49 protein-coding genes and 4 pseudogenes (1 of these 53 running past the window's edge) are annotated in these 57,671 nt (G+C 39.2%); 23 read left to right on the forward strand and 30 right to left on the reverse strand.

The genetic code is table 11. The annotated features are described in order from the left end of the window. A protein-coding gene (locus DX522_RS01540; RefSeq protein ID WP_262054269.1) for an IS3 family transposase crosses the window boundary here: on the forward strand, nucleotides 1-172 show its end. The gene continues 647 nt to the left of window position 1, outside the view; 172 of the gene's 819 nt are visible here — the last part of the coding sequence; its start codon lies off the left edge, out of view; it ends in the stop codon at nucleotides 170-172. A gap of 43 nt (nucleotides 173-215) precedes the next feature. Here DX522_RS01540 and birA read toward each other — a convergent pair whose 3' ends face one another. Next, the gene (gene birA, locus DX522_RS01545; protein WP_115179578.1) at nucleotides 216-1,130 is read right to left on the reverse strand and encodes a bifunctional biotin--[acetyl-CoA-carboxylase] ligase/biotin operon repressor BirA; all 915 of its coding nucleotides are present in this window, start codon (nucleotides 1,128-1,130) and stop codon (nucleotides 216-218) included. Between the two features lie 130 nt (nucleotides 1,131-1,260). Here birA and guaB point away from each other — a divergent pair, with 130 nt between their 5' ends. The 4 genes from guaB (at nucleotide 1,261) to DX522_RS01565 (ending at nucleotide 6,334) form a co-directional block, all read left to right on the forward strand. Then, on the forward strand, nucleotides 1,261-2,727 hold the full coding sequence (gene guaB, locus DX522_RS01550) for an IMP dehydrogenase (RefSeq protein ID WP_115179579.1): 1,467 nt from the start codon (nucleotides 1,261-1,263) through the stop codon (nucleotides 2,725-2,727). A gap of 65 nt (nucleotides 2,728-2,792) precedes the next feature. Continuing rightward, entirely contained in the window at nucleotides 2,793-3,755 is a 963-nt protein-coding gene (locus DX522_RS01555) for an NYN domain-containing protein (RefSeq protein WP_115179580.1), read from the forward strand. Between the two features lie 8 nt (nucleotides 3,756-3,763). Further along, a complete protein-coding gene (gene guaA / locus DX522_RS01560) occupies nucleotides 3,764-5,323 on the forward strand; it encodes a glutamine-hydrolyzing GMP synthase (protein WP_115179581.1) in 1,560 nt (519 codons plus the stop codon). 78 nt (nucleotides 5,324-5,401) lie between these two features. Then, nucleotides 5,402-6,334: an AEC family transporter gene (locus DX522_RS01565; protein ID WP_115179582.1), complete on the forward strand. Its 933-nt coding sequence runs from the start codon at nucleotides 5,402-5,404 to the stop codon at nucleotides 6,332-6,334. Between the two features lie 21 nt (nucleotides 6,335-6,355). Here DX522_RS01565 and DX522_RS01570 read toward each other — a convergent pair whose 3' ends face one another. The 9 genes and pseudogenes from DX522_RS01570 to DX522_RS01610 all read right to left on the reverse strand — a co-directional run bounded on the left by DX522_RS01570 (nucleotide 6,356) and on the right by DX522_RS01610 (nucleotide 16,343). Next, nucleotides 6,356-6,601, reverse strand: a complete 246-nt coding sequence (locus tag DX522_RS01570) for a YgjV family protein (protein WP_070714337.1) — start codon at nucleotides 6,599-6,601, stop codon at nucleotides 6,356-6,358. A gap of 121 nt (nucleotides 6,602-6,722) precedes the next feature. After that, nucleotides 6,723-7,052, reverse strand: a complete 330-nt coding sequence (locus DX522_RS01575) for a branched-chain amino acid transporter permease (protein ID WP_115179583.1) — start codon at nucleotides 7,050-7,052, stop codon at nucleotides 6,723-6,725. Continuing rightward, the gene (azlC, locus tag DX522_RS01580) at nucleotides 7,049-7,774 is read right to left on the reverse strand and encodes an azaleucine resistance protein AzlC (RefSeq protein ID WP_115179584.1); all 726 of its coding nucleotides are present in this window, start codon (nucleotides 7,772-7,774) and stop codon (nucleotides 7,049-7,051) included. The genes DX522_RS01575 and azlC overlap by 4 nt, the downstream gene beginning before the upstream one ends. 9 nt (nucleotides 7,775-7,783) lie before the next feature. Beyond that, nucleotides 7,784-8,712: pseudogene (locus DX522_RS01585) on the reverse strand (LysR family transcriptional regulator). Between the two features lie 114 nt (nucleotides 8,713-8,826). Further along, nucleotides 8,827-10,782 (reverse strand): site-specific recombinase, encoded by a 1,956-nt coding sequence (locus DX522_RS01590; protein ID WP_115179585.1) that lies wholly within the window; start codon nucleotides 10,780-10,782, stop codon nucleotides 8,827-8,829. A gap of 145 nt (nucleotides 10,783-10,927) precedes the next feature. Then, a complete protein-coding gene (fbpC, locus tag DX522_RS01595; RefSeq protein ID WP_115179586.1) occupies nucleotides 10,928-11,980 on the reverse strand; it encodes a ferric ABC transporter ATP-binding protein in 1,053 nt (350 codons plus the stop codon). A gap of 24 nt (nucleotides 11,981-12,004) precedes the next feature. Beyond that, a pseudogene (locus DX522_RS01600) lies at nucleotides 12,005-14,061 on the reverse strand (ABC transporter permease). 65 nt (nucleotides 14,062-14,126) lie between these two features. Further along, the gene (locus tag DX522_RS01605; RefSeq protein WP_005696379.1) at nucleotides 14,127-15,164 is read right to left on the reverse strand and encodes an ABC transporter substrate-binding protein; all 1,038 of its coding nucleotides are present in this window, start codon (nucleotides 15,162-15,164) and stop codon (nucleotides 14,127-14,129) included. Nucleotides 15,165-15,302: 138 nt separating this feature from the next. Further along, nucleotides 15,303-16,343: an ABC transporter substrate-binding protein gene (locus tag DX522_RS01610; protein ID WP_115179587.1), complete on the reverse strand. Its 1,041-nt coding sequence runs from the start codon at nucleotides 16,341-16,343 to the stop codon at nucleotides 15,303-15,305. Nucleotides 16,344-16,533: 190 nt separating this feature from the next. Between DX522_RS01610 and udk the strand changes: the two genes are divergently transcribed. From udk to DX522_RS01630, 4 genes are read left to right on the forward strand one after another with little or no spacing between them, the layout of a single operon-like run. Next, nucleotides 16,534-17,175, forward strand: a complete 642-nt coding sequence (gene udk / locus DX522_RS01615) for a uridine kinase (protein ID WP_065244381.1) — start codon at nucleotides 16,534-16,536, stop codon at nucleotides 17,173-17,175. Nucleotides 17,176-17,183: 8 nt separating this feature from the next. After that, nucleotides 17,184-17,765 (forward strand): dCTP deaminase, encoded by a 582-nt coding sequence (gene dcd, locus DX522_RS01620; RefSeq protein WP_065244380.1) that lies wholly within the window; start codon nucleotides 17,184-17,186, stop codon nucleotides 17,763-17,765. Between the two features lie 3 nt (nucleotides 17,766-17,768). After that, complete coding sequence (locus tag DX522_RS01625) at nucleotides 17,769-18,956, forward strand: AsmA-like C-terminal region-containing protein (protein WP_115179588.1); 1,188 nt, start codon at nucleotides 17,769-17,771, stop codon at nucleotides 18,954-18,956. After that, nucleotides 18,956-20,134, forward strand: a complete 1,179-nt coding sequence (locus DX522_RS01630; protein WP_115179589.1) for a sugar transporter — start codon at nucleotides 18,956-18,958, stop codon at nucleotides 20,132-20,134. Before DX522_RS01625 ends, DX522_RS01630 begins: the two co-directional genes overlap by 1 nt. A gap of 47 nt (nucleotides 20,135-20,181) precedes the next feature. Here DX522_RS01630 and DX522_RS01635 read toward each other — a convergent pair whose 3' ends face one another. The 5 genes from DX522_RS01635 to uvrD all read right to left on the reverse strand — a co-directional run bounded on the left by DX522_RS01635 (nucleotide 20,182) and on the right by uvrD (nucleotide 26,349). Next, nucleotides 20,182-21,165, reverse strand: coding sequence for a peptide ABC transporter ATP-binding protein (locus tag DX522_RS01635; RefSeq protein ID WP_115179590.1), 984 nt, complete (start codon nucleotides 21,163-21,165; stop codon nucleotides 20,182-20,184). Next, entirely contained in the window at nucleotides 21,158-22,141 is a 984-nt protein-coding gene (dppD, locus tag DX522_RS01640) for a dipeptide ABC transporter ATP-binding protein (protein WP_115179591.1), read from the reverse strand. The genes DX522_RS01635 and dppD overlap by 8 nt, the downstream gene beginning before the upstream one ends. An 8-nt stretch (nucleotides 22,142-22,149) precedes the next feature. Further along, nucleotides 22,150-23,046 (reverse strand): ABC transporter permease subunit, encoded by an 897-nt coding sequence (locus DX522_RS01645; protein ID WP_115179592.1) that lies wholly within the window; start codon nucleotides 23,044-23,046, stop codon nucleotides 22,150-22,152. A gap of 12 nt (nucleotides 23,047-23,058) precedes the next feature. Then, nucleotides 23,059-24,063 (reverse strand): ABC transporter permease subunit, encoded by a 1,005-nt coding sequence (locus tag DX522_RS01650; protein WP_049355977.1) that lies wholly within the window; start codon nucleotides 24,061-24,063, stop codon nucleotides 23,059-23,061. 108 nt (nucleotides 24,064-24,171) lie between these two features. Continuing rightward, nucleotides 24,172-26,349, reverse strand: coding sequence for a DNA helicase II (gene uvrD / locus DX522_RS01655; RefSeq protein ID WP_115179593.1), 2,178 nt, complete (start codon nucleotides 26,347-26,349; stop codon nucleotides 24,172-24,174). A gap of 146 nt (nucleotides 26,350-26,495) precedes the next feature. On the opposite strand from uvrD, the gene DX522_RS01660 reads away from it, so the two are divergent. Continuing rightward, complete coding sequence (locus DX522_RS01660; protein ID WP_115179594.1) at nucleotides 26,496-27,542, forward strand: ABC transporter substrate-binding protein; 1,047 nt, start codon at nucleotides 26,496-26,498, stop codon at nucleotides 27,540-27,542. Between the two features lie 66 nt (nucleotides 27,543-27,608). Here DX522_RS01660 and fdhD read toward each other — a convergent pair whose 3' ends face one another. Further along, on the reverse strand, nucleotides 27,609-28,418 hold the full coding sequence (gene fdhD, locus DX522_RS01665; protein WP_115179595.1) for a formate dehydrogenase accessory sulfurtransferase FdhD: 810 nt from the start codon (nucleotides 28,416-28,418) through the stop codon (nucleotides 27,609-27,611). A 274-nt stretch (nucleotides 28,419-28,692) separates the two neighbouring features. Between fdhD and fdnG the strand changes: the two genes are divergently transcribed. The 4 genes from fdnG to fdhE are packed head-to-tail and all read left to right on the forward strand — an operon-like array spanning nucleotide 28,693 to nucleotide 34,390. After that, nucleotides 28,693-31,776: a formate dehydrogenase-N subunit alpha gene (fdnG, locus tag DX522_RS01675; protein WP_151197594.1), complete on the forward strand. Its 3,084-nt coding sequence runs from the start codon at nucleotides 28,693-28,695 to the stop codon at nucleotides 31,774-31,776. Between the two features lies 1 nt (nucleotide 31,777). Further along, entirely contained in the window at nucleotides 31,778-32,713 is a 936-nt protein-coding gene (gene fdxH / locus DX522_RS01680) for a formate dehydrogenase subunit beta (RefSeq protein ID WP_049362185.1), read from the forward strand. Further along, nucleotides 32,706-33,422 carry a formate dehydrogenase subunit gamma gene (locus DX522_RS01685; protein ID WP_049355964.1) on the forward strand — a complete coding sequence of 239 codons (717 nt, stop codon included), beginning with the start codon at nucleotides 32,706-32,708 and terminating at the stop codon, nucleotides 33,420-33,422. The genes fdxH and DX522_RS01685 overlap by 8 nt, the downstream gene beginning before the upstream one ends. 59 nt (nucleotides 33,423-33,481) lie before the next feature. Then, the gene (fdhE, locus tag DX522_RS01690; protein WP_115179597.1) at nucleotides 33,482-34,390 is read left to right on the forward strand and encodes a formate dehydrogenase accessory protein FdhE; all 909 of its coding nucleotides are present in this window, start codon (nucleotides 33,482-33,484) and stop codon (nucleotides 34,388-34,390) included. 55 nt (nucleotides 34,391-34,445) lie between these two features. On the opposite strand, the gene rimI is transcribed toward fdhE, so the two are convergent. Genes rimI through DX522_RS01705 form a run of 3 tightly spaced genes read right to left on the reverse strand, consistent with a single transcriptional unit; the run spans nucleotide 34,446 to nucleotide 35,890 of the window. After that, nucleotides 34,446-34,886, reverse strand: a complete 441-nt coding sequence (gene rimI / locus DX522_RS01695) for a ribosomal protein S18-alanine N-acetyltransferase (RefSeq protein ID WP_075875207.1) — start codon at nucleotides 34,884-34,886, stop codon at nucleotides 34,446-34,448. Between the two features lie 5 nt (nucleotides 34,887-34,891). Further along, complete coding sequence (locus tag DX522_RS01700; protein WP_115179598.1) at nucleotides 34,892-35,296, reverse strand: DNA polymerase III subunit psi; 405 nt, start codon at nucleotides 35,294-35,296, stop codon at nucleotides 34,892-34,894. A 3-nt stretch (nucleotides 35,297-35,299) separates the two neighbouring features. After that, on the reverse strand, nucleotides 35,300-35,890 hold the full coding sequence (locus tag DX522_RS01705) for a hypothetical protein (protein ID WP_115179599.1): 591 nt from the start codon (nucleotides 35,888-35,890) through the stop codon (nucleotides 35,300-35,302). An 87-nt stretch (nucleotides 35,891-35,977) separates the two neighbouring features. Here DX522_RS01705 and rsmC point away from each other — a divergent pair, with 87 nt between their 5' ends. Further along, on the forward strand, nucleotides 35,978-36,970 hold the full coding sequence (gene rsmC / locus DX522_RS01710) for a 16S rRNA (guanine(1207)-N(2))-methyltransferase RsmC (RefSeq protein WP_115179600.1): 993 nt from the start codon (nucleotides 35,978-35,980) through the stop codon (nucleotides 36,968-36,970). 10 nt (nucleotides 36,971-36,980) lie between these two features. Continuing rightward, a complete protein-coding gene (locus tag DX522_RS01715) occupies nucleotides 36,981-37,478 on the forward strand; it encodes a YbhB/YbcL family Raf kinase inhibitor-like protein (RefSeq protein ID WP_115179601.1) in 498 nt (165 codons plus the stop codon). A 76-nt stretch (nucleotides 37,479-37,554) separates the two neighbouring features. On the opposite strand, the gene DX522_RS01720 is transcribed toward DX522_RS01715, so the two are convergent. Beyond that, nucleotides 37,555-37,905, reverse strand: coding sequence for a DUF496 family protein (locus DX522_RS01720; RefSeq protein WP_115179602.1), 351 nt, complete (start codon nucleotides 37,903-37,905; stop codon nucleotides 37,555-37,557). Between the two features lie 178 nt (nucleotides 37,906-38,083). Here DX522_RS01720 and serC point away from each other — a divergent pair, with 178 nt between their 5' ends. From serC to tpx, 3 genes are all read left to right on the forward strand, one after another. Beyond that, the gene (gene serC, locus DX522_RS01725) at nucleotides 38,084-39,166 is read left to right on the forward strand and encodes a 3-phosphoserine/phosphohydroxythreonine transaminase (RefSeq protein ID WP_115179603.1); all 1,083 of its coding nucleotides are present in this window, start codon (nucleotides 38,084-38,086) and stop codon (nucleotides 39,164-39,166) included. 64 nt (nucleotides 39,167-39,230) lie between these two features. Then, nucleotides 39,231-40,340 (forward strand): histidinol-phosphate transaminase, encoded by a 1,110-nt coding sequence (hisC, locus tag DX522_RS01730; RefSeq protein ID WP_115179604.1) that lies wholly within the window; start codon nucleotides 39,231-39,233, stop codon nucleotides 40,338-40,340. 8 nt (nucleotides 40,341-40,348) lie between these two features. Further along, nucleotides 40,349-40,846 (forward strand): thiol peroxidase, encoded by a 498-nt coding sequence (gene tpx, locus DX522_RS01735; RefSeq protein ID WP_115179605.1) that lies wholly within the window; start codon nucleotides 40,349-40,351, stop codon nucleotides 40,844-40,846. Between the two features lie 37 nt (nucleotides 40,847-40,883). Here tpx and DX522_RS01740 read toward each other — a convergent pair whose 3' ends face one another. The 4 genes and pseudogenes from DX522_RS01740 to gshAB form a co-directional block, all read right to left on the reverse strand. Continuing rightward, nucleotides 40,884-41,669: a Cof-type HAD-IIB family hydrolase gene (locus DX522_RS01740; RefSeq protein WP_115179606.1), complete on the reverse strand. Its 786-nt coding sequence runs from the start codon at nucleotides 41,667-41,669 to the stop codon at nucleotides 40,884-40,886. An 18-nt stretch (nucleotides 41,670-41,687) separates the two neighbouring features. Continuing rightward, nucleotides 41,688-42,152, reverse strand: coding sequence for an rRNA maturation RNase YbeY (ybeY, locus tag DX522_RS01745; RefSeq protein ID WP_115179607.1), 465 nt, complete (start codon nucleotides 42,150-42,152; stop codon nucleotides 41,688-41,690). A 1-nt stretch (nucleotide 42,153) separates the two neighbouring features. Then, nucleotides 42,154-43,242, reverse strand: coding sequence for a PhoH family protein (locus DX522_RS01750; protein WP_115179608.1), 1,089 nt, complete (start codon nucleotides 43,240-43,242; stop codon nucleotides 42,154-42,156). 98 nt (nucleotides 43,243-43,340) lie between these two features. After that, nucleotides 43,341-45,612 (reverse strand): annotated as a pseudogene (gshAB, locus tag DX522_RS01755) (bifunctional glutamate--cysteine ligase GshA/glutathione synthetase GshB). A 240-nt stretch (nucleotides 45,613-45,852) separates the two neighbouring features. Between gshAB and DX522_RS01760 the strand changes: the two are divergent. The 4 genes from DX522_RS01760 (at nucleotide 45,853) to DX522_RS01775 (ending at nucleotide 51,243) form a co-directional block, all read left to right on the forward strand. Next, the gene (locus DX522_RS01760) at nucleotides 45,853-47,400 is read left to right on the forward strand and encodes a class I SAM-dependent methyltransferase (RefSeq protein WP_115179609.1); all 1,548 of its coding nucleotides are present in this window, start codon (nucleotides 45,853-45,855) and stop codon (nucleotides 47,398-47,400) included. A 165-nt stretch (nucleotides 47,401-47,565) separates the two neighbouring features. Then, nucleotides 47,566-48,564, forward strand: coding sequence for an iron ABC transporter substrate-binding protein (locus DX522_RS01765; protein WP_115179610.1), 999 nt, complete (start codon nucleotides 47,566-47,568; stop codon nucleotides 48,562-48,564). A 92-nt stretch (nucleotides 48,565-48,656) separates the two neighbouring features. After that, complete coding sequence (locus DX522_RS01770; RefSeq protein ID WP_115179611.1) at nucleotides 48,657-50,177, forward strand: ABC transporter permease; 1,521 nt, start codon at nucleotides 48,657-48,659, stop codon at nucleotides 50,175-50,177. A gap of 13 nt (nucleotides 50,178-50,190) precedes the next feature. Further along, complete coding sequence (locus tag DX522_RS01775) at nucleotides 50,191-51,243, forward strand: ABC transporter ATP-binding protein (RefSeq protein ID WP_115179612.1); 1,053 nt, start codon at nucleotides 50,191-50,193, stop codon at nucleotides 51,241-51,243. A 37-nt stretch (nucleotides 51,244-51,280) separates the two neighbouring features. Here the strand turns inward: DX522_RS01775 and DX522_RS01780 are convergent, their stop codons facing one another. The 6 genes and pseudogenes from DX522_RS01780 to msbA all read right to left on the reverse strand — a co-directional run bounded on the left by DX522_RS01780 (nucleotide 51,281) and on the right by msbA (nucleotide 57,666). Beyond that, nucleotides 51,281-52,000, reverse strand: a complete 720-nt coding sequence (locus tag DX522_RS01780) for a TerC family protein (protein WP_115179613.1) — start codon at nucleotides 51,998-52,000, stop codon at nucleotides 51,281-51,283. Nucleotides 52,001-52,068: 68 nt separating this feature from the next. Next, nucleotides 52,069-53,895 carry an excinuclease ABC subunit UvrC gene (uvrC, locus tag DX522_RS01785; RefSeq protein WP_115179614.1) on the reverse strand — a complete coding sequence of 609 codons (1,827 nt, stop codon included), beginning with the start codon at nucleotides 53,893-53,895 and terminating at the stop codon, nucleotides 52,069-52,071. Nucleotides 53,896-53,904: 9 nt separating this feature from the next. Beyond that, nucleotides 53,905-54,663 (reverse strand): 3-deoxy-manno-octulosonate cytidylyltransferase, encoded by a 759-nt coding sequence (gene kdsB, locus DX522_RS01790; protein WP_115179615.1) that lies wholly within the window; start codon nucleotides 54,661-54,663, stop codon nucleotides 53,905-53,907. Nucleotides 54,664-54,672: 9 nt separating this feature from the next. Then, complete coding sequence (locus DX522_RS01795) at nucleotides 54,673-54,852, reverse strand: Trm112 family protein (protein ID WP_005696424.1); 180 nt, start codon at nucleotides 54,850-54,852, stop codon at nucleotides 54,673-54,675. A 17-nt stretch (nucleotides 54,853-54,869) separates the two neighbouring features. After that, nucleotides 54,870-55,849 (reverse strand): annotated as a pseudogene (gene lpxK / locus DX522_RS01800) (tetraacyldisaccharide 4'-kinase). A 53-nt stretch (nucleotides 55,850-55,902) separates the two neighbouring features. After that, nucleotides 55,903-57,666 carry a lipid A ABC transporter ATP-binding protein/permease MsbA gene (gene msbA, locus DX522_RS01805; RefSeq protein WP_115180872.1) on the reverse strand — a complete coding sequence of 588 codons (1,764 nt, stop codon included), beginning with the start codon at nucleotides 57,664-57,666 and terminating at the stop codon, nucleotides 55,903-55,905. Between the last annotated feature and the right edge of the window lie 5 nt (nucleotides 57,667-57,671).

Raw genomic sequence — 57,671 nt, forward strand, 5'->3', positions numbered from 1 at the left:
AAGTTTCTTTGGACGATTAAAAATAGAATGTTTTTATGGTCGGGAATTTAAAACAAAAGAAGAGATAGTTGATGCCGTCAGGGATTATTTGGATTACTATAACCACCGACGGATTCAACTAAAATTAAAAGGACTGAGTCCGATACAATATCGAAAACAATCCTTTAAATGACAGTCTAACTTTTTAGGGTCAGATCATTTTTAGCTGCGCTTTTTTATTTTCTTCTTAAAGAAACTTCTCCGGCATTAAAATACCGCTCACCTTCATCGGTTATGACTTTTAAATAACCGCGTTTATCAATCCCCTGCTCTATACCTGAAATCGCACCTTGTTCAGTAAAGACATTCACTTCATCACCAAAAAATTCATTATGGTTTATCCATTGTTGCATGAATTCCTCATCAATGCCTTTTTCTTCAAATTGAGCTAATCGAGAATAAATACGTTGAATCACTTTAACAAGGATCGTTTCACGATCTATATCAGGATCCTGTTCAGTTAGCTGTGCATACGGCTGACTAATTTCGGTTGATTGTGGCAATTTTATATTGATCCCAATACCAACCACTAAATTAAGCAACCCATTCTTATTATTAATGATTTCCACTAAAATGCCACCAAGCTTTCGCCCTGAAAGCAAAATATCATTTGGCCATTTCACTTTCGCATTTAACGCTTCTGCAATCGCTAAACCAATCAGCAAGCTTAATCCATCCAATGCTTTTTTAGGACCGATAGTCCAATAAAAACTGAAAATTAACTGCCCTGCAAACGGTGAAAGCCATTGGCGACCACGACGTCCCCTACCGGCCGTTTGATATTCTGCTAGGCACAAATCACCTTTTTTTAATTGCTCAATTTGTCTTGATATAAATTCATTTGTTGAAGAAATGGTTCGATGATAATGCACAGAATAAGGAAAAAGTGCAGTCGAAATTGCTTGCGGATTTAACAAAGGCATTTCTGGCACTAACTGATAAACATCATTTTCTTCTTGAATATTCAATCCCACTTCTCTCAATAATGCTATTTCTTGCGCCAATTCATTTGACGTAATATTTAAAAACGACATCAAATCTGACCGCACTTTAGGTTGGCAATCAGACAAACAATCCAATAACGATGGCATATTCATTCCTTCTCATAAAAATCTTGGCAAATCTTACCATAAAAGCGAAAAAATTCATTTTCAACCACATGAAAAATCTGTATAATCCCGCCGCAATATTTTTTAACTTCAACTTAGCGAGAATATTGCAATGTCATTACGCATTAAACAAGAAGCCCTTACTTTTGACGATGTTCTACTCGTCCCAGCACATTCAACTGTTCTTCCGAGCACTGCCAACCTCTCAACTCAACTCACCAAAGAAATTCACCTAAATATTCCTATGCTTTCTGCTGCAATGGATACTGTCACAGAAACCAAATTAGCGATCTCTTTAGCACAAGAAGGCGGCATCGGCTTTATTCACAAAAATATGACGATCGAACGCCAAGCGGATCGTGTTCGTAAAGTGAAAAAATTCGAAAGTGGTATCGTTTCTGAACCTGTGACTGTTTCACCAGATTTAACTCTTGCAGCACTTGCTGAAATGGTGAAAAAAAACGGCTTCGCAGGCTACCCTGTTGTAGATGGTGAAAATAACTTAATCGGTATCATCACTGGCCGTGACACGCGTTTCGTGAAAGATTTAAGCAAAACTGTTTCACAATTAATGACGAAAAAAGAAGACTTAGTTACCGTAAAAGAAGGTGCAAACCGTGAAACAATTTTAGAATTAATGCATCAAAACCGCGTAGAGAAAGTACTTGTAGTAGATGATGCATTCAAATTAAAAGGCATGATCACCGTTAAAGACTTCCAAAAAGCAGAACAAAAACCAAATGCATGTAAAGATGAATTCGGTCGTTTACGTGTCGGTGCGGCTGTAGGTGCAGGCCCAGGTAACGAAGAACGTATTGATGCTTTAGTGAAAGCCGGCGTAGATGTGTTGTTAATCGACTCTTCTCACGGTCACTCAGAAGGCGTATTACAACGTGTTCGTGAAACTCGTGCAAAATATCCAAACTTACCTATCGTTGCGGGTAACGTAGCGACTGCTGAAGGTGCTATCGCACTTGCAGACGCAGGTGCAAGCGCAGTGAAAGTAGGTATCGGCCCTGGTTCAATTTGTACAACTCGCATCGTTACTGGTGTAGGTGTACCACAAATTACGGCTATCGCAGATGCAGCGGCAGCATTAAAAGATCGCGGAATTCCAGTTATCGCGGACGGCGGTATTCGTTTCTCTGGTGATATTGCAAAAGCCATCGCTGCTGGCGCAAGCTGTGTAATGGTTGGTTCTATGTTTGCAGGTACTGAAGAAGCTCCTGGTGAAATCGAACTTTACCAAGGTCGTGCATTTAAATCTTACCGTGGTATGGGCTCATTAGGTGCCATGGCGAAAGGCTCATCAGACCGTTATTTCCAATCGGATAACGCTGCAGACAAACTCGTACCAGAAGGTATCGAAGGCCGTATTCCATACAAAGGTTACTTAAAAGAAATCATCCACCAACAAATGGGTGGTTTACGTTCTTGCATGGGCTTAACTGGCTGCGCAACCATCGAAGAATTACGCACGAAAGCAGAATTCGTTCGAATCAGTGGTGCAGGCATTAAAGAAAGCCACGTTCATGATGTAACGATTACTAAAGAAGCGCCAAACTATCGTATGGGCTAACCGTAGGGTGGGCATCCTTGCCCACCTTTTGTTGTTTATTATATTTGTGTAATAAATGGATATTTATGCAAAAAAATAGAATTGCGCTACTTATTGATGCTGAAAATGCTAATAGTTCAGCGATTGAACAAATTTTAAAGGAAGTGGGCAAATCAGGAACAATAACAGTAAAAAGAATTTATGCAGACTGGACAGATGAACGGAATAAAAAATGGAAAGAACAATTAAATTCTTATGCCATTAGGCCTATTCAAAAATTTGCTTATACAAAAGGTAAAGGATCAAGTGATACAGCATTAATTATTGATGCCATGGATTTACTTCATTTTAAAACAGTGGATGCTTTTTGCATTGTTTCTAGTGATAGTGACTATACTGGGCTTGCTCATCGAATTCGTGAGGATGGGTTAGATATTATCGGTGTTGGTAAAAGTCACACTCCCGAAGCGTTTAAGAAAGCCTGCACTCAATTTGTTAGAGAAGAAAATTTGGTTAAAATATCAGATATTCAAAATAACAAAAAGAATGTTGATAAATCTATTGATTACTCGCTTATAAATAGTGCGTTTGAAATGGTAGAAGATGATGATAATGGAACGGCTCTATTATCTAAATTCTCAGAAGCATTAAGAAAAATTAATTCAGAATTTGATCCAAGATCTTATGGTTATACAAGATTCACAACATTCTGTAAAAATTTAAAAGGATATGAACTTTATTCACACTCTGATGGAACTACAATATCCTTGAAACGAAAAGAAAATGAAAAACAATTAATAAAAACAATACCATCAAATAATGGCATATCATCTAATATTGATTATGAAAAAATAAAAAAAGCCTTTGATATGGTTGCAGATAATGACTCAGCCCTATTATCTAAATTTGCTGAAGCATTAACCAAAGTTAAATTCCAATATAAATCTTATGGCTACAAACGTTTCTTTGATTTTTGTAATGATTTAGATGGATATGAAATAAATCTTCATGATGATGGACAAACTTTTTCCATAAAACCAAAACAATAGAGAGAACCATGACAAACATCCACAACCATAAAATCCTGATCCTCGACTTTGGTTCACAATATACTCAACTGATTGCACGTCGTGTGCGTGAAATTGGTGTGTACTGCGAACTTTGGGCGTGGGATGTGACTGAAGAACAAATCCGTGAATTTAATCCAGACGGTATCATTCTTTCTGGAGGCCCTGAAAGTACCACTGAAAAAAACAGCCCGCGTGCACCTGAATATGTATTTAATGCCAGCGTGCCTGTATTGGGTATTTGCTACGGCATGCAAACCATGGCAATGCAACTTGGTGGTTTAACTGAGACCTCTGATCATCGTGAATTCGGCTATGCTTCTGTTTTAATGGATAATCCAACCGCACTTTTCGCTCATTTAAATGATGGCGATAGCAAATTAGATGTATGGATGAGCCATGGCGATAAAGTAACGCGTTTACCTCAAAACTTCCAAGTTACCGGTACGACTCCAACCTGCCCAATTGCGGCAATGTCTGATGAAAATCGCCATTTCTACGGCGTACAATTCCATCCTGAAGTAACCCATACCAAAAAAGGCTTAGAATTATTGATGAATTTCGTGGTGAACATTTGTGGTTGCGAAACAAAATGGACAGCAGAAAACATTATCGAAGATGCCGTTGCTCGCATTAAAGAGCAAGTGGGCGATGATGAAGTTATTTTAGGCTTATCTGGTGGTGTTGATTCCTCTGTTGTTGCATTGTTATTACATAAAGCGATCGGTAAAAAACTACACTGCGTATTCGTGGATAACGGTTTACTCCGCTTACACGAAGGCGATCAAGTCATGGAAATGTTCGGTGACAAATTCGGTTTAAATATTACCCGTGTTGATGCTGAAAGCCGTTTCTTAGGCGAACTTGCTGGCGTATCCGATCCTGAGGCGAAACGCAAAATTATCGGTAAAGTGTTCGTGGATGTATTCGATGATGAATCGAAAAAACTCACTAACGTGAAATGGTTGGCACAAGGTACGATTTACCCTGACGTGATCGAATCTGCAGCAAGCAAAACTGGTAAAGCACATGTGATTAAATCACACCACAACGTAGGTGGCTTACCAGACTATATGAAACTGGGTTTAGTTGAACCTTTACGAGAATTATTTAAAGATGAAGTACGTAAAATCGGTTTAGCATTAGGCTTACCGGCTGAAATGATCAACCGTCACCCATTCCCTGGCCCAGGCTTAGGTGTGCGAGTATTAGGCGAAGTGAAAAAAGAATACTGCGATTTATTACGCCGTGCGGATGCTATCTTTATCGAAGAATTACGCAATAGCGGTTGGTATGAAAAAACTAGCCAAGCCTTCAGCGTGTTCCTACCAGTAAAATCTGTAGGTGTGATGGGCGATGGTCGTAAATACGACTGGGTTATCTCACTACGTGCGGTAGAAACCATCGACTTTATGACCGCACATTGGGCGCATTTGCCTTATGATTTATTAGGTAAAGTATCTAACCGCATCATCAATGAAGTGAACGGCATTTCCCGCGTCGTGTACGACATCAGCGGAAAACCACCAGCAACTATCGAGTGGGAATAATCTAAATCAATTTAAAGGGCAAATTATTTTGCCCTTTTCTTCTTTTATAGCCACAACTTTTTCTCAGCAAGATTCACTATGGATATCACTTTTTTACTCGGTACTAAAATTATTGAACTGACACTCATTGTGCTTATTGGCTACGGGTTGGTTAAATCAAAATTATTAAAATCAGAAGATAGCAAGCCGCTTTCCATGATTGGGCTTTATGTCATCAGCCCAGCTGTGATGATTGAAGCATTTCAAATTGATTACACACCTGAAATTCTACAAGGTTTGCAGCTTTCACTACTTATGGCCGTGTTTCTTCAGGGTATTCTGATTATTATTGGCAGTCTGTTAAAGCGCCTATTAAACCTTGATCCTATTGAGCATGCCACTTCGATTTATTCCAATTCTGGCAACTTAATTATTCCGATTGTGATGTCGCTATTCGGTAAAGAATGGGTCATTTACGCTAGTTGCTTTATTGTGGTTCAAACCTTTCTATTTTGGACACATTGCCGTTTGATTATTGTAGGAAAGGGAAATTTATCGCTGAAGGCGATTGCCAAAAATATCAATATTTGGTCAATTCTCGTTGGCGCATTTTTATTTGCTTTTCAAATTAAGTTGCCAAACATTATCAATGGCACACTCTCTTCTATTGGGTTATTTATTGGTCCGAATGCCATGCTTGTTGCGGGGATGTTAATTGCCGCAATTCCATTAAAAAGCATTGTTTCATCTAAGCGCATTTATTTAGTCACACTATTGCGCTTGTTGATTATTCCGCTTGTGTTGTTGGTATTAATAAAGCTTATTGGCTTTGTACACTGGATTGAAAACGGTGAAGTGATTGTGTTGATTAGCTTTTTGGCTACCACGAGTCCTTCAGCTTCGACAGTGACACAAATGGCGGTGATTTATAACAACAATCCACAAAAAGCTAGCGCCATTTATGGGATAACGACGCTGCTTTGTATGTTTACTATGCCACTGGTGATTGCGTTATATCAAATGTGGGGGTAAATAGAAGAAAAGTGCGGTCAATTATTTAAGCACTTTTGATGCCGGTTGCTCTTTTTTCAAACGATAAAGTTGATACAAATTAACGAAAACTAAGAATGCGTTTAGAAGTGCAACTGGATAAGATTTGATGATCAAACTGTAAATGACAAAGAGTATCGCCCCAATAGCATTAACAACTCTCAAATGAACAATTGATTTAAATAAAAAAGACACAGCCACAAAGAATGTTGCCAAATAACCTAATAATTCAATGAAATTAAATTCCATAAATCTCTCCGTCAACAATGATTGAAACGGCATCATAAAAGATTTTGGAATTCAGGGAAAGAGGCGAAATAAAAGCAACCGATTGCAATATCAAGAAATTTTTATTTCGCTCAACATTCGCTTAGATAAAGACTTTTTGCACTAAAAACATATAAAAAATTGTGCCTGCTGAGATGGAAAGAAACATATTCTTTTTCCAGAAATGCAATCCCAACACCAAAGCTCCCGCAATAAAATCGGGCAAGCCGTGATAACTACTCAACACATCCACATTTTTATAGCAATACACTACTAACATTCCAAACATCGAGGCAGGTAATACTTTGCCGAGATAACGGATATATTCTGGAATAGGGCGATTTGCAGGAAAGATCCAGAAAGGCAACAAGCGGGTAAATTGCACGCAAAAAATACAAATCACAATGGTGATAATCTGTTCCATCAATGTCATTTTAGTGCCTCCAATTTAGATGAAAGTTTAGGACGTCGTACCGTTAATAGAATCCAGATACTAATTAGCGTTGGCACTAAAAAGTGTTCTTTCCCAATAATTAACAGTGATGCAAAAGCTACGCCTAAACCTAATAATGAGCTTTCATGAGATTTTTCTTTTAGCCAATTTTCAGCAAAGATTACGAGGAAAAGTGCTGTCATCCCAAACTCTACCCCTTTTAAATCAAAAGGAATGATTGAACCAAATAGGTTGCCTAATCCCGCACCGACGACCCAATAAATGTGCAGATAAAAACTAACAAAGAACATGTACCAGCCTTTATCTAAATGATCGGGGATCTTCGCCATATAGTTTAGGGAAAAACTTTCATCTACTAGCGTACTAATTAAATACCAACGTTTTTTCCCAAGTTGAACACCATATTTTTCTAACATGGAAATGGCATAAAAAATCTGACGACCACTTACCATCAGCGTAACCAATGCAACACTTAATGGCGAAAAAGGCATAACGAGTGCGGCAGCCGCAATAAATTCCACGGAGCCCGCATAAATGAGAGCTGCCATTGCAACAGGAAACCAAACACTGAATCCAAGTGCTTTCATGTAAATGCCATATGCAATGCCTAAAAATAAAAAGCCAGCAAGCATCGGCATACTGTAAGGGAATGCCGCTTTTGCAGCGGCCTTGATGGGATTTTCTGTCACAACTTCTGACATATTGACCTACTACAACTCTAAAACAGACAAACCAGGTAAGGTCGAAAAACTTTGTGCTTTTACTGTTTGATGGAAATCTTCAATATAAGCTAAACTGGCATCTTCTTTACGAATTGCCGCATAAAGGTTACTGTACAAGCCTTCTTCTGTAATTTTACGTGCCACTACATACCCTTTTTCTAAATAAGGCAAGGCAGCCCAATAAGGCACGGTAGCAATACCCGACGACTAGCCACTAACTGAATCAAGGCGATCGTTAGCTCTGTTGTACGACGCGGCGGATTAATGCCTTTCGGTTTCAACACTTGACGATATAAATCTAACATATCATCAGGTACAGGATAGGTCACCCAAGTTTCCTCAACAAAATCTTCCGCCTGCCAAACATCTTTATTCGCTAATGGATGATCCTTAGAACAAATTCCCACCATTTCATAAGAAAACAGCGGCTTAAATAAAACATCATCATTTTGTTCAACGTCTGACACAATTGCCCAATCTGCACGATGAGATAATAACAATCCTACAGGATCGGTATGGAAACCTGAGACGATATCCAATTCTACCAAGCTCCAATGTTGACGAAATTCATCCATCGCAGGCATTAACCAGTCGAAACAGGTATGACACTCTACTGCAATTCTTAACTGCCCTGCATCACCGTGTTTTACGCGTGCGAGCTCACGTTCTGCATCAACCACTTTTGGAAGAATTTCATTAGCAAGACGAATCAAACGATCGCCTGCTGCAGTAAAACGCAATGGATTACTTTTACGCTCAAAAAGAGGTAAACCGAATTGCTCTTCCATTAACTTAATTTGATGAGAAAGTGCCGATTGTGTTAAATAAACACGTTTTGCCGCCATCGAGACGCTACCCGTTTCCTTTAAAGCAAGCAAGGTTCTTAGGTGACGAAGTTCAAGAAATGTGGGTTTCATTAGAATAATTCATAAAGTTATAGCATTAGATGAGCAACATGATAACGCAAATTAAATTTGTCGAAAAGAAAGTGCGGTCAAAAACGTTGATATTTTTGACCGCACTTAAGCCGATTATTTATCTAATTGAACAGGAAGAAATAAGCTCAATGGCCGTTTTTTCACAATTTGGCAAACTTCATACCAAATTGGCCACCAGCTCTCAATTTCCGCATTCAAAGAACGCAGTGCAATCCAAAGCGTTAATGAAAAGCTGACAATTAAATTCACTAAACCAATCAACAATACAAAACCAATACATTGTAAAAACAATGAATAGGTAAATTGTCCACTCACAGCAATATAGCCTACATTCGCAGATGAAAATGCCACATGACGAATATCTAACGGAAGGTGCGTTAAGTAACCTACCACACCCGTAATACCAAGCAGCATACCAAAGCAAAGATTACCGATAAGCGAGCCATAATTCTCATGCATATAATTAGCAAATTTAACGCGAGATTTCTCAGACATTAATTTTTTCAATAACGGATGTTGCGTTAAACGCATACGCATATTCAAATAATTGCTGCGGTTATCAAAATAGCCCGAAATAATCCCTGAACAGAATAACCATACACCCGCAATGGCTGCAAACCATAAGGTTCCCGCAAAAGGATCAATGCTATGCAACTGATAAGCGATTTGATCAGCATTCATCAACGGCTCAGCTGTTTTATATTGGTAACCAAAAGCAATCAATGCAGCCAATCCCATCGCAATAAGTACATTACCTAGCACCGCAATACTTTGAGAGCGAAATACATCCACTAATAATTGGGCTAATTTCATATTGACGCTTTTACCTTGAGGCGTTTTCTCAACAGCCTCAGCAAAACGGGCTGCAGTCATGGCTGGTTGTTTCGTCGCTACCGTAAAATGCAACATAAAGATCACCATAAAACCTAAGCCGTAATTTAAGCCTTCGGCAATTCCTTTCCAGACTTTGTCATCAATAATGCTACCTAGATAGATTTTAAATAGCGCCATCAGTGCAATTAATACACCACCACCTGCCGCAGAATAAAACATTGTCCAATACTCTTTTTTATCTCGCGTAATGTAGTGCTCGCCATGGTCGCCCGCATTTTGGGTAATGCTACGTGAAATTAATCTTGAGCTTTGTTTCCATAATCGGGTGATGCTATGTTTTTCTGCTGCAGCTCGAGCAAAACAGCCGGTTAATAACAATATTCGGCGTGGTAAATAGCGATTTGAAACAAAAATCGCCATCAAGGTTTCTAATCGTTCTAAGGTCTGAGAAAGACGCTCCAATAAATAAGCCGTATTTAAAGAAGAGCCCACCACTGCTCCACGTTTTTGCAAACGCTCAACCAATTTTTTACATTGGCTAAACATTACCTGTAAATGGCTATCATCAAAAACGGTTGATTGGCGGCGCGCCTGTAACCAATTCACCACTTCATGGTGCAATGCCGCAAAAGGGGAATCAGCATTCAACAGAGAGGGTTCCATTCGCATCAGTTCAGGATCCATATCTTCAGCTGCAATCCAAATTGAAAGCATCTCAATGGCAAAAAGCCCTTCACTTTCAATATGATTTTTTAAACGTTCCCGATCTTTTTGTTCTGTATAACGGGTTAAAACGCCAAATACACCTCGCCACGTTTTTAATGGGACGGCATCAATCCAGCGCGCATCATTTTTATCGCTAAACAATAAATAAAAAATATCACGTAAATCATTAATATCTTTAAAAGAGGGGTTAAAACGCTCATAAATACGCGTTTTCATTTCTTGCCCAAAACCGCCACGCGTAAGAATACCACTGCTAATAAACAACGGGTAAAGACGTAAACCACATAACCAACCACATAATAATTTCGAAACAGAACAGCCTAATTCTTTGTCGTTCTTTAAGATAAACTTAAATAGATGTAAGGTTGGAGAAATTTTTTCTGTAGGGCTACTACGTAATAATTGACACAGCCCTTCCACAAGACCAAAGGCATCATTTTCCTCGACTTTATTACGCAAAAATTGCGGTAAAGTATCTGGTTTTATCATGCTTTCCTCCTGTAATCGTTTATATTCAAAGGGTAAATATTATACAGATCTGTTAGGTAAAATAAAAATGAAAGGAAAAGTGCGGTCAATTTTGAAAGAATTTTAAAAGAAAAGGCGTATGTTTCCATACGCCTTTAGATTGATATTATTTCTCTTTCTTCAGCAAGAAAATGCCTTGTTCAGAGAAGTTCACATAAGCTTGTTTCAGATTAGCATTGAAGTCTTCAGGTTTGGTGTTAATGAGCAATTCTTTGCCTGCCCAAATCGCCACCACTTCCCAGTGGTTACCCATATAGACCGCACTCTTAATTTCACATTGTTGTGCTGCCTCGCCTTCTGCTTTTAAGTAAATCGCTTCAGGACGTACACCCACTAAACATTCGCCGTCTGATAAATTAAATTGCGCCGCATTACTTAATGGCAATTTGTAGCCATTCACATCAATGGTGTTATTTTCCAATTTACCTTCAAAGATGCTGGATTCGCCCATGAAGTTTGCCAAGAATAAAGAATTCGGACGCAAGTAAAGCTCTTTTGCTGGCGCTTTTTGCATGATTTTACCTTTATTCATGACGATAACTTCATCGGATACCGCAAATGCTTCAGTTTGGTCGTGCGTTACGTAAAGTGAGGTAATACCTAAACTTTGTTGTAATTCACGGATTTTTTCACGCATAGAACGACGTAAGTTTGCATCCAAGTTACTTAATGGTTCATCAAAAAGTAAGACTTTTGGTTTTAATACTAACGCACGTGCTAATGCTACACGTTGTTGTTGACCACCCGAGATTTGATCCACAAAACGATCTTCAAACCCAGCTAAGTCAACCAACTCTAACGCTTCTTTTACACGTTTAGCGCGCTCTTCTTTGCTCACCCCTTGCATACGCAAACCATAACCTACGTTATCACCGATACTCATATGCGGAAACAATGCGTAAGACTGGAATACGATACAAATATCACGGTTTTGAATAGATGATTTGGTTACATCTTCACCATCGATAAAAATTTGACCTGAAGTTGGATTTTCTAAGCCTGCCACTAAACGTAACACGGTGGTTTTACCACAACCAGATGGACCTAATAAGGTCACCATGGTGCCACGTTTAATGGTTAAATCTAAATTATCAATGACTGTGGATTTACCAAAAGATTTAGTGATATTTTTTAATACTAAGAAATCATTATTACTCATAATATTTACCTACAACTTAACGAGTTAATTCATTTTTTTCGCTTTAGAACGGGAAATTCGGGTATCACCCACAATCCAGTCAAAGAATAAAATAATGGCCATCATCACGATGATTAAAATCGAACCGTATGCGATAGCAACACCATATTCACCATCTTCTACACGATTTAAAATATAGGCTGTTGCCACACGTGTATCAGCGGTGACTAAGAAGATAATCGCACTCACGGTAGTCATCGCACGAACGAAGCTGGTGACCAATGCAGAAAGTAAAGCTGGTTTTAACAATGGTAAAACGATAAACCACAAGGTTTTCCATGAGCTACCTTTTAAAGAAAGAGACGCTTCATCGAGTGATTTATCTAATTGACCAAGACCTGCAATGGCTGCACGCATACCGATAGGTAAATCACGCATCACCATTGAAATAATCACGATAATGCTAGTACCCGTAATGTAAAGTGGTGCATTGTTGAAGGCTAAAATATAAGATACCCCCGCTACTGTTCCCGGTACAGCGAAGCAAAGCATGGTTAAGAACTCAAGGGATTTTTTACCTTGGAAATCTTTACGCACCACAATATACGCAATTAATAAACCGAAAAGTGCGGTCAATGGTGCGGCAATACCTGCATAGATTAAGGTATTAATCAATGATGGCCATGCCCCATCGCTTAAGCCTTGTCCGAATAACATCGCGTAGTTTTTCAAGGTTAAGGTGTAATCAACACCCCAGTTCACGGTGAAACTACCGTAGAAAATACTGCCGTATAACGCTAAGTTAAAGAGTACCCAGAAACCAAGCATACCGATGATGGTATATTTCAAGCCGGTTGGTAAATCTTGCACGTCACCACGATAGGATTTGCCTGAAACGGTCACATAAGAGCGGTTACCAATCCAAATATATTGGATGATAAATACCGCTAATGAGAAGATTAAAAGCATAGAACCTAACGTACTTGCTGAAGCATAATCTAGTTGTGAGCCCGCAATATAGAAGTAGATTTGTGTCGCAATGACGTCAAAGCTACCGCCCAGTACTAACGGGTTACTAAAGTCCGCTAAGGATTGGATAAACACGATTAAGAATGAGTTTGCCAATGCAGGACGCAATAATGGGAAAATAATATTGAAGAATGTTTGATAACGATTTGCCCGCAAGGTGTAAGACGCTTCTTCAATTGATGGATGAACAGATTTTAATGCACCATCTAAAATCATGAATGAAATCGGTGCAAAAGCAAGAATCTGCGCAATCGCAATCCCGTTGAAACCGTATAACCAGTTATGGTTCTCAAATCCAAATGTTGTGGATAAGAACTCAGTCACATAACCAGAACGACCAAGCATTAATGTTACCCTAAACCTACAACGAACGGTGGTGTAACGATTGGTAAAATAGAGAAAATTTTACCAATAAATGCTGTTCTACGAGCAATACGGGTAGTATAAAGTGCAAAAGCTAAACCGAAAATCGTTGATACGATACCTACAAAGCCAGATAAGAATAACGAGTTACTAATAACACGTACAATATAGCTTTGAGTCAGAATTCGCATCACTTGTTGTGGTGCAAAGGTATCACCGTCATAGAACATTGAAACAAAGATGGCCAATGTTGGATAAACGATAAAGAAGAAAATTAATAAGATAATGCAAAGTAAAGAGGCAATAATAAATTTATCCCCTTGCATTACTTTTAATTTGGCGAAGGAAAATGTCGCCAATGCGGTTAAACTCGCGATTAATACAATCACAGAATAACCCATGCTGACTTTATAAATTGTCGCACTGACAAAGATAAACAATGTCGCCGCAGCAACAAGATAAAGCTCTGCTTTCGCTTGTGTATCCTTCGGTAATTTAAGAAGTGGCATCAAACCGTATAAAAGAACCGGTAAAAACCATAATGCCGTAATATTTAACGAAGACCACCCCATTGCACCTAAGTATTCATCGCTTGTACTTTCAAACAAGCCATAATCTAACGCATGGGAAGGCAGAAGAAGAAATGCAATAACAGAAAGAATTATCCAAAAGTTGGCCGATTGGATAATAGGAAGTTTATTTGCGTTCATACAACCTCGCATAAAAGAAAAAAGCGAAATAATATAATAGCTATTATTTCGCTATGTATACATCATTATTTTGCTAATTTAACATCATCAACCCATTTGGTGATCAAACGTTTACGTAAATCACTTGAGCCGTATTTGTCAAAATCATAATTAATTAAATTGATAGATTTAAAATCGAGCGCATAAGGCGATTGCTCAGCAGTGCTATTGGTTAAAATAGAATACGCTTCCCCTTTTTTCCAGGTTAGCTCTTGTGCTTCTTTTGATAACGCCCAATCCACAAATAATTTCGCATTTTCAAGGTTTCTCGCACCTTTAATAATGCTTACACCACCAATTTCATAGCCTGTACCTTCGCAAGGTACAACTAATTCTACTGGGGCACCTTTTGCTTTCTCTAAAGAATATTCATGTAAAAAACCAATTCCGATTGCGGTTTCACCACGTGCCGTATTACGGGTCGCTGTGTTACCAGATTTTGTATATTGGGAAACATTTTTATTCAGTTCTTTGAGATATTTGAATGCTTCATCCTCACCCCAAAGTTGGATATAGGTGGCTAATTGTGTATACCCTGTTCCTGAACTTTGTGGATCGGCTGCTTGGATCTCATTACGATAAGCTGGATCAGCTAGATCTTTCCAACATTTTGGCGTTGGTAAATTAAGTTTTTTTAAACGTTCTGGGTTAATCCCAAAACCTAATACACCGAGATAAATCGCGGAGGAATAATTGCCTTTAATTTTAGCAGGATCTCTAAACTGTTCAGGAATTTGTGCAAGATTTGGTGACTTATACGCTTCAAGTAAGCCCATTTCTCCCGCTTGAGAATGAGGATCAAGCGTACCGCCATACCATACATCTCCTTGAGGGTTATCTTTTTCTGCATCAATTTTGGCTAAAATTGTGCCTGTACCACCACGGATAAAACTGGTTTTGATACCGTATTTTTTCTCAAAAGCCATGGTTTCTTGCTCGCACATCGTATTTTGCGCACTGCAATAAACGACTAAACGCCCTTCTGCAGCAGATGCGTGAGAGCTCAGTAACACGCCACCAAATACAACACCAGAAAGTGCTAAAGCAACGTTAGACATTTTCATTGGTTCACTCCTGTGTTTATAAAATAAGATGAGCTGATACGCTCATCATAGAAACCCACGCAAAAATCTCGTTAGTGGGGCTAAAATGGCAAAAGTGCGATCAAAAAAATCTCATATTTTTCAACCGCACTTTAAACACTATTTCGCTAATTTAACGTCTTGAACCCATTTTTCAATTAAGGCTTTGCGTTGTTCGGTTGCACCGTATTTTTCAAAGTCATAATTGATTAGATTAAGTTTATTTGGATCAAACGCAGTTGGCGATTGTTCCGCTGTAGTGTTGGTTAAGATTTGTAAAGAATCACCTTGTTTCCACGCTAACTCTTGACCTTCTTTAGATAATGCCCAATCCACGAATAATTTTGCGTTATCGATGTTACGCGCACCTTTTAAGATACTCACGCCACCTAACTCATAACCAGTACCTTCACAAGGAACCACTAATTCCAATGGTGCACCTTGACGTTTTTCAAGTGCATAATCGTGTAAGAAACCGATACCTACTGCAGTTTCACCACGTGCCACATTACGAGATGGGGTTACACCTGATTTAGTGTATTGCGATACGTTTGGATGTAATGCTTTTAAGAAATCAAAGGCTTTATCTTCGCCCCAAAGTTGAACGAAAGTAGCCAACGCGGTGTAAGCTGTACCCGCACTTTGTGGGTCAGCAATTTGCACTTCACCTTTTAAGCGAGGATTGGTTAAATCTTTCCAGCATTTTGGTACTTCTTTAATACCTAATTTTGCTAAACGCTCGGTATTCACACCAAAGCCTAAAATACCCATGTAGATAGATGATACATAATGGCCTTTGGTTTTCGCTGGATCACGGAAACGTTCTACGATTTCATCAATGTGTTTAGATTTATAAGGTTCGATTAAGCCTAATTCAGCCGCTTGTGCTTGAGGGTCGAATGTACCACCAAACCATACGTCTGCTTGTGGGTTATTTTTTTCCGCTTCAACTTTTGCAAAAGTACTACCTGAACCGTTGCGAATAAATGAGGTTTTCACATCATATTTTTCGCCAAAGGCTTTGGTTGTCGTTTCACAAAGAATATTAGTTGCACTACAATACACCACTAAACGACCTTGAGCATTAACAGCTGATGATGTCATGAAGCCTGCAGCTAAAAGTGCGGTTGAAATGGAGAGAGAAATTTTATTCATTTTCATCGTACACTCCTCATAAATAACACTGATGAAATAATAAAAACGAACATATCGTAAGCGAAAACGAAAAAAATTTCCGTGAAGTACTTCACAAATTTAAAAAATTAAAATAAAAAAAGAAAGAAAGGTGAATTTAAGCTGATTTTTCTTTATAATCCCAGTAATTTTTACCTTCCGTTTTTGAGGACGTCCCATGTCAAACTCATCTTGTATTATCATCGCCATCACGGGTGCATCCGCTTCAGGCAAAAGTTCCATCGCTTCTACCGTTCATAAAGAACTTTGCAACGAGTTAGGATGCCAAGAAATTGGGATTATTGCTGAAGACAGCTACTATAAAGATCAAAGCCATTTAGAGATGAGTGAGCGCATAAAAACAAACTATGACCACCCCAATTCAATGGATAGAGATTTACTCATTCAACACTTAAAAGACTTAAAAAACGGAACCGCCGTAGATATTCCTGTCTATAGTTACGTTGATCACACCAGAACAGGCGAAACCAAACATTTCACCCCGAAAAAAATTGTGATTTTAGAAGGCATCTTATTGCTCACTGATGAGCGAGTTCGCCAATTAGCCGATATTTCTGTCTTCGTGGATACGCCATTAGACATTTGTTTTATCCGCCGTTTACAACGTGATATGGAAGAACGTGGCCGTTCATTACAATCTGTTATTGACCAATACCGCGCAACTGTTCGTCCAATGTTCTTACAATTTATTGAGCCATCCAAACAATATGCAGATATCGTGATTCCTCGCGGTGGTAAAAACCGTATTGCGATTAATATGTTAAAAGCTCAAATTCTTCATTTATTAAACGAAAAATAGGAAAAATCATGCGTCTTTGCGATACCGATATCGAACGCTATCTAGATGATGGTATTATTTCTTTAACGCCTCGTCCTGACAACGACAAAATCAATGGTGCAACCATCGATGTGCGTTTAGGCAATTCATTTCGCGTATTTCGTGAACATTCAGCACCATATATTGATTTAAGTGGTCCGAAAGAAGAAGTTTCTGCTCAACTTGAATCAGTGATGAGTGACGAAATCATTATCGGTGATGATGAGGCCTTCTTCTTACACCCAGGTATGTTGGCGTTAGCCACCACATTAGAGTCTGTAAAACTACCCGCTAATATTATCGGTTGGTTAGATGGTCGTTCCTCTCTTGCCCGTTTAGGCTTAATGGTGCATGTGACCGCCCATCGTATTGATCCAGGTTGGGAAGGTAAAATTGTGTTGGAATTCTACAACTCAGGCAAATTACCTTTAGCATTGCGTCCTAATATGGTGATTGGTGCATTGAGTTTTGAAGTGTTAAGTGGCCCGGCTGCTCGCCCTTACACCAGCCGTAAAGATGCCAAATATAAACATCAGCAAAATGCAGTAGCTAGCCGAATTAATGAGGATTAATCAATGAAAAAGATCGCAATTAGCCTGTTGATCGTGCTGTTTGCGATCTTTGCTTTTTTTTATATTCAACTCAATCAACTGAAAAGCAGTATCGTCGAGCATTTGGTGCAATATGACATTCAAGTGAATGATTTTTCGGTAAACCTTCTACCACAGCCAACGGTGAATTTATCTGAGGTGAAATACCATCAACTTTCGGCTAAAAACCTTGAAGCTAAATTTGCGCTTTTTCCTCTTTTTTCAGGCAATCCGATTTTAGAAGAAGTACAAATCACTCATTTCAAACTGAGTGAACAAGCTGCAAACCATGCCAATATTCATGGTCGTTTTACTGATTTTTCACTTAAAAATATTTTTAACCAAAACATTGCGTTTAAAGGTGAAAGTGAGATTAGTTTTTCTCTTGATAAACCGATTTATGGCACAAACACAAAATATCAGTTTGCGTTTAGCAAGGGAAATATTAACCTAAACCATCAAGGCAAAAATCTGATTCAATTTGTCAATTCCCGTTTAAATCAACAACCACTGGGTTACATTGAAACTTACGTTGATTTCTCAAAACCGGTTAAAACAGTCAATGCCTATTTACAGCCAGATTGCCAATATTGTTTAGCCACTTTTAAATTTAGTCATAAAGAGCAACAAAGTGCGGTCAGTTTTTCGGGTAAAAATTTCCCAATGACACAGCTCACCGCCTTACTGAATTTTCCCAATACATTAACCGGTAATGCTGATTTTAATATCCAGCTCGCGCTAACCAATTCTGAACTCACCAAAGGAGAATTCAGTTTCGACACTCAAAATGGGGAACTTTTAGGATTAAATTTATTAGATATGGCGGCGCAGTATTTACCAATTAATTACAACAGTGATTTAACCGCCAGCAGAAATATGAACACGCCTTACGAGCGTCTTGAGTCACATCTTTTGTTTGAAAACCACTTACTCACAGTGGATAAAATAAGCTTAAAAACAACCGCACTTTTAGGTGAAGGTTCTGGAGCCATTGATTTAGATAATGTACAATGCGACGTCAATTTAACTTTAAGATCAACTGATGAAAAATACAAAAAACTAGCATTGCCTATTCGTTTTTTCGATAGCTGTTACGCCCCACAATATAAGTTAAATATTGATAAAAATTTCCGTCATCAACTTAAGGAATTAATTAAAGAGAAATTAAAATAATGTCGTTTTACCAAAAAGCAGAAAAAACTCAATTTTGGCGCGTAGTTATCATGGCTTGCGCCGCTTTTATTTTTAATACCACGGAATTTGTACCAGTTGCTTTACTCACTGACATCGGACAAAGCTTTAATATGCAAACCTCTGATGTCGGCTTAATGATGACCGTTTATGCGTGGACAGTGCTCATCATGTCCCTGCCAGCAATGCTTGCCACTGGAAAAATGGAACGTAAAAGCTTACTCGTTAAGCTTTTCATCATTTTTATCATCGGACATATTCTTTCCGTAATTGCATGGAATTATTGGATTCTTCTTATTGCCCGTATGTGTATCGCGGTGGCCCATTCCGTATTTTGGTCCATCACCGCCTCTTTAGTGATGCGCGTTGCGCCTAAAAATAAAAAGACACAAGCCATTGGTATGTTAGCCATTGGTACATCATTGGCTACAATTCTCGGTTTGCCACTAGGACGACTAGTCGGTCAGCTAGTGGGATGGCGCATTACCTTTGCGATCATTGGGATATTAGCTTTGGTGATAATGTTCTTAATTATTCGTTTATTACCAACGTTACCGAGTAAAAATGCAGGGTCAGTTTCAAGTTTGCCTATTTTGGCTAAACGTCCACTATTAATTGGACTTTATACCACCACAGTCATTATTGTTTCGGCCCACTTTACAGCCTACACCTACATTGAGCCATTTATGATTCAAATCGGACAGATGGATCCTAATCTCGCCACTATGATTCTCTTGGTCTTTGGTATTTCAGGTGTAACAGCGAGTGTGATTTTTAACCGATTATACCGTTTAGGTGCCGCACAATTTATTATCCATGCAATTCTGCTATTAGCTATTTCCTTAGGATTTATGCTTACTTCAGCTGGCTATACCGCAACAATGTTTGCCTTAGCCTTTATTTGGGGAATTGGCATTTCCTGCATTGGTTTAGCACTACAAATGCGAGTATTACAACTTGCACCCGATGCTACCGACGTAGCAACAGCCATTTTCTCGGGTATTTTTAATGCGGGAATTGGAGCGGGAGCACTCTTCGGGAATCAAATTATGCGACATGTAGGACTTGAATACATTGGCTTTAGTGGTGCAGCGTTAGCCATTATTGCACTAGGTATCTTCGTCTTCTTCAACTTACGCTATCGCAATCAAAACGCCTAAAAAAATGACCGCACTTACTCAAGTGCGGTCATTTTCTTTTCTCTTTTCTAATCGAGATGGAAGCAAGCAATGAGCTTACCATCAGGATATTTTTCCAATTTAGGCTGCTCATTTCGACATTTATCAGTCGCTTTCCAACAACGTGGATTAAATGCACAACCTTTTGGTGGATTAATCGGACTTGGTAATTCTCCGGTTAATTTAATCCGTTGACGACGTAATTCAGGTGACAATCTTGGTGTCGCTGAAAGCAAAGCTTGCGTATAAGGATGTTGTGGATTTTTAAAGATCTGCGCTTTTGTGCCCATTTCAACACAACGACCTAAATACATCACCATCACTTCATCAGCAATGTGTTCAACCACCGAAAGATCATGTGAAATAAAGACATAAGATAAACCAAGCTCAGCTTGTAAATCCATCATCAAATTCAGCACTTGTGCACGAACAGATACGTCTAAAGCTGAAACAGGTTCATCCGCTACAACCACGTCAGGATCAAGCATTAGACCACGAGCAATCGCGATACGCTGACGTTGACCACCCGAAAACATATGTGGATAGCGATCATAAAACTCGGCACGCAATCCCACTTTCGCCATCATGGATAACACTTTTTCTTTACGTTCTTTTGCCGATAGATTGGTATTAATGACTAATGGTTCTTCCAAAATTGTGCCGATTTTCTTACGCGGATTTAGTGATGCATAAGGGTTTTGAAACACAATTTGGATTTTCTGACGGCGCAATACTTTCGTTTCGTGATCATTCACTAAGAAATTTTGTCCGTTATAATATAACTCACCTTCTGTCGGTTCTTCTATCATTGTCAAAAGACGACCAAGTGTCGATTTACCACAACCTGACTCACCCACTACGGCAAGAGTTTTACCTCGTTCTAAGGAAAAAGACACGCCATCTAATGCTTTCACTTGCTGTGTTTTAGCAAACATCCCTTTTTTGACAGGATAATATTTCTTCAGCCCAATGGCATTGAGCAATGGTGCATTTTCTTGTGCGACATCAGACATTGCTAGGTTCTCCTTGGGCATTTAATGGGGTATGACATTTTACTTGTCTGTTTCCTACTTGGCGTAATTCAGGCTCAAGAGTTCGACAAAGATCGGTCGCATACGGACAGCGTGGATTTAGCAAACAACCTTGTGGGCGATCGTATTTACCTGGCACCACTCCGGGTAAAGATTGCAAACGAGATTTACCTTCTGCAAACTCAGGTAAAGAACGCAATAACGCTTGAGTATAGGGATGCTTGGGTTCACGGAAAATATCTTCTGCTCGTCCTTCTTCCACTACTTGTCCTGCATACATCACAATAATACGATGCGCCGCTTCTGCGACTAACGCAAGATCGTGCGTAATCAGAATCAACGACATACATTCTTTTTGCTGTAACTCAAGCAACAAATCTACAATTTGAGCTTGAATGGTCACATCCAGTGCGGTGGTTGGTTCATCTGCAATGAGCAATCTCGGTTTACATGCAATCGCCATAGCAATCATAACGCGTTGGCTCATCCCGCCAGAAAGCTGATGAGGATAAATATCAATACGTGATTCAGGATCAGGAATACCGACTAAACGTAATAGCTCTAAGGTGCGTTCACGGCGCTCTTTTTTGCTGCCACCCTGATGCGCTTTAATCGCTTCCATAATTTGTAAACCCACCGTATAAGCCGGGTTTAAGCTTGTCATTGGATCTTGGAAGATCATGGCAATATCTGCCCCAACTAATTCCCGCTTTTCTTTTGGTGGTAAGCTTAAGAGATCTTTTCCTTCAAATTCTAAGCCTTTCGCTGAAACACGCCCTGGAAAATCAATTAAGCCCATCACAGCAAGGGAACTTACTGATTTCCCTGAACCCGACTCGCCAACAATACCTAACACTTCGCCTTGATTAACTTGGTAGCTAATACGATCCACCGCTTTAAAAGGTGCTTTTTCATCACCAAAATGAACAGAAAGCGCTTTTACATCTAATAATGCCATTCTGCCCCCTATTGTTTTAATTTTGGATCGAGCGCATCACGCAACCCGTCGCCCATTAAGTTAAATGCTAAAACAAGTGATAAAATTACTAAACCTGGAATAGTAACCAACCAGTTTGCAGCCTGCATAAAGCTACGTGATTCAGATAACATTGTCCCCAATTCAGGTGTGGGTGGTTTGGCACCAATACCTAAGAAACCTAAAGTCGCTAATTCTAAAATCGCATTAGAAATCCCCATTGTCATTTGCACGATAAGCGGTGCAAGGCAATTTGGTAAAATGACAATAAACATTAAACGTAATACGCTTGCTCCCGCTACGCGAGAAGAGGTGACATAATCTCTGTTTTTCTCATTTAATACTGCCGCACGTGTTAAGCGCACATAACTTGGAATCGAAACCACGGCAATCGCCAACGTCGCATTCGTTAAAGAAGGCTCTAAAATTGACACCACCACAATGGTTAAAAGCAAGTTTGGGATAGCCAACATAATGTCAATAAAACGAACAATTAATGTATCTAATGCCCCACCATAATAGCCTGCAAGCAAGCCAAGACTCGTCCCTAAAATGCAAGATAAAATCACAATAATGAAACCCGCAAAAACAGAAATGCGTGTACCATAAATAATACGAGAAAGGATATCTCGACCAATGTCATCTGTACCCAGTAAATAAGCAGAATTACCACCGTCATACCAAGCTGGTGGTAGCAATAAAGTTGAACGATTTTGTTCGATAGGATCAAAAGGTGCTATCCAAGGGGCAAAAATACTGATTAATGCCACAGCAAGGATAAAAGTGAGCCCAATCACTGCCCCTTTATTTTGTTTGAAATAAAACCAAAACTCCTGCAACGGTGTGCGAGGAGCAAAGGTTTCAATAGATAGAGTTTGTTCCGTCATTAATAAGGCTCCTTATTGATGGCGAATACGTGGGTTTACCACGCCATAAAGTAAATCGATCGTCAAATTCACTACAATAATAATTGTAGCAATAATCAACACGGCGCCTTGTAAGACGGGATAATCGCGATTGGTAATAGCATCAATAATCCATTTACCAATGCCCGGCCATGAGAAAATCGTTTCGGTTAAAACCGCACCGGATAATAACTGTCCTACAATCAAGCCCACAACCGTCACGACGGGGATAAGCGCATTGCGTAGTGCATGAAAAATGACAATTCGGGTATAACTTAAGCCTTTCGCTTTTGCAGTACGAATATAATCTTCGCCTAACACTTCCAACATTGAAGAACGTGTCATTCGAGTAATTACTGCAAGTGGAATAGTACCTAATACAATAGCAGGTAGAATCAATGACTTAACTGCATTTTCAAAAGCACCTGGTACACCTGAAAGCCAAGTATCGATTAACATAAAACCGGTTGGTGTATCGATCCAGAAACTGTCTTCTAAACGTCCCCCTTGTGGCAAACCAAACCAAGGTGAAACATATAAAATCAAAATCAATCCCCACCAGAAAATTGGCATGGAATAACCGGTTAAGGACATAGCTGTTACGGTATGAGAAATCCAGCTATCTTTCTTTACAGCAGCAATCGTTCCTAGCGTAATACCGGCAATTAACGACCAAAATAGTGCAAAGAAAGCCAATTCAAACGTGGCAGGAAAAAGTGTGAAAAACTCTGTCAGTACAGGTTGTCGAGTACGGAATGATTCACCAAAGTCGCCTTGTATCACATTGCCAATATAGTTGAAATATTGCTGATACAACGGTAAATCGAGACCAAGTTGCTTCATCATTTGTTGATGAACTTCGGGTGTTAAACCTCGCTCTCCCATCATAATTTCCACAGGATCACCCGGAATAAAATGAATGAGAGCAAAAGTCACAAAAGTAATGGCGATAAAGGTAGGAATCACCATTAAAATACGTTTTAAAATAAATTTAAACATCTACTTCCCACATGATAAAAGTGCGGTCGTTTCTTCGAACGTTTTCGCACTGGCATATTGAATATGAACACTAATATTCATACTCGTTGCAATAAAATCCTCCCGATTCTACCGCACTTTTTCTAATTTTGCCAAATGCGCAATCAGCCACTTAATGCCTTGAGCTTGGAAAGCAATTTGTAAACGGGTGTTATTATCTGAGCCTTCAACATTTATAACAGTGCCAAAACCAAACTTTTCATGTTTCACTTTTTGCCCCATTTTCCATTCATTTTCTGGCAAACTCATGCTTAAACTCCCTACTTTCGCTTGGTTTAATGCTCGAGCCACCGTTCCGCGCAAACGGATTTCTTGAATACACTCTGGTGGCAATTCTGTAATAAAACGCGAAGGTAAATGACGTTCTTCTTTCGTATAAACACGACGGCTTTCCGCATAACAAATCGTCAGTTTTTGCTTAGCTCGTGTAATGCCCACATAAGCAAGACGGCGTTCTTCCTCCAAACGTCCAGGCTCTTCAAATGAACGGAAACTTGGGAATACGCCCTCTTCTACCCCCACCATAAATACGCGCGGGAACTCCAAGCCTTTTGCAGAGTGCAAGGTCATCATTTCTACACAAGATTGATGCGGCGAAGCCTGCTCTTCTCCCGCTTCTAAAGAAGCATGAGTTAAAAAGGCGGTAAGATCGGTCATATCCTCTGCTTCATCAGGTTTGATAAATTCTCGGGTTGCCGTCACCAATTCTTCTAAGTTTTCAATACGCACTTCACCTTTCTCACCTTTTTCTTGTTTATACATATCGTATAAGCCAGAATGTTTAATCACAAAATCAGTTTGTGCAAATAATGGCATTTCGGCTGTATCAACTTGTAAAGAATTAATCAACTCTTGGAAACGAAGCAATGCGGTTGAAGCACGTCCCGTTAGCATATTTTCTTGTGTGGCCACTTGCACTGCTTGCCATAAGGTAATTTGACGTTCACGGGTTAAATTTCGTAACACATCTAAAGTACGATCGCCAATACCACGCGTAGGCGTATTAATCACACGTTCAAACGCGGCATCATCTTGGCGATTATTAATTAAGCGTAAATATGCCAACGCATCTTTAATTTCTTGGCGTTCGAAGAATCGCATTCCACCGTAAATACGATAAGGAATTTGACAACGAATCAACGCTTCTTCAATGACACGAGATTGGCTATTACTACGATATAAAACAGCACAATCATCTAATTTCCCACCGTCATATACCCAGTTTTGGATTTGAGACGCCACGAATTTTGCTTCATCTAACTCATTAAATGCCGCATAAATACCCACTGGCTCGCCCATTTCACCGTCGGTCCATAAATTCTTACCGAGACGATCACTATTATTCGAAATAAGTTGGTTAGCACTTTTCAGAATATTGCCAGTAGAACGATAATTTTGCTCCAAACGAATCGTTTCAGCGTTGAAATCTTTTAGGAATTTTTGAATATTTTCGACTTGCGCACCACGCCAACCATAAATGGATTGGTCATCATCGCCCACAATCATCACTTTGCCCGTATTACCGGCAAGAATTTTGATCCAGGCATATTGGATTTTATTGGTATCTTGAAACTCATCCACCAAAATATGCTGAAAACGTTGCTGATAGCGTTGCAAAATCACCGGCTTTTTAGCAAATAATTCATACGCACGAATTAACAATTCAGCAAAATCCACCAAACCCGCACGATCACAAGTATCTTGATAAATTTGATAAATCTTAATCCACTCTTTTTCCTGGCGATCACCAAAATCATTAATATCTTGCGGTCTTAAACCTTCATCTTTTTTATTATTGATATACCAGCACGCTTGTTTCGGTGGAAATGCTTTATCGTCATAATTGTGCAATTTCATCAAACGTTTCACTAAACGAAGTTGGTCTTCAGAATCCAAAATTTGGAAATCTTGTGGCAAGTTTACATCTAAATGGTGAGCGCGTAATAATCGATGGGCAATGCTATGGAATGTGGCAATCCACATGCCAAATAAATTGGATTGAGCATGTTTGGATAAAGTATCTTGAATACGATGGCGCATTTCAGCAGCGGCTTTATTAGTAAAAGTTACCGCCATAATTCTACCTTCAGAAATATTTTCTACGGCAATCAACCAAGCAATACGGTGAGTCAGTACGCGAGTTTTGCCACTTCCTGCACCAGCAAGCACAAGGTAATTACCAAGTGGTGCTGCCACTGCTTCACGTTGTTTATCATTCAAGCCATCAAGTAATTCTGAAATATCCATTGCTCTTATTTTAATCTGGTTAAATTTACAGGGATTATAGTGGGAATTATATTTTTAAACAATCCTAATGTTTACAAATTTCCTCCGCCCGCTTAATATGAGCGCCCCAAACAAGAACGATAACTAAGATTAAAAAGAGAACCTATATGCCAATTAAAACAACATTAAAATTGACCGCACTTTCTACCCTTGTGGCACTCGCCTTCACGTCTCATGCACAGGCTGAAGGAAAACTCACTGTCTATTGCAGCGTACAAAACATACTATGCGAAAAAGTCACGCAAGCCTTTAGTAAAAAATACAATGTAGATGCACAATTTGTGCGTAATAGTACAGGCGTCGTATTAGGCAAAATTAAAGCTGAAAAAGAAAACCCACAAGCTGATTTCTGGTTTGGTGGCACCATTGAACCTCATCTTCAAGCGGCTGAATTAGGCTTACTTGAATCCTATCGTTCCCCATTACAAAAAGACATCATGCCACAATTTAAATCTTTAATGGAGCAACGTGGTAATTTCACTTCTATTATTTACTTAATGGAACTTGGCATTGGGGTCAATACTAAAAAATTGAAAGAATTGAATATTCCTGCACCAAAATGTTATGCAGATCTGATAAAACCAGAATATCAAGGTCAAATTCAATATCCAGATCCCCGTGTTTCCGGCACGGGCTACTCACTTGTCAGTACTTTTTCCACATTATGGGGAGAAGAAAAAGCCTTTGACTATCTGAAAAAACTAGAACCAAATCTCATGCAACATACCAAAACAGGTCTTGCGAGCAACTATTTGGCTAACGGTACCGTAGCGATTGATTTAGGTTTTATGCTGGTTTACCTGCGTGAGAAGAAAAATGGTGCGCCAGTTGAAGGCATTTTACCATGCGAAGGCGTAGGCTATTCTTTAGGTGGAGCAAGTATCATCAAAGGATCAAGAAACCTCGATAATGCTAAAATGTTTATGGATTTTGTGCTAAGCAAAGAAGCGCAAGAAATTCCGTGGCGAGAATCAGACTCTTATCAACTTCCAACAAATATTCATGCTGAACCGGCTCCTGGTTTCCTACCGGCTAGCAAATTAAAACTAGTGGATATTGATTTTATGAAATTTGGTACGGATCAAGAAGGCAAACACCTGACTCAACGTTGGGTCTCTGAAGTACTCTTAGAGGGTAAATCGCCAAAAGAATAAAAGGAATAAACAAAAAGTGCGGTCAAAATAAGAATGTTTTGACTGCATTTTTTTTAACATATGAAACTAAGCTAAAACAAATCGCTCTTTCCCAGAATAAATATTGGCTTTTCCTGGGCGAGCAAAGCCGATAAGGGAAAGATTGTGTTGTTCAGCCATATTGACGGCAAGATCTGTTGCTGCAGAAATCGCAACAAGTAATTCAATACCACAAGCTACCGATTTTTGAACCATTTCATAACTGGCTCGGCTTGAAACAAGTACAAATCCTTGCGGTTGATTTTGTTTAGCATGCCAGCCGATTAATTTATCTAGCGCTACATGTCGCCCGACATCCTCTCGAATCGCCAGTAAATTACCAGACAAATCAAAAAAGGCCGCTGCATGTGTTGCTCCTGTTTCTTTTCCGAGTTCTTGATTGGCTTGTAATTGTTCTAAGCAGCCATCTAATAAATTTAAATTAAATTGGAAAGTGCGGTCTAATTTTGGCAATTTTTTATAAACTTGTGAGATTTGTTCTGTGCCGCAAATGCCACATCCTGTTCTGCCTGTTAATGTTCGACGATGATCTTTTAATGCCACAAATTGACGGCTAGATAATTCAATTTGCACTTCAATACCATTGCATACTTCCACCACATCAATGCCATAAATATCTGCTTTTTTCTCAATAATACCTTCTGCGAGTGAAAAGCCTAAAGCAAAATCCTCTAAATCTCGTGGAGAACACATCATGACGGTATGCGCAATACCATTATAGACAAGTGAAACAGGGACTTCCGCAGCCAAACTATCTTGTTTTTCCACTAAAAGTGCGGTCGGATTTTCAGGTGTTTTTTTAAAAAAATTGATTGTTTTTTGGATTATCCAGTGCATTATTTTTCCCAATAAAATAGTTGTAGCAAAAATGTTACGATTTTTTAACAAAAAATGCTTATTTTGTGATCTAGCTCAAGTTTTAAAACGATTATAACAAGTTTTGATTATGGATTTTTGGTTAAAAAATAGTTAAAATCGGCTCCGTTTAAATTGGTCATTATTATAATCAATTTAATGGTTGATACGTTATTTTAACGAAATCAAATAAATTATCTATACGAATTTATACTATCGAAATATCTTAACGGTTCGCCGTTATGAAGGAGTGATTATGCAGGTCTCTAGACGTAAGTTCTTTAAGATCTGTGCAGGTGGTATGGCGGGGACGTCTGCGGCAATGTTGGGCTTTGCACCATCATCGGTCTTAGCAGCACCACGTGAATACAAATTATTACGGGCGTTTGAATCCCGTAACACCTGTACATATTGTGCAGTGAGCTGTGGTATGTTGTTATATAGCACAGGCAAACCTTACGATGCTTTAAGCAGCCATACAGGCACCAATACCCGTTCTAAATTATTCCACCTTGAAGGTGACCCAGACCATCCGGTAAGCCGTGGGGCATTATGTCCTAAAGGTGCTGGCGCGTTGGACTATGTTAATAGTGAAAGCCGTGCATTATACCCTGAATATCGAGCACCGGGTTCTGACAAATGGGTTCGCCTTTCTTGGGAAGAAGCAATCAAACGCATTTCTCGTTTACTTAAAGATGACCGTGATGCTAACTTTGTTGAAAAAGATGCAAGTGGCAAAACCGTTAACCGTTGGACTTCTACTGGTATTATGACCGCCTCCGCCATGAGCAACGAGGCCGCACTTCTTACTCATAAATGGGTGCGTATGTTGGGCATGGTGCCGATGTGTAACCAAGCGAATACTTGACACGGACCAACGGTAGCAAGTCTTGCTCCATCATTTGGTCGCGGTGCCATGACAAACAACTGGGTTGACATCAAAAACGCCAATCTTATTCTTGTTCAAGGTGGTAACCCTGCTGAAGCTCACCCTGTTGGCTTCCGTTGGGCGATCGAAGCGAAGAAAAACGGTGCGAAAATCATCGTGGTTGACCCTCGCTTTAACCGTACAGCTTCTGTAGCTGACCTTCATGCGCCAATTCGTTCCGGTTCTGATATCGCATTCTTAATGGGTGTGATCCGTTACTTATTGGAAACTAATCAAATTCAACACGAATACGTTAAACACTATACCAATGCTTCATTCTTAGTTGATGAAGGCTTCAAATTTGAAGATGGTTTATTCGTAGGTTTTGATGAAGAAAAACGTGCTTACGATAAATCAAAATGGAATTATCAATTTGATGAGAATGGTTTTGCTAAACGTGATATGACCTTACAAGATCCACGCTGTGTGATTAATATCTTGAAAGATCACGTTTCTCGCTATACCCCAGAAATGGTTGAACGTATCACAGGTGTAAAACAAAAACTCTTCTTACAAATCTGTGAAGAAATTGGTAAAACCTCTGCACCGAATAAAACCATGACGCACTTGTATGCGTTAGGCTTTACTGAGCACACAATCGGTACACAAAACATTCGCTCAATGGCGATGATTCAATTACTCTTAGGTAATATGGGGATGCCAGGTGGCGGTATTAATGCATTGCGTGGACACTCAAACGTTCAAGGTACAACAGATATGGGCTTATTGCCGATGTCTTTACCAGGTTATATGCGTCTACCAAATGACAAAGATAGCTCTTACGAACAATACATTAATGCGATTACGCCAAAAGATATCGTACCGAACCAAGTAAACTACTATCGTAATACGTCGAAATTCTTCGTGAGTATGATGAAAACGTTCTATGGTGATAAAGCAACCAAAGAAAATGGTTGGGGTTTCGATTTCTTACCAAAAGCAGACCGCTTATACGACCCTATCACTCATGTTAAGTTAATGAATGATGGCAAATTGAACGGTTGGATTTTACAAGGTTTCAACGTATTAAACTCATTACCGAACAAAAACAAAACTGTTGCAGGTATGAGCAAATTGAAATTCTTAATCGTAATGGATCCGCTTCAAACTGAATCTTCTGAATTCTGGAAAAACTTTGGTGAATCAAACAATGTGAATCCAGCAGATATTCAAACTGAAGTATTCCGTTTACCAACCACCTGTTTCGCAGAAGAAGATGGTTCTATTGCTAACTCTGGTCGTTGGGCACAATGGCACTGGAAAGGCTGTGACCAACCAGGTGAAGCGTTACCAGATGTTGAAATTCTTTCTATGATTCGTGAAGAAATGCATCACCTTTATCAAAAAGAAGGTGGTCGTGGTATCGAATCTTTCGAAGCAATGACTTGGAACTATGCTCAACCGCATTCACCAAGTTCTGTAGAATTAGCAAAAGAATTGAATGGTTACGCACTTGCTGATCTTCTCGATGCAGATGGCAACGTCATGTATAAAAAAGGTCAATTACTTAACGGATTCGCTCACTTACGTGATGATGGTACAACTTCATCAGGTAACTGGATCTATGTGGGTCAATGGACTGAAAAAGGTAACCAAACTGCAAACCGTGACAACTCTGACCCATCAGGTTTAGGTTGTACATTAGGTTGGGGCTTCGCATGGCCGGCAAACCGTCGTATCCTTTACAGCCGTGCTTCACTTGATATTAACGGTAATCCTTGGGATAAACACCGTCAATTAATCAAATGGAACGGTAAAAACTGGAACTGGTTAGATGTAGCTGACTATGGTACGCAACCACCAGGTTCTGATGCAGGTCCATTTATTATGTCTGCAGAAGGTGTAGGTCGTTTATTTGCTGTAGATAAAATTACAACGGGTCCATTACCTGAACACTATGAACCAATTGAAAGTCCGATTGACACTAACCCACTACACCCAAGTGTAGTTTCTGATCCGACTGTTCGTATTTATAAAGAAGACCGTGAATTTATCGGTTCAAACAAAGACTTCCCTTATGTGGCAACAACTTATCGTTTGACCGAGCACTTCCACAGTTGGACGGCTCAATCTGCGTTAAATATCATCGCTCAACCACAACAATTCGTGGAAATTGGTGAGAAATTAGCAGCAGAAAAAGGCATCCAAAAAGGTGATATGGTGAAAATTACTTCTCGCCGTGGCTACATTAAAGCCGTTGCAGTAGTAACAAAACGTTTGAAAGACTTAGAAGTCGACGGGCGTACCGTACATCACGTGGGTATTCCAATTCACTGGAATATGAAAGCCTTAAATGGTAAAGGTAACCGTGGTTTCTCCACCAACACCTTAACACCATCTTGGGGTGAAGCAGTCACTCAAACACCAGAATATAAAACATTCTTGGTAAACATTGAGAAAGCGGAGGCATAATATGGCAGGAAGTGGTCAAGGCGTTCAATCGCAAGACATTATCAAGGTCTCCGCTACGTCTGGTTTAACACCAGCACCTCAAGCGCGTGATCATAAAGTTGAAGTAGCAAAATTAATCGACGTATCCACCTGTATCGGTTGTAAAGCCTGTCAGGTGGGCTGTTCAGAGTGGAATGACATCCGTTCTGATGTTAATGCTCAATGTGTGGGGATCTACGATAACCCAGTAGATCTCAACGCAAAAGCATGGACGGTAATGCGCTTTAACGAAGTAGAAGAAAATGATCGTTTAGAATGGTTAATCCGTAAAGATGGTTGTATGCACTGTTCAGAACCAGGCTGTTTAAAAGCTTGTCCTGCACCAGGTGCAATCATCCAATATGCGAACGGTATCGTGGATTTCCAATCTGATAAATGTATCGGTTGTGGTTACTGTATCGCTGGTTGTCCGTTCAACATTCCACGTATGAACCCAGACGACAATCGCGTGTATAAATGTACCCTTTGTGTGGATCGTGTTTCTGTAGGCCAAGAACCGGCTTGCGTGAAAACATGTCCAACCGGTGCAATTCGTTTTGGTTCTAAAGAAGAAATGAAACTTTACGCAGAACAACGTGTTGCTGACTTAAAAGCGCGTGGTTACGAAAACGCAGGCATCTACGACCCTGAAGGCGTAGGTGGTACACACGTAATGTATGTATTACACCATGCTGATAAACCAGAACTTTATTCAGGATTACCAAAAGATCCACAAATCGACCCAACAGTTACCTTGTGGAAAGATATCTTGAAACCAGTAGCCGCTGTGGCAATGGGTGGTTTAGCGCTTGCTGAAATCGGTCACTACTTAGCTGTAGGTCCAAACGTAGAAGAAGATGTGGAAGATCATCACCACACATTTGAAGAAGAAGATAGAAAAGGGGGCAAAGATGAGTAAGATTGAGATTAGCAATGATACTCGAATCATTCGTCATAGAACGCCTGCTCGTTTTAGCCACTGGCTACTCGTAATCTGCTTCTTTATGACGATGTTCACTGGTGTGGCTTTCTTCTTCCCAGATTTTGCGTGGTTAACTGAGATTTTAGGTACCCCGCAACTGGCACGAGCAATTCACCCGTTCACCGGTATCATTATGTTCGTTGCCTTTATTTTCCTTGGCTATCTTTACTGGGATCACAACATTCCAGAGAAAAACGATATCCGCTGGTTAAAAGGCATGCTTGAAGTATTGAAAGGAAATGAACATGCTGTTGCTTATAACGGTAAGTATAACCTTGGTCAAAAAATGTTATTCTGGACATTGAACTTGGCGATGGTTACCTTGCTTGTAACCGGCATCATTATGTGGCGTCAATATTTCTCACACTACTTCTCTATCCCAGTGTTGCGTTTTGCGATTTTACTTCACTCACTAAGTGCATTCATGTTGTTCACCGGTATCTTGGTACACATGTACATGGCATTCTGGGTGAAAGGCTCCATTCGTGGTATCGTGGAAGGCTGGGTAACCGTTCGCTGGGCGAAAAAACACCACCCTAAATGGTATAACGACGAAGTACTTCCTAAGCTAGAAGAAGATCTTAAAAACGAGGCTGAAGGTAAAAAAGTAAAAACCAAAGCATTGTTCAAAGGTATCAATGGCTAAAATCAAAAAGTGCGGTTAAAATGACCGCACTTTTTCTTATCAATACTTAAGAGACTATTATGAGTATCAAAATCTTATCTGCAGACGAAATCAAACAAAAAACGAATTCATACGATATTCCGCCTGTGCTATTTGCTAACCCTAAAAATCTTTATCAACGTCGTGCAAAACGTTTAAGAGAATTAGCGAAAGATCATCCATTGGCTGATTATTTACTCTTTGCTGCAGATGTTGTGGAAAGCCAATTAAGCGTATTTGAAAAAAATCCATTAGAAAAACAGCATTTCGATAATTTAAATGAACTTGAACCGTTAAATACTAAAACATTTAAACGCTCAAGCATTTGGATTGAATATCTCAAAGAAATTTTACATAGCATTAAACCAAAAGCAAATGAACAGGTTCTTGCTACCATTGAAAATCTTGAAAAAGCCTCAGAGAAAGAGCTTGAAGAGATGGCTAGCCATCTTTTAAGCCAAGAATTTAATTTAGTGAGCACAGATAAAGCTGTCTTTATCTGGGCGGCACTTTCTCTTTATTGGTTACAATTGGCTCAACAAATTCCTCATAACAGCCGCCAAGAAGGCACAGATAACCTACATTACTGCCCTGTTTGTGGTTCTGCACCCGTGTCAAGTGTTGTCCATATCGGTACTTCACAAGGTTTACGCTATTTGCACTGCAATCTCTGTGAAAGTGAGTGGAATTTAGTGCGCGCACAATGCACAAACTGCAATGAACACAAAAATCTTGAAATGTGGTCATTAAATGAAGAGCTTGCACTCATTCGTGCTGAAACCTGTGGCGATTGCCAAAGCTATTTAAAAATCATGTTCCAAGAAAAAGATCCGAATGTTGAAGCGGTAGCAGATGATTTAGCATCAATTTTCTTAGATATTGAAATGGAAGAAAAAGGCTTCGCTCGCAGTGGATTAAATCCATTTGTCTTCCCTGCAGAAGAAGTGTAATGTCTTATTTTTCAGGTAAACAAAGTGCGGTCAAAATTGATCGCACTTTTTCATTCTAGAGATAACATGCCATCACGACAGCATTTTCTCGTCCACCATCTGGTTTGGGATAATAATTCTTACGAATATCAACCTCATTAAATCCCAGCTTTTCATAAAGGAATCGAGCAGGATTCGATTCACGCACTTCAAGCCAAAGCGTTTGAATGCCTTTCTCTTTAAGCTTATCCATTAAACCTTGCAATAAAAACGAACCGTAGCCCTTTCCTTGTTGAGCGGGGTCAATCGCAATATTAAATAATGTGGCTTCATCTAATACCGTTTGGCAAATAGCAAAACCCAGCACTTTCTCCTTTTCCACTAATTTCAAATTGAGATAACGCTCGCCGACATTATTTTTCAATGTTCCCAATGACCAAGGCACAAGATGTGCTGCTTGTTCAATTTCATATAAGCGATCCATATCGTATTCTTCAATAGGAAAAAGAGAAGGCATCATGATTAAATTTGTTGGATTTGTTGCCAAAGCTCACGCTTAGCTTGGCTATTTTGCTGGAATTGTTGCCAATCAACAGAGCGATAAACACGCTCTGCATTTAAGCAATAAGGCAAAGTGCGGTCGATTTCATCAGCATTTTCAGCCAATAACCAATACCGCACAGAATGCTGTAAAGTAATATGTTGGATTTGAGCGAAATTCAGGCAAAGACAATCTTCTTTTTTGAGCTCTAGCGCAAGTCGAACATCTGCAAAAAGTGGTGAACTCGAAAGATTATCATTGGCCACCACAATAAATTTCACTTGTTCTGAAACACTCACACCTACCGCCCCTTGCAATACTTCTGGACGATAGAGCTGCCAACGGGTTATCCCCATTTCATTTAAAAGAAGATTGCGTCTATCCATAGATTAACGAGCGATAGTATCTAACGGATAATCTCTTAAACCATTAACAATCGCTTTTTCTTGCGCATCTGTTGGTTTTTCTTGATACGCTTTTAAGCTACGGAAAGAAAGAATGTTTTTCGCTTGATAAATCACGGCGATAAAACGTTGGAAATCTTTACCATCACAAGCATAGTAAACATCTGAAGCGTTACCAATCATTTTTAACTCACATACTTTTTTGTTTGCATCAAGATATTTTGTTGTTAATGCAGGAACATGAGAAACATCTTTTAAATAATAGGTTTCACTCATAATGAATTTACGATTACTACGATCTACGCTTGCTGCACCACTTAAGAAACGCGGATCTTCTGATTTATCAAAGGCTTTTGTTTGTTTATAGAATTTCTCACCATTGAATGTGACTTCTTGGTTACCTTTTTTAATGCGCTCAAACTGTGCATCTAAGCTTTGTGCTTGTGCCGCTGATAATTCAACCGTTGAGCTAGTTGGTAAGGTTGAAGGTTGTTGCTTGCTACCTTGAAGTTGTTCGATTAATTGACAGCCGGACAATAAACTTGCCATTGCGACTGCAGTGATGATTTTTTTCATAAATAATTCCTTAATAAATACGTTTAAATCGTTTTCTTTTGTTAGAATAGCGCGTAATTTTAACCAATAAACCACAGGATTTAAAGCGTGATTTCTCTCGAAAGCGAAGTTTTACAACGCCATCTTCCCCTTTTTAGCGGTAAATCAATTCTTCTTGCCGGCGGCATTAATGATGATTTTCCTCAAATATTGCAAAAACATTGCCAATCCGTGCAGGTTTGGAGTTGGTATTTTGATTATGCCAAAACCCAAAGTGCGGTCAATTTTGAGGTTGAATTTCAGCCGCAAGCCGATTTGATTATTTATTATTGGACGAAGAATAAACAAGAAGTGAATTTTCAGCTGATGCAACTACTCGCCAAAAGTAAAATTGGTCAAGAAGTGTTAATTATCGGTGAAAATCGTTGTGGTGTCCGCTCTGCTGAAAAACTGCTTGAACCTTATGGTGAAATTGGCAAAATCGACTCTGCGCGTCGTTGCGGTTTATACCATTTTTCCTTACAAAAACAACCGCACTTTGATCTTCAATCTTATTGGAAATCCTATCAAAATGATGCATTAGGTGATCTCCGTATTTACAGCTTGCCGGGTGTATTCAGTGCCAATGAACTTGATAGTGGCACGTCGCTTCTACTTTCTACCCTAACATCACCAATTCAAGGCAAAGTATTAGATGTTGGTTGTGGTGCGGGTGTCATTGGTTCCATGATCAAAAAACATCATCCTAAAGCGGATGTTACAATGACTGATATTCATGCAATGGCAATTCAATCTGCTCGTCAAACGCTTGCTGAAAATCAGCTTGAAGGTCAGGTTATCGCAAGCGATGTGTTTTCCCACATTGAGGGAAAATTTGATCTGATTATTTCAAACCCACCTTTCCACGATGGAGTTGATACCGCTTATCGTGCGGTGAAAGAACTTATTCAACAGGCTAAATGGCATTTAACGGCAGGCGGAGAACTACGTATCGTTGCTAATGCATTTCTACCCTATCCCGATTTATTAGCACAACATTTCGGGAAATTTGAAGTCCTTGCTCAAACCACCAAATTTAAAGTGTATTCCGTGAGAAATTAAGGAGAAAACAATGTTTGTAACCAGTTCAGCCATTCAAAATGGTGCTTTTGAAGACAAATATGGTAAACGCGGCACACAATTTAGCCCAAATGGTATGCCAACCTACTCTATTCCATTTGAAATTCACGATGCACCTCAAGGCACTAAATCCTTTGCAGTTGTCTTAGAAGATAAAGACGCAATTACTGCAAGTGGCTTTGTGTGGATTCATTGGCTTATTGCAGATCTTGAACGTACAGTTATTCAAGAAAATGAAAGCCAAACCGCAACAGATTATGTGCAAGGTGCAAACACTTGGGCGAGTAAATTAGGTCAATTTGATATTGAAGAAGCCTCATTCTATGGCGGTATGGCACCACCAAACTGTTTACATCGTTACGAGCTTATTGTGTATGCGCTCAATACTAAACTAAACCTCAAACCTGGATTCCGTTTTAATGATCTACATTTTGCGATGCAAGGGCATATTTTAGATCAAGCTGTGGTAATAGGCACCTATGATGTTTAATCATTTATAGATCATCCTAAAAATGCCATAAAAAATGACCGCACTTCGATAAAGTGCGGTCATTTCTTTTAGGATTTTATAATGTAATTTTATTTGTATCTTTTACTAATTTCGCATGCGCTTTTTTCTGCTCTTTCATTTTCGCGCTCACTTCTCGACGTTGAGTAGAAAGATCCGCATTACGAATATTATACTCATCCACACGTCCTTCATAGTCATCACGCATATTTTCGATAATCGCACGAACATCTTCAATGCTCATATCATCGTGAATATATTGATTTAAGTTATCCAACAACAACACTCTTTTTTGATTGTCGCGAATTTTACGGTTGTTATCTTCAATGTCTCGCTTAAGTTTATTTTTTAAACGATATAAACGTACATACTCTAACACTTCTTGGAAGGATTTATTTACATTTCCCATGATCGACTCTCTCAAAGTTAAAAACAAACTTTAGGTAATGTAGCTTTTTTTTTCGTCTCCGTCAAAAGCTTAAATTTAAATTGATGGATTAGATCAAAAAACTGTTTGATTTAGTTGATTATCCTATTCGGTAGTGGTAAAAATGAAGAATCTATTCAAAATAAAATAAGGAAACACAATGTCAAAAGTCTTTAATTTTAGTGCTGGTCCAGCCATGATTTTCCCTGAGGTACTACACAAAGCACAAGCTGAGCTCACTAACTGGCTTGATCAAGGTGTGTCTGTGATGGAAGTCAGCCACCGTGGCAAATATTTTATGGAATTGATTACTCAAGCAGAAAAAGATCTGCGCGAAGTGTATCACATTCCAGATAACTATCGCGTGTTATTCCTACAAGGTGGCGCTCGTGGTCAATTTGCGGCATTACCGATGAACTTAATCGGTGAGAAAGGCAAAGCGCTTTACTTAAATAGTGGCCACTGGTCTGCAACTGCAGCGAAAGAAGCACGTAACTTTGCTGAAATTGATGAAATTACCATTGTTGAAAATGGTGAGCATACACACATCACCAATCTTGATTTCAGCGAAATCGCTGAACAATACGATTACGTTCACTATTGCCCAAATGAAACCATCAGTGGTGTGGAAATTTTTGATGTACCAAATGTTGGAAATGCTGTTCTCGTGGCAGATATGTCATCTAATATCCTTTCTCGTGAAATTGATATTAGCAAATTTGGTGTCATTTATGCGGGTGCGCAAAAAAACCTTGGTCCCGCAGGAATTACGCTCGTGATTATTCGTGATGATTTAATTGGTCATGCTCGCCAAGCAACCCCATCTATTTGGAATTACGCCACACAACGTGACGCCGACTCCATGATCAATACCCCACCAACCTTTGCTTGGTATCTCTGTTCATTGGTCTTCAAACATATTCAAGCAATCGGTGGCTTAAAAGAAATTGCAAAACGTAACGCAGTGAAAGCACAAACCCTTTATGACTACATTGATAGCAGTAAACTCTATCGTAACGTCGTGGCTAAAGAAAACCGTTCAACCATGAATGTGACATTCGTAACAGGTAATCCAGAGCTTGATGCTAAATTTGTCGCAGAATCTACAGCTGCCGGTCTTCAAGCCTTAAAAGGCCACAAAGTGCTAGGTGGTATGCGCGCCTCTATCTATAATGCGATGCCATTAGAGGGTATACAAGCGCTCATTGAATTCATGAAAAAATTTGAAGCTGAAAATAGCTAATTATCTGATTCATTAAACTCAACGTGCGGGCTGAAAGGCCCGCTCGTTTTTATAAGGAAAGCATATGCAATACATCAATGTCGCCAATCAAGGCGTAAAATCTCTTTCGCCTTATCAAGCGGGGAAACCAATCGAAGAACTCGAACGCGAATTAGGCATTACTAATATCGTTAAACTTGCCTCAAATGAAAACCCTTTCGGTTTTCCTGAAAGTGCGAAAAAAGCCATTCAAGCCCAACTTGATCATTTAACTCGTTATCCTGATGCGAATGGTTTTGAACTTAAAGCGGCTATTGCAAAAAAATTTGGTGTGCAACCAAACCAAATCACCCTTGGCAATGGTTCTAACGATTTATTAGAGCTCTTTGCTCATACCTTTGCGGGTGAGCATGATGAAGTGATTTATTCACAATATGCTTTTATTGTTTACCCTTTAGTGACCAAAGCCATTAATGCCGTCGCAAAAGAAATTCCAGCTAAGAATTGGGGTCATGATTTAAACGGATTTTTGACCGCACTTTCAGATAAAACCAAGCTGATTTTTATTGCCAATCCAAACAATCCAACGGGGAATTTCTTAACGGAAGCAGAATTGGATGCCTTCTTAGCCAAAGTGCCTGAAAATGTGATTGTAGTATTAGATGAGGCTTATACCGAATTTACTCATCCAAGCGAACGCGTTAATTCTTTTTCATTACTGGAAAAATACCCGAATCTTATCGTTTCACGCTCACTATCGAAAGCTTATGGACTTGCGGGTTTACGTATTGGCTACGCGGTCTCTAATCCTGAAATTGCAGATTTATTAAATCGTGTTCGTCAGCCATTTAACTGTAATAGTCTTGCTTTGACCAGTGCGATTGCGGTGATGAACGATGATGCCTTTGTCGAAAAAGTGGCTGAGAACAATCGCCAAGAAATGAAACGTTATGAGGCCTTCTGCCAACAATATGGTTTAGACTTTATTCCGTCTAAAGGTAATTTTATTACCATTGATTTTAAACAGCCTGCAGCATCAATTTATGATGCATTATTACGTGAAGGCGTCATTGTTCGCCCAATTGCAGGCTATGGTATGCCAAATCACTTACGTATCAGTATTGGCTTACCACAAGAAAATGACAAGTTTTTTACTGCACTTAAAAAAGTGCTTAATTTAGGAAATGAAAAATAGGAGCATTTATGACTCAAGTAACAATGATGGGTAATCCCATTGAAGTAAGCGGCAACTTTCCCAAAAAAGGAGAGAAAGTGACCGCACTTACGCTCACCAATAAAGAACTCGCTGACGTCACGCTTGATACTTATGCAGGAAAACGCAAAGTTTTAAATATTTTCCCAAGTATTGATACAGGTGTATGTGCAACTTCTGTTAGCAAATTCAATCAACAAGCAGCTAATTTAAAAAATGCTGTGGTACTTTGCATTTCAGCTGATTTACCTTTTGCACAAGCACGATTCTGCGGTGCGGAAGGTATTGAGAACGTAGAAACGCTTTCTACTTTCCGTCATAAAGAAGTCCATGAAAACTTAGGGGTAAACATCACAACTGGTCCAATCACGGGTTTGACTGCTCGTTCAGTGATTGTCTTAGATGAAAACAATAACGTGTTACATAGTGAATTGGTGTCTGAAATTAAAGATGAGCCAAATTATGAAGCTGCGCTAGCCGCACTATAATGAATAAGGCGCTTTTTCATAGAAAGCGCCTTTTTATTTATTCAGGAAAAATCTCATTCAATATCAATGCAATCCCATCATCATTATGCGAAGCGGTGACGCGATTGGCGGCTTTTTTAATCTCATCGGGAGCATTGCCCATTGCCACGCCTAATCCCACACTTTCTAACATATCTAAATCATTAAAGTTATCACCGAAAGCAACACATTCTTCCATCTTCACATGGAAGTAATCTTCGAGAAAACGTACCGCGTTACCTTTTGTCGCGGATTTATGCATTACTTCAAGGAAATTCGCATGAGAACGGCAAATGCTTAAATGCGGAAATTTCTCTTTCAAGATTTGCTCAATACCAATCACTTCATCCGTTTCACCAATGATTTGAATTTTATGTGGAGAATAGACCGCACTTTCATCATAAGGATCAATTTGAATGCCTGTCACGCTACGTTCATAAATCACCCATTTATTATCCAAATCGCGAGCGACGCAATCATCATAAGTATAATAATTGACACCTAGTGCAGGATGATCTGCTAATACTTGGTTAATGGCTTGGATATCAGCGGGATCAATTTGTACCGAATAAATAGGTGTGGCGTTTTTATCTAAAATCAAGGCACCACTGAATGCCACAATGATGTTGTAATTTTCAATGAGTTTCGCATAAGGCCAAATACCCAGCGGTGAACGAGCAGAAATGGGTGTAAATGGAATACCTTGTTTTGTAATGCGTTGAATGGCATCTAAGGTTTTAGGCGAAATTCGATGATCCGAAGTTAATAAGGTACCATCAAAATCACTGAATACGGCTTTATACATAATTGCTCCAAATTGTCATTATTTTTCGGAAAGGTAAGGATCGGCAAAACCTAAACTCTGCATAATTTCAGTTTCTAAACTTTCCATTTCTTCTGCTTCATCATCTTCAATGTGATCGTAACCAAGTAAATGTAAGCTACCATGCACTATCATATGCGCCCAATGCGCCATTAAAGGCTTTTCTTGCTCGATGGCTTCGCGTTCTACTACCTGGCGACAAATCACCAAATCGCCTAACAGCGGTAATTCCACTTCATCGGGACATTCAAAAGGGAAAGACAATACATTGGTTGGACGATCTTTTCCACGATAAGTCAAATTCAAGTCATGACTCTCCGCTTCATCCACAATGCGTACTGTCATTTCGACATTATCACTTTCTGGTTGCATTGCGGCGGTTGCCCATTGCAGAATTTGCGCTTCTGATGGCAAGCCTTCTGTATTTTCACAGGCCAGTTGCAAATCGATAATCATATTGCCCATGTTATTCTCCTAAATTCGTTTCATTTTCTGACCGCACTTTTTGCTCACGTTCAGCTCGACGCTGCGCTGCGATTTCTTGACGGCGGATTTCATCTTGGGCTTCCCATTCTTCGTAAGCTTGCACCACTTTTGCCACCACAGGATGTCGTACAATATCTTTACTCTCAAAATAGTTAAAGCTTAGTTCTGACACTTTGCTTAACACTTCCATGGCGTGGCGTAAACCCGATTTTGTGCTTCGCGGTAAATCGATTTGAGTCACATCCCCTGTAATCACGGCTTTGGAATTAAAACCAATACGGGTCAAAAACATTTTCATTTGTTCGACTGTCGTATTTTGGCTTTCATCTAGAATGATAAAGCTGTCATTGAGTGTGCGACCACGCATATAAGCTAATGGGGCAATTTCAATCACATTTCGCTCCATCAATTTTTGTACCCGTTCAAAGCCAAGCATTTCAAATAACGCATCATAAAGTGGTCGTAAATAAGGCTCAATTTTTTGTCCTAAATCACCAGGCAGGAAACCTAATTTTTCGCCCGCTTCCACCGCGGGGCGAGTCAGCAAAATGCGACGAATTTCTTGACGTTCTAATGCCTCGACAGCTGCTGCTACAGCTAAAAAGGTTTTCCCTGTGCCAGCGGGGCCAATCCCAAAACTAATATCGTGCGTAAGAATATTATGTAAATACTGAGTTTGATTTTCACCACGCGGTTTAATCAAACCACGCTTGGTTTTAATTGTTGTGCTATAGACGTGATTTTCACTGCGTGACTCACTGCCTTCTTGCGATAACATTCTGCTCTCTTGCAAGGCAATATGCACATCTTCCAAATCAAGTTCTTTCACTTTCCCCTTAATTGGTGCTGTCTCTACATATAATGCCTGGATTAATTTAGCCGCACGCTCAATTAATTGCTCATGATGAGGTTTCGGACTTTCATCCTTAGATTTCACCGTGAAAGTAAAATTATTGCGGGAAATATTGAGGTTAAATTCTTTTTCAATCAGTTTGATATTTTCATCGAATGCACCGCAAAGGGATTGCAGACGATCATTTTCTTGAGGTTCTAAGGTAAAAGTTGTCATTAAATTTCATTTTAGAATTGTGAATACTGTTTCCATTTTAGCCTAATTACGATGAATGTAAAACGGGCTTCACCAACTGATGAAGCCCGATAACTAAATTAAGGCAATTCAGGGAAAAGCATCTTAATCACATTCATTGTCAATCGCCGAGATTGTCCACTAAATGGGAAAATATGCATCATCATCATAGGATTAAAGTTTGCCTCAATCACACCCCACGAATGTAAACTCGGTTCTGCCGGCTGTTTCAAATCAGGAATAATTAAATCTACACCACAAACTGCCGCCCCCATTGTCTTGCTAATCCCTACCGCAATTTCTTTGTAACTGGCATGCATTTCATCCGTCATATCAATAGAATCACCGCCTGTACTAATATTAGAATTCGCACGTAATTGAACAAGTTGATCTTTTGCAGGAATAGAATTCACGGTTAAGCCTTGTTCCTTAAGCTGCAACTGCTCAATATCCCCTAATGCAATTTTTTTCAATGGTGTACGACTACCATCGCCCCGTAAAGGATGATCATTTTTAGCGGCAACTAATTCAACAACAGTATGTACACCATCTCCAATGACATTTGCTGGAACACGTAATAAGACGGCTAATGTTTGATCCCCCAGCACAAAAAAGCGATATTCAGTGCCAAGTAGATAATCTTCAACCATGATCTCTTTATCTTCACGGAAAGCAATCTCTACTGCTTTTGCAAAATCTTCTCTATTCGTTACACTTTGTTGGAAAATACTGATCCCTAAACCAAAATTCGTTGATTTTGGCTTAATCACGACGGCTCGATTCTCAAAAAGTGGGAAATTTTCGACCGCACTTTTCACATCGGTAAACTCGATACTTTGCGGTACATTAAATCCAGCTTTTGCTAAGACTTTCTTCGTCACTACTTTATTTTCCATGATGAGTGGAGAAATATAGCTATCGTGAGAAGTCATATTACCGTTTTTCACATATTCCAAATGATCGCCAAATTGAAGACTGATAAATTGATCGCGTTCATCTAAAATCTCAATCTTTAATCCTTTTTGAATTGCATCAAACAATAACGCCTGTGTGGACAGTTCCATATTATCAAACGCACTTAATGCATAAAAACGTTCAAAGGCTTTTGCTTTATTGGATTGCGCGATATCTGCCCCTAACTGTTGGTAACTGCCAACCTGTTCAATTGCCGCGACTACTTTCACACAAAGCGTTTGGTTTGGATCCGCAAATTGCCCTAATTTGTCTTTAACAATCGTTTTAATCTCATCACTCACATTGAGTTGCTCAAGCATTTTGAGCATTTCAAGGAGGACTAATTCCCCTTCTACCGCATAAACACTCAGTTCTCTTGGGTCTTCCCATGCTACTTCAGCAAGACGTGCTTTACCTAATTTAATGCCTTCTTGATCAGCGGTATCATCAAGCCATGCCATTAACAAAATAAAATAATGAATGAATTTCGCATCAGCAAGTTCCATTCCATAAGGTGCAAACGGATTGAGATCAAACAAACGGAATTCCAAGTATTGGATTCCTTTTTCAAGTAAATCTCGCGCTTTTTTAGCACCACGCAAACGTACACTTGAGTAAAACTCTTTTTCTGCAATCAAATCACCCGATTTCACCCAACGTTCTAACGTCTCAACATACTCTTGCAAACTGTCATAAGAGACAGAGATCTTTGGATCATTCACATAACCATATTTCCCTGAACGTAAACTCCGCACATATTGATGCGGTTTAAGGGGGAATTGTCTCTGAAATATTTTTCCTCTACCGTCGGTGTGGCTGAAAACAAATAGAGCAAAATCCATTGATAGCGTAAGAAATTCTTCGCTATTTTTATGTAAAAATCATTTTGAAAATCAACCGCACTTTGTGTTTCATTTTGTGCATGAAATAAGGCATCAATAAACTTAGGTTCAATCTGAAAATTATAATGAATGCCGCTCACCATTTGCTTATATTTACCATAAGATTGAACTAAATGCTCACGATAAGCCACGTCCTCTGAATTATCTAATTGAGCGACCTTAATCTGATCTTCTGGCGGTAAACCGGCTGGCATACTGAAAGGAAAAATAAATTCATTGTCGGGTAATGTTCGTAAGGTGACTTCATGAATTGCCGAGAGCCAACGTAATGTATCCTCTAACTTTTTCATTGGGGAGTCACCAATTCCAATTGACTTTCTGCAAAATCTGTTTGAATGTAAGGGTGAAAACGACGATTACCAAAGGCTTTAGGGTGCAATGATGTCACAATTGAACCATTCGAATGCACCCGTTGACTTTCCTTTTCAATCCCAAATGACCCTTGCTGAAATAAGAGCTCTAGGTGATGTTGTTTAATGATTTGCTGAATATTCATATCTGTCCTTATTAGAAATTTCTACCAGACATTATGGAGAAAAATCAACGTGGGGCGAAGTAAGAAAATAGAATGGAATATGAAATTTTGATATAAGAAAATCTATCTGGATACTAAGCTGGTAAAAATTGCGGTTATTCTAGCGTAATTACTACTTCATGGGAAATAATCATCGCTTTGTTTTCATCCCTATTCCCTCTATAATATGCGACTTCAATTATGTTACAAACTGGATAGATTATGACCGAACAAAATAACCGCTACGACGAACTTAGATACTACTCAAGACCCTTTTCTTATACGAGCATTGCGCTTTTGGAAGGGAATGCAACATTATGGGGATTAACCCCTCCAGAACTCAAAGGTGCTAAAGTATTAGAATTAGGTTCTTCTTTTGGTGGAAACTTAATTTCTCAAGCGGTTTATTATCCAGATACTGAATTTGTCGGCATTGATTTAGCAGATAGTCAAATTACTCAAGGTAATGAAATTATTCAATCAATGGGATTAACAAACGTTCGTTTAGAAACAAAAAATATTCTCGATATTACGCCTGAGTTTGGCCTGTTTGACTACATCATCGTACATGGTATTTATTCTTGGGTACCTGATAATGTGAAAGATAAAATCCTTGAGATTTGTCGTGAGAATTTAACGCCAAATGGTATTGCTTATATTTCTTACAACACCTATCCCGGTTGGAAAAGCCGCGAAGTGGCACGTGATATTATGCTCTATGCCAATAAATATACTCAGGATTTACCGCTCTCTGAGCAAACTCGTCGTGGCAAAGCGGTTGTTCAATTATTCTCAGATGCAATTAAATCGATTGAGTCTGAAAAAAACAATAACAAGAGCAGAATTGAAAACTTTGATAATATTCAAACTAAAGATGAACATTATGTTGCCCATGAATATCTTGAATATCACAACCATCCTCTCTATTTGAATCAATTTGTTGATAGCCTACATCAACATCAATTAGCTTATATTGGCGATACAGATTTTCAACTTTCATATATTTCTTGGATGCCACAACATTTACGTGACATGATCAATCAATTATCAGAAAACGATTATGTCGTACAAGAACAATGTATTGATTATCTTTACGATGTAGGATTTAGAAGAAGTTTACTATGCCATGCTCATTTACAAGATAAAATTAATCGCACCGAGAATATAGATATAAGTTTATTGGATAAATTAACCTTCATTAATCAAGGTAGAGAAAATAATCTAGGTAATATATTCAATAATCAAGACGTTGCAAAATTACTTGAACACTTTATCTATCAAGTAGATAGTTTTACAATTAAATCATTAACTGATTATGTATCTAACAACAAAAGTTTTGAAAATATCACTGAACAGGAAATTTACTCTTCCGTATTGTTAGCAATTATCTTAGGTTATATAAACGTCTATCTCACACCATATCCAATATATGAATTTGAAGAAAACAAAACTTATGTACCAAAACGGTTCACTCAATATATGCAAACTATGGTAGATGGAGCAGATCAATATATCGGATTAGGCAATATGTATAATGGAGGCATTGAAAATTTAAACGAACTTCAACTTTATATGATGTCTCAAATGGAAAAACCAACAACTAAAATTGTTCTAGAAACCTCGCTCAAAGAATACCTAATTCAAAATAGGTATAAAGATATGAATAACAATGAAAAACTCATTGATGAAGAATATGATTTTTCAAGATTATTCGATATTATTTGTCATGAATTATCAATGCGTGGTTACATCCAACCAGCCACACTATAAACAAAATTCAAAGTAATCAATCTATTGAAGGAGAGCTAACCGCTCTCCTTTTTCTTTGCTAAAAGAAAATTTGAGAATTATTTGCATTTAAATAAATTTATAAATATAATAAAGGCTATTCAAACTTAACTAAAACATTCATTCTCATAAAACAAGGAGTTTTCAATGACATTCAAATCTTTCAAAATTGCGACACTCGCTGCCGCGCTTACATTCTCAGCAAGTAGCTTTGCCGATATTACCGTTTACAACGGCCAGCACAAAGAAGGTTCTCAAGCTGTTGCTGATGCATTTACAAAAGCAACGGGCATTAAAGTGACCTTAAACAGTGCTAAAAGTGATCAACTTGCAGTTCAATTAAAAGAAGAGGGCGATAAAACCCCTGCTGACGTATTCTTTTCTGAACAAACTGCACCTTTCGCTGCCCTGTCTGATGCGGGCTTATTAGAACCGCTTTCTGCAGATACTATTAAACAAACTGCACACAAGGGCGTGCCTGTTGCACCGAAAAAAGACTGGGTCGCATTAAGCGGTCGTTCTCGTGTTGTGGTTTACGATCACACTAAATTATCTGAAAAAGACATGGAAAAATCCGTGTTAGATTATGCAACACCAAAATGGAAAGATAAAATTGGTTACGTTCCAACTTCAGGCGCATTCTTAGAGCAAGTTGTTGCGATTACCAAATTAAAAGGTAAAGATGCTGCTCTTAAATGGTTAAAAGGCCTAAAAGAAAACGGTAAACTTTATGCGAAAAACAGTGTTGCCCTTCAAGCGGTTGAAAATGGTGAAGTACCAGCAGCGTTAATCAACAACTATTACTGGTATACTTTGGCAAAAGAAAAAGGTGCTGAAAACCTCAAAACCCGTCTTTATTTTATTCGCCATCAAGATCCTGGTGCATTAGTGACTTACTCTGGTGCAGCAGTATTAAAAGGTTCTAAAAATAAAGAAGAAGCGAAAAAATTCGTTGATTTCTTAGCAAGTAAAGAAGGACAACAAGCATTTGTTTCAGTACGTGCAGAATACCCACTTCGTACCGATGTGGTTTCTCCATTTAACATGGAACCTTATGCGAAATTAGAAGCGCCTGTTGTTTCGGCAACGACTTCTGAAGACAAAGACAACGCCAATAAACTTATTGAAGAAGCTGGTTTGAAATAAGTTTAATTTGCTATGCAATATAGGGCGTGTAATACACGCCCTTCTGTTATTTACTCTACTTATTTTACACTAATATTTTCAAGGATTTTTCTGTGTCTAATCGCCCACCTCGCTGGCTTATAGCCTTAATAGTGCTGATTAGTTTGCCATTATTATTACCTTTTTTATATGTTATTGAGCGTGCTGCAGATGTCGGATTAGCTCGCAGCATTGAATTACTTTGGCGCCCAAGAATGTGGGAATTGCTCAGTAATACCCTACTTTTAATGGTATTTGTCACGCTTTTTGCCATTATCCTCGGCACACTATGTGCGTTTTTATTAGAACGTTATCGCTTCTGGGGAAAAGGCTTTTTCCAAGTCGCCATGACTCTCCCTCTTTGTATTCCGGCTTTTGTCAGCTGTTTTACGTGGATCAGTCTCACCTTCAGAGTGGAAGGCTTCTGGGGAACCATCGGCATTATGACGCTGAGTTCTTTCCCGCTTGCTTATCTCCCTGTCACAGCGACCTTAAAAAGACTTGACCGCTCTTTAGAAGAAGTGAGCCTTTCACTGGCTAAAAGCCATGCTTACACATTTTGGCATGCGATTTTTCCACAACTCAAACCCGCCATCGGTAGCAGCGTATTATTAATTGCGCTTCATATGTTGGTAGAGTTTGGTGCGGTTTCTATTTTAAATTATCAAACCTTCACCACCGCTATTTTCCAAGAATATGAAATGGCCTTTAATAACAACACCGCTGCCTTACTTTCTGGCGTATTAATGGTGATCTGTATTCTTGTTGTAATGGGCGAGATTCGTTTTAGAGGCACACAAACGCTCTATCAAAGTGGTAAAGGGGTAATTCGCCCTTATCCATTAAAAACACTCTCAGCAGGAAAACAAATTTTAGTGACTGGCTTTTTCATGACCATTTTTGTGCTCAGTATTGGTGTGCCGATTACTATGCTGATTTATTGGCTAACAGTGGGAAGTTCCATTGAAGGTGCGGTCGATTTTAGGGAATTTTTTACTGCCTTCACAAATTCACTGACAATATCAACTCTAGGTGCAGCACTTACCGTTATTTGTGCTTTACCGTTGGTATGGGCCGCAGTGCGCTATCGCAGTAAATTGACGATTTGGCTTGATCGAATTCCTTATCTACTTCACGCAGTGCCGGGGCTTGTTATCGCATTATCCTTGGTTTTCTTTACCATCAACTATGCGTATTCGCTTTATCAAACCTTTGCCATGGTTGTCGTTGCCTATTTTATGCTTTATCTTCCAATGGCACAAACCACCTTGCGTAGCTCGCTTGAACAAATGTCTAGCAACATTGAAAAGGTAGGGCAAAGCTTAGGGCGTAGCAACTCTTATATTTTCCGTACCTTAGTTATTCCAGCCATGTTGCCAGGGATTGCAGCCGCCTTTGCTTTAGTGTTCTTAAACTTAATGAAAGAGCTCACTGCAACCCTATTACTGACCCCAAATGACATTAAAACGCTTTCAACCGCGGTGTGGGAATATACCTCTGATGCACAATATGCGGCTGCTACGCCTTATGCCATTATGTTAGTGCTATTTTCTGGCATTCCTGTATTTTTACTGAAACGATACGGTTTTAAATAACGAGAAGATAAAAATGACAACATTACTCGACATTAAAAATTTGAATAAATCCTTTAATGGGCACCAGGTTCTGCACAATATCTCTCTGCAATTAGAGAAAGGTGAAATTCTATTTCTTCTCGGTGCATCCGGTTGTGGAAAAACAACCTTGTTACGTAGTATTGCTGGTTTTGAACAACCAACAAGCGGTGAGATTTGGTTAAAGAATCGACCTATTTTTAAAGAAAATCTCAATGTGCCGACCCAGCAACGCAAATTAGGCTATGTGGTACAAGAAGGCGTGCTATTTCCTCATTTAAATGTTTACCGCAATATTGCTTATGGCTTAGGCGATGGCAAAGGGAAAACTGAAGAGGAAAAACAACGCATACAGGAAGTGATGAAACTGACGGGCATTAGCAGCTTAGCTGACCGTTTTCCCCATCAGCTTTCAGGTGGTCAACAGCAACGTGTCGCACTTGCCCGAGCGCTTGCGCCTAGCCCTGAATTAATCCTGTTTGATGAGCCATTCAGTGCATTAGATGAGCATCTGAGAAATCAAATTCGTTACGATATGTTACAAGTATTAAGAGAAAGTGGTTCTTCTGCCGTATTCGTGACCCATGATCGTGATGAAGCACTATGCCATGCGGACAAAATCGCAGTAATTCAAGAAGGACAAATTCTCCAAATTGCGACACCTAAAACGCTCTATTGGTCACCTCAGTATTTGTCTATTGCTAAATTTATTGGGGACAGCATTATTCTTCCTGCAACATTAAAAAACGATGGCATCGCGACCTGTCAATTAGGTAAAATTGCAGTCGAAAATAAAGGAAGTGGTCATACGCAAGGGGAAGTCTTATTCCGCCCTGAGCAATTCTCTCTTGCGAAAAAAATCCAAGATCCGACTGCGTTTTTTAAAGGTGAGATTAAACGAATTGAATCAAGAGGACGAGCTATCAATATTTGTATTGATGTTGGCGGTTATGAATTGAATATCAATGAAGATCTCATTAACGAATATCATACTGGCGAACAAGTCACCATGTATTTGTATGGGAAAGGGGTATTCTATAATGACTAAAAAAGGCGGAACACATTGTTCCGCCTTTTTATATGATTTAATGACCAAGTGATTTTCGCATTTTGATGTTGAGCATTTCTACCACTGCGGAGAAGCCCATTGCAAAGTAAATGTAGCCTTTTGGAATATGAATATCCAAACTTTCAGCAATTAAACTTACTCCAACTAAAATTAAGAATGCTAAGGCTAAAATCTTCAATGTCGGATGGGTATCAACAAAATCACCAATTGGTTTCGCCGCAAACATCATCACTCCAACTGCAATCATAATTGCCAAGATCATCACTGGAAGGTGGTTTGCCATGCCTACTGCCGTAATCACGGAGTCTAAAGAAAACACAATATCTAAAATAGCGATTTGGATTAACACCCCCAAGTAACTGACTTTCTTCTTGTTATTCTCTTCTTCATGATGTGCTTCAGGATACATCGCTTCTTTAATTTCGCCTGTACTTTTCACAATCAGGAATAAGCCCCCAAGGAATAAAATCAAATCACGACCTGAAATTTCCTGACCAACTAAAGTGAATAGCGGTTCCGTTAATTTCATCATCCAAGAAAGGGAAACAAGAAGTAAAATACGGGTAATCATCGCTAACCCAAGACCGATAATACGACCAGATTGGCGTTGATTCGCGGGTAAACGTCCCACTAAAATACTAATAAAAATAATGTTATCGATACCCAAGACAATTTCAAGTGCGGTTAAAGTTAGCAATGAAATCCATGCTTCGGGATCAACAAGCCATTCAAACATAATATGTTCCTATATAAAATCCGAAAGGTTGAATCATAGACAGTTCGCGTAGAAAATCAAGATTTTTCCTAACTTTTTAAGGTCTCGAAAATCTTTTCTGCTAAGGCTTTAGAAATACCGGGTACAGAGGCGATTTCATCCAACGTGGCATTTTTGACACCTTGCAATCCACCTAAATATTTCAACAAGGCTTGGCGTCGTTTAGCGCCTACCCCTTCAATAGTTTCCAATCCACTTTGGGTAAAGGCTTTTTGGCGTTTTTGACGATGACCGCTAATCGCATGATTATGGCTTTCATCTCGAATATGTTGGATTAAATGCAGTGCAAGGCTATCATCTGGCAAATGGATTTCACGATCTTGTTTGCTGATAATCAACACCTCTTGTCCTGCTCGACGATCCACTCCTTTTGCGACACCAATTAAGTGCGGTCGATTTTTATCCCATTTCATGTTGAGATGATGAAAAACCTCTAAGGCACGATTTAGCTGTCCTTTACCACCATCAATAAAAATAATATCGGGGATTTTATCTTCATCAAGATCGCGGTCGTAACGTTTCTTTAAAGCTTGCTCCATCGCGGCATAGTCATCACCACCCGTAATACCTTCAATATTAAAACGGCGATAATCTGATTTCAGTGGGCCTTCTTGATTAAATACCACACAAGATGCCACGGTTTGATTACCCATCGTATGACTAATATCAAAACATTCCATGCGTTTAATTTCAGGCATATCGAGCAACTCACAAAGCGCTTGATAACGTTCGTGCATTCGGGAAGATTGTTTAAGTTGAGTCGCTAAAGCCGCTTTGGCATTAATTTGTGCCAACTGCAAATACTTGCCTTTATCGCCTTTAGCGGATTCTTGTATCACCACTTTTCGGCCAGCTTGTTCAGTTAATAAAGCTTCAAGCTCGGCTTTTTCATCTAGTTTATGATCTACAATAATGCTATTGGGGATGCTTCTGCCTTGATGGCCTTGCAAATAGAACTGCCCAACAAAAGTGGCTGTGAGTTCAGATAAATCGGTATTAGCGGGTACTTTCGGAAAATAACTGCGGTTGCCCAATACTTTGCCTTGACGAATAAACATTACCTGAACACAAGCTAAACCGTGCTGATACGCAATAGACATAATATCCATGTCATCTAAACGCTCATTGGATACGAATTGTTTTTCGATAACCGCACGAACCGCTTGAATTTGATCTCGATAACGTGCCGCACCTTCAAAATCCAAGTCTCGGCTCGCCTGCTCCATTTTACCAATAAGATAATCTAATACTTGCTGATCTTTTCCTTGTAAAAATAGTCGTGCTAATTCAACTTGTTGATTATATTCCTCATCAGTCACATAACCTGGCACGCAAGGTGCAGAACAACGCCCGATTTGATATTGTAAACAAGGGCGGGAACGATTGTTATAAACCGAATTTTCACATTGACGAACAGGGAATAATTTTTGCATTAACGACAAGGTTTCACGTACTGCCCCCGCATGAGGATAAGGCCCGAAATATTCGCCCGCTATTTTTTTCGTTCCACGATAAGAAGTAATACGAGGATGACGTTCTTTCGTCAGTAAAATAAAAGGATAGGATTTATCATCTCGCAATAATACGTTATAACGAGGTTGATAAAGTTTAATAAAGTTATGCTCAAGCAATAATGCTTCTGTTTCAGAAGAGGTAATCGTCGTATCAATATGATGAATTGACGACACCAAGGCTTCTGTTTTTTTGCTGCTTAAGTTTTTTCGGAAGTAGCTGGAAAGGCGCTTTTTTAGATCTTTCGCTTTGCCCACATAAATAACCTGATCTTTATCGTCATACATACGATAAACGCCAGGTTCATGAGAAACGTCTGAGAGAAACTTTTTAGAATCAAACATCAGTAAAAACTACGCCAAAATTGACCGCACTTTTTCTAAATCTTCAGCTGTATCCACACCAACAGCCGGAACTTCTTTCGCCAATTCCACATGGATACGCTCACCGTACCACAATACACGGAGTTGCTCTAATTTCTCTAAGTTTTCTAACTGCGTTGGTGCCCATTGCACATATTGTTTAATAAAGCCTGCACGATAAGCATAAATACCAATATGACGAAGATACGCATCAGCCAGTTGTGCCTTTGAGGTATCCGCTAATTGCATAAATTGATCACGATCGTAAGGAATCACTGAACGAGAGAAATATAAAACGTAGCCATCTTTATCGGTGACGACTTTCACGGCATTTGGATTAAATAACTCTTTCGCTTCGTGAATTTTTACTGCAAGTGTCGCCATATTCACGTTAAACTTCGCTAAATTCTCTGCCACTTGACTCACAATAACGGGTGGAATTAACGGCTCATCCCCTTGAATGTTTACAATAATTTCATCATCAGCAATACCAAGCTTACTTACCACTTCCGCTAAACGCTCAGTACCAGAATTATGTGCTTCTGATGTCATACACACTTCTGCCCCAAAAGCTTTTGCTGCCTTTTCAACTTGTTCGTTATCTGTGGCAATAATGACTCGGCTCGCGCCTGATTGTTGAGCTTTCTCAAAAACATGTTGAATCATGGGTTTACCGGCAATATTCGCTAAAGGTTTGCCTGGTAAGCGGCTCGACGCAAAACGAGCAGGGATAATAACTGTAAATGACATAAGTATTCCTTATTCTTTTAATGTTTCGGCTTTTTCTGCCAACAAAACCGGCACGCCGTTTTCAATAGGATACGCCACTTGCTCAAAAGGGCAAATGAGCCGTTGATTTTCTTGATCGTATTTCAATCTTGCCAAACATCGAGGGCAAGCAATCACTTCTAATAATCGAGGATTAAGTTTCTCACGCATATTTCTCTCGAATAGGGTTAAACCAAATGACGGATTTTTTCCCACAATTGTGGAAGTTTTTGGCCTTGGTTTTCAGCCTCAACAATCTCCGCATCAACTGGAACATACCACCAATTCTCTTTAGCAAAAGCTTGGCATTTTACTGCGTCCTTTTCGGTCATAAAGAGCGGTTGGTTTTCAGCGAGTTTTTCTAATAATTGCGGTTCAAAATGTTGATGATCTTGAAAAGCTTTCGTATTTTCTAAACGAATATTTAAATTTTCCAACATCGTGAAAAAACGTTGTGGGTTACCAATTCCCGCGATGGCTAAACCTTGAGTAAACTCACTTAGTAAGCGTTTTTCTGCCGTCACTAAATTAATTGCATAATGAGGAACTAATTGCATAATGGCATCAGAATAAGCATTTTTTCCACCATTGGTAATCACAAAGTCCACATTTTTTAAACGACTTGGTAACTCACGCAAAGGCCCAGCAGGTAGCACAAAGCCGTTCCCTAAAGCTCGCTCTGCATCCATCACAACAATTTCAATATCACGTCGCAACTTATAATGTTGTAATCCATCATCAGAAATAATGAGATCGCAATCCTGTGTTTTCAAAAGTAATTCAATAGCTTGTTGACGATTCGGTGAAATCACCACGGGTACACCTGTTCTTTTAGCGATTAGAACAGGTTCATCGCCCCTTGAACAGGATCTGTTTTAGGTGTAACAAGTAAAGGATAGGTTTTAGATTGGCTACCATAGCCACGAGAAATCACGCCTACACGCAATCCTTGTTTTTGCAATTCTTCAACTAACCAGACAACGACAGGGGTTTTACCATTTCCACCAACAGAAAGATTGCCGACAATAATGACTGGTTTCGGGGATTTATAAGAGGATAAGATATTAAGAGAAAACAGTGCTCGGCGAATTTGGCTAATCAACCAAAATAGCAGTGAGAAAGGAAGGAGCAACCAAGCTAGCTTTGAATTAGAGTACCAAAAAGGCATTTCATTTATCCTATATTGATTTTGGGCGAACACATTGGTTCGCCCTTATTATTTTATCCGCTAAACTGCATACTGTGTAATTGTTTATACGCACCATCAAGCGCTAATAAATCTTGATGCGTACCACATTCTTTAATTTCACCGTGTTCAATGACTAAGATTTCATCGGCATTTTCAATGGTTGATAAACGATGCGCAATCACCAATACCGTACGATCTTTTTTCAGCTCTTCTAATGCAGACTGAATCGCACGTTCAGATTCGGTATCGAGAGCAGAAGTCGCTTCATCTAAAATTAAAACCGGTGAATTACGTAATAACGCACGAGCAATGGCTAAACGCTGACGTTGACCACCAGAAAGACTTGCACCATTCTCACCAATAACGGTATCAAAACCTTGTGGAAGTTTCTCGATAAACTCTAGGGCATAAGCCGCTTTTGCTGCTTCGATAATTTCTTCACGCGTGTATTTATCTTCTGCTGCGTAAGCAATATTATTGGCAATCGTATCGTTAAATAAATGCACTTGTTGAGAAACAACAGAACAATTCTCACGTAAATTAGATAAACGATAATCTTGAATCCTCACGTCATCTAATAAAATCTCGCCCTCGTCAATATCGTAGAAACGCGTCACCAAATTGGCAATCGTTGATTTCCCCGAACCTGAGCGCCCCACTAATGCCACAGTTTTGCCTGCGGGCACATAGAAAGAAATATTATTTAAGGCTTTTTCTTCCTTACCATCATAAGCAAAACTCACATTTTTAAATTCTAAATCACCTTTTGCGGGTTCGGCTTTATACATGCCATTATCTTTCTCTGTTTCCAAATCTAAGATCGCAAATAATGTCTGACAAGCCGCCATACCGCGTTGGAATTGTGAGTTCACATTCGTCAAAGATTTTAACGGACGCATCATCGCTAACATGGAAGAAAAAACCACCGTAAAAGAACCCGCTGTTAAATTATGATCAGCAATTAAAGGCGTGGTCGCCAAATAAAGTACCGCAGCTAACGCTAAAGAGGCTATCACTTGCACAACAGGATCTGAAATCGCATCAGCAGTCACCATCTTCATACCTTTGCGACGCATATCGTTACTGACTTTATCGAAACGCTCTTCTTCAACTAATTGTCCACCAAAAGAAAGCACCACTTTATGCCCTTTCAGCATTTGTTCCGTTGCAGAGGTTAATTCCCCCATAGAGTCTTGCATATTTTTACTGAGCTTACGAAAAATCTTAGACACCATGCGAATCAGCACTGCAATAATCGGGCCAATCACGAAAAGTACAAGTGTTAATTCCCAACTCGTATAGAACATCACAACAAGCAACGAAATTAAATAGGCTCCTTCGCGAACAATCGTCACTAATGAGCTAGATGAAGAGTTCGCTATCATTTCTGAATCATAGGTAATACGAGAAAGCAATTTGCCTGTTGAATTACGATCAAAAAAGCTCACTGGCATAAACATTAAATGTTTAAACAAACGGCGGCGCATAATCATCACTACTTTACCGGATACCCACGCCAAGCAATAGCTAGAAATAAAGTTAGTCACACCACGCAATATAATCATGCCAACTACAACAAACGCCATCATTTTCAAGAAAGAATGATCGGCTTTACCAAAACCGTCATCGAGCAAAGGCTTAAGCATATAAATCAAACCTGAATCAGCCAAAGCATTAAAAATTAAAGCAAAGGCAGCGACTAACAAACCTGATTTAAAAGGTGAAATCATCGGCCATAAACGCTTAAAAGTTTGCGAGGTTGAGAAATCTTTATCTTGCATAGTTTGTTCTTGTATCACAT

The sequence above is a fragment of the Haemophilus parainfluenzae genome, assembly GCF_900450995.1.
In the GTDB taxonomy this organism is placed as follows: Bacteria; Pseudomonadota; Gammaproteobacteria; order Enterobacterales; family Pasteurellaceae; genus Haemophilus_D; species Haemophilus_D parainfluenzae_O.

Bases quoted from the DNA above. Each gene is read 5' to 3' on its own strand.
- serC (WP_115179603.1), top strand. From the start codon at position 38,084: ATGTCAAAAGTCTTTAATTTTAGTGCTGGTCCAGCCATGATTTTCCCT.
- DX522_RS01685 (WP_049355964.1), top strand. From the start codon at position 32,706: ATGAGTAAGATTGAGATTAGCAATGATACTCGAATCATTCGTCATAGA.
- fdxH (WP_049362185.1), top strand. From the start codon at position 31,778: ATGGCAGGAAGTGGTCAAGGCGTTCAATCGCAAGACATTATCAAGGTC.
- DX522_RS01555 (WP_115179580.1), top strand. From the start codon at position 2,793: ATGCAAAAAAATAGAATTGCGCTACTTATTGATGCTGAAAATGCTAAT.
- DX522_RS01575 (WP_115179583.1), bottom strand. From the start codon at position 7,052: ATGACATTGATGGAACAGATTATCACCATTGTGATTTGTATTTTTTGC.
- DX522_RS01630 (WP_115179589.1), top strand. From the start codon at position 18,956: ATGTCGTTTTACCAAAAAGCAGAAAAAACTCAATTTTGGCGCGTAGTT.
- DX522_RS01565 (WP_115179582.1), top strand. From the start codon at position 5,402: ATGGATATCACTTTTTTACTCGGTACTAAAATTATTGAACTGACACTC.
- fdhD (WP_115179595.1), bottom strand. From the start codon at position 28,418: ATGCACTGGATAATCCAAAAAACAATCAATTTTTTTAAAAAAACACCT.
- dcd (WP_065244380.1), top strand. From the start codon at position 17,184: ATGCGTCTTTGCGATACCGATATCGAACGCTATCTAGATGATGGTATT.
- uvrD (WP_115179593.1), bottom strand. From the start codon at position 26,349: ATGGATATTTCAGAATTACTTGATGGCTTGAATGATAAACAACGTGAA.
- DX522_RS01625 (WP_115179588.1), top strand. From the start codon at position 17,769: ATGAAAAAGATCGCAATTAGCCTGTTGATCGTGCTGTTTGCGATCTTT.
- DX522_RS01610 (WP_115179587.1), bottom strand. From the start codon at position 16,343: ATGAAAATGAATAAAATTTCTCTCTCCATTTCAACCGCACTTTTAGCT.
- azlC (WP_115179584.1), bottom strand. From the start codon at position 7,774: ATGTCAGAAGTTGTGACAGAAAATCCCATCAAGGCCGCTGCAAAAGCG.
- fbpC (WP_115179586.1), bottom strand. From the start codon at position 11,980: ATGAGTAATAATGATTTCTTAGTATTAAAAAATATCACTAAATCTTTT.
- DX522_RS01590 (WP_115179585.1), bottom strand. From the start codon at position 10,782: ATGATAAAACCAGATACTTTACCGCAATTTTTGCGTAATAAAGTCGAG.
- DX522_RS01760 (WP_115179609.1), top strand. From the start codon at position 45,853: ATGACCGAACAAAATAACCGCTACGACGAACTTAGATACTACTCAAGA.
- DX522_RS01650 (WP_049355977.1), bottom strand. From the start codon at position 24,063: ATGTTTAAATTTATTTTAAAACGTATTTTAATGGTGATTCCTACCTTT.
- kdsB (WP_115179615.1), bottom strand. From the start codon at position 54,663: ATGTCATTTACAGTTATTATCCCTGCTCGTTTTGCGTCGAGCCGCTTA.
- DX522_RS01645 (WP_115179592.1), bottom strand. From the start codon at position 23,046: ATGACGGAACAAACTCTATCTATTGAAACCTTTGCTCCTCGCACACCG.
- guaB (WP_115179579.1), top strand. From the start codon at position 1,261: ATGTCATTACGCATTAAACAAGAAGCCCTTACTTTTGACGATGTTCTA.
- udk (WP_065244381.1), top strand. From the start codon at position 16,534: ATGTCAAACTCATCTTGTATTATCATCGCCATCACGGGTGCATCCGCT.
- DX522_RS01780 (WP_115179613.1), bottom strand. From the start codon at position 52,000: ATGTTTGAATGGCTTGTTGATCCCGAAGCATGGATTTCATTGCTAACT.
- DX522_RS01700 (WP_115179598.1), bottom strand. From the start codon at position 35,296: ATGGATAGACGCAATCTTCTTTTAAATGAAATGGGGATAACCCGTTGG.
- birA (WP_115179578.1), bottom strand. From the start codon at position 1,130: ATGCCATCGTTATTGGATTGTTTGTCTGATTGCCAACCTAAAGTGCGG.
- rimI (WP_075875207.1), bottom strand. From the start codon at position 34,886: ATGCCTTCTCTTTTTCCTATTGAAGAATACGATATGGATCGCTTATAT.
- DX522_RS01720 (WP_115179602.1), bottom strand. From the start codon at position 37,905: ATGGGAAATGTAAATAAATCCTTCCAAGAAGTGTTAGAGTATGTACGT.
- ybeY (WP_115179607.1), bottom strand. From the start codon at position 42,152: ATGGGCAATATGATTATCGATTTGCAACTGGCCTGTGAAAATACAGAA.
- DX522_RS01795 (WP_005696424.1), bottom strand. From the start codon at position 54,852: ATGCGTGAGAAACTTAATCCTCGATTATTAGAAGTGATTGCTTGCCCT.
- DX522_RS01570 (WP_070714337.1), bottom strand. From the start codon at position 6,601: ATGGAATTTAATTTCATTGAATTATTAGGTTATTTGGCAACATTCTTT.
- DX522_RS01605 (WP_005696379.1), bottom strand. From the start codon at position 15,164: ATGAAAATGTCTAACGTTGCTTTAGCACTTTCTGGTGTTGTATTTGGT.
- DX522_RS01635 (WP_115179590.1), bottom strand. From the start codon at position 21,165: ATGTCTGATGTCGCACAAGAAAATGCACCATTGCTCAATGCCATTGGG.
- DX522_RS01750 (WP_115179608.1), bottom strand. From the start codon at position 43,242: ATGACAACTTTTACCTTAGAACCTCAAGAAAATGATCGTCTGCAATCC.
- DX522_RS01705 (WP_115179599.1), bottom strand. From the start codon at position 35,890: ATGAAAAAAATCATCACTGCAGTCGCAATGGCAAGTTTATTGTCCGGC.
- uvrC (WP_115179614.1), bottom strand. From the start codon at position 53,895: ATGTTTGATTCTAAAAAGTTTCTCTCAGACGTTTCTCATGAACCTGGC.
- DX522_RS01765 (WP_115179610.1), top strand. From the start codon at position 47,566: ATGACATTCAAATCTTTCAAAATTGCGACACTCGCTGCCGCGCTTACA.
- guaA (WP_115179581.1), top strand. From the start codon at position 3,764: ATGACAAACATCCACAACCATAAAATCCTGATCCTCGACTTTGGTTCA.
- DX522_RS01775 (WP_115179612.1), top strand. From the start codon at position 50,191: ATGACAACATTACTCGACATTAAAAATTTGAATAAATCCTTTAATGGG.
- DX522_RS01660 (WP_115179594.1), top strand. From the start codon at position 26,496: ATGCCAATTAAAACAACATTAAAATTGACCGCACTTTCTACCCTTGTG.
- DX522_RS01740 (WP_115179606.1), bottom strand. From the start codon at position 41,669: ATGTATAAAGCCGTATTCAGTGATTTTGATGGTACCTTATTAACTTCG.
- fdhE (WP_115179597.1), top strand. From the start codon at position 33,482: ATGAGTATCAAAATCTTATCTGCAGACGAAATCAAACAAAAAACGAAT.
- hisC (WP_115179604.1), top strand. From the start codon at position 39,231: ATGCAATACATCAATGTCGCCAATCAAGGCGTAAAATCTCTTTCGCCT.
- DX522_RS01715 (WP_115179601.1), top strand. From the start codon at position 36,981: ATGTTTGTAACCAGTTCAGCCATTCAAAATGGTGCTTTTGAAGACAAA.
- tpx (WP_115179605.1), top strand. From the start codon at position 40,349: ATGACTCAAGTAACAATGATGGGTAATCCCATTGAAGTAAGCGGCAAC.
- dppD (WP_115179591.1), bottom strand. From the start codon at position 22,141: ATGGCATTATTAGATGTAAAAGCGCTTTCTGTTCATTTTGGTGATGAA.